Raw genomic sequence first — 43,369 nt, 5'->3', positions numbered from 1 at the left:
GTTGGCTAACAAAAGTTGCTTTCTTCGCTGAAGCGTGGTGTTAGCCACTTTTTTTATTATTACCATTAGAATAATAAAAGAGCTTTTAAACATAATAAAGATAGGAAAGATAAAAGATTGTGGAGGAGCAATATGAAGAAGTTAATAATAGTTTTTATAAGTATGTTTTTAATTCTTTCAGGTAATATAGTGGTAAAGGCTGAAGAATTAAATGAAAAAATAATCTTGATAGACCCAGGTCATGGAGGAATTGATGGAGGGGCAATTTCTAAAAATGGTACTGTGGAAAAAGAAATTAATTTATCTATAGCATTAAAGCTTAGAGATAGTTTAGAAGATAGAGGATATAAAGTCTTTATGACTAGAGATAGTGATATTGGTTTATATGAAAATGGAAAAAGTATAAAGGAAAAAAAGAGAGAAGATTTAAAAAAGAGAGTTTCATTAAAAACTGAAACTAATTGCGATATTTTTATTTCTATCCATGAAAATATGTTTCCTCAAGCAAAATGCTTTGGGGCACAAGTATGGTATGCATCTAACTCTGACAGTGAAAGATTAGCAAATGTGGTACAGGATTCTATAAAGGCAACTGTTAATGATGGTAATAAAAGAGTAGCTAAACCAGCAGGGCAAGCTTATTTAATTTTAAGAGATAAATATGAAGGGGCATCTATATTAGTGGAATGTGGTTTCTTATCAAATAGTGATGAAGAAAGTAAATTGAAAACAGATAATCATCAGCAATTATTAGTAGATGGAATTGTTAAAGGAATTGATCAGTACTTTAGTGATGACAGTTCAACAGAAGAAAGTAATGGAGCAACCTAAGGATAGAGACATTTCCAAGGAAATCTTAGATAATGATTAACTTAAATAATGATGAACTTAAATAATGATGAATTATGAATTACGAATGATGAATTGTGGAATAAACTCATAGAGTTTAGAAAATATATTTCTTAGAAACTCTTCGAGTTTCTACCTTAATTCATAACTCATAATTCATCATTCATCATTAAAAAAGTGTAGCTTTTAAACTACACTTTTTTTATTGAATATATGTAAGAAAGTGTATAAAATTTAAATATAAGGGGGGATTTTATGAAAACTATAAATGTAAATGAAATAATAAAGACAGTTAAGGAGTTATCAATAGAAGCAAATTACTATTTGCCTAATGATGTAAAAGAAGCAATAGAAAAGGCAGAAAAAAATGAAAAATGGCCAATAGCAAATAATATTTTAAATAAGATACTAGAAAATAGTCAGATAGCTTCAGCAGAAAAGATGCCAATATGCCAGGATACAGGAATGGCTTGTGTATTTATTGATATTGGACAAGATGTCCATATAACAGGAGGAAGCTTGGAAGAGGCAATTAATGAAGGTGTAAGACAGGGATATGCAGAAGGGTTTTTAAGAAAATCAGTGGTTAAAGATCCATTACATAGAGTAAATACTAATGATAATACTCCAGCATTAATATATTACAATATGGTGCCAGGAGATAAAGTTAAAATAACCGTAGCACCTAAGGGCTTTGGTTCGGAAAATATGAGTAGGATTGCTATGCTGAAACCATCTGATGGATTAGAAGGTGTAAAGAACTTTGTACTTGAAACAGTAAGAATGGCTGGTCCTAATCCATGTCCACCAATAGTAATAGGTATTGGTATAGGTGGAAGCTTTGATAAAGCAGCATATCTTGCTAAAAAAGCATTAATAAGGCCTGTTAATGAAAATAATACTGATGAGTTTTATGGCAATTTAGAAAAAGAGTTGTTAGAAGAGGTAAATAAAATAGGTATTGGGCCTCAAGGATTTGGAGGAAAGACTACAGCATTAGCTTTAAATATAGAAACATATCCTACTCATATTGCAGGACTTCCAGTTGCAGTAAATATAAATTGTCATGCTACTAGACACAAAGAAAGGGTTTTATAGGTGATATTTATGGAAAAGAGAATATATCTTCCTTTAACTGAAGAACAAACTGTAAATTTAAAGGCTGGAGACAATGTCTTATTAAACGGAATAATTTATACGGCAAGGGATGCAGCTCATGGAAGGCTTGTTAAACTTATAGAGGAAAAAGAAAAGCTACCTATTGAGCTTAAGGATGCAGTGATATATTATGTAGGACCTACACCAGCAAAACCAGGGCAAGTAATTGGTTCGGCAGGTCCAACTACAAGTTATAGAATGGATAAATATGCACCAGTGCTTTTAGACTTAGGGTTAAAAGGAATGATTGGTAAGGGAGCAAGAAGTGAGGAAGTAGTTGAAGGAATTAACAGAAATAAAGCCATTTATTTTGGAGCCATAGGAGGTGCAGGAGCACTTATAAGCAAATGTATAATATCTTCAGAAATTGTGGCCTATGAGGACTTAGGAGCAGAAGCAATAAGAAGAATAGAAGTGAAAGACATGCCACTTACAGTTATTATAGATAGTGAAGGAAATAATCTATATGAAATAGGACAAGCTCAATACTTGAAAAGCATTTAGATAATGATGAACTTAGATAATGATGAATGATGAATTACGAATGATGAATTATGGATGAAACTCGAAGAGTTTCTGAAAAATATATATTTTATAAACTCTGTGAGTTTATTCATTAATTCATCATTCATCACTCATAATTCATAATTAGAAAAACACAGCTGTTAAGCTGTGTTTTTGTTATATTGATTGGAATCCGTTACCTTTTACTTCTGAAACATCAACTATGGTAATGAAAGCATTTGGATCTATATTTAAAATTTTTCTTCTTAAACTGACCATTTGAGAAGTGGTTACAGCTACATATAGAAGTTTTCTCTTATGTCCTGTAAATTCACCTTCAGCCATTAAGGAAGTTATTCCTCTATTCATATCTTTTAATACAAAATCAATAATATCTTTTTCGCGATCAGTCAATACCAGGAATAGCTTTTTGCTATTAAATCCATTAATTACTTTATCAATAACAAATCCTTGAATATACATTGATATTAATGTGTAAAGTGCTTGAGGTAATCCAAAGATCAATGCACCAATAGCAACAATTATTAAATTGAAATAGAAATTAACCGTACCTATTTCAAAATTAGGGTGTTTTTTTCGAATTACCATGGTAATAATATCAGTTCCTCCAGTGGAACCATTTCTTGAAAAAACTAGTCCAGCACCAATACCATTTATCACACCACCATAAATGCAATAAAGAAGTAGATCATCTACACGCACTAATGATGATAGTGGCTTAGTTACAATAAGTGCTGTAGAGAATGAAATCATTCCTATAGCAGTATATATTGTAAAGCGTTTGCTTAAAAATTTATAACTTATAAAGAATAATGGAATGTTTATTAAGAATACAATAAGCCCTGAAGGAATGTTCATAGCATATTCAAAAATAAGTGCGATACCTGTTGCACCACCACTAAGAAGTCTAGCATTAGAAATAAATAAGTTTATTCCCAATGAAGAAATAAATGTTCCACAAATTATAAGTATAATATCTAGAATAACTATCTTGTTTTTTAAAAACATCTTCATAAAAGTTCTCCTTATCAATATCTTTAGATTTTCAATTAATATAATAGATTATATAGTAAAGGACAGGCAATAGGAAGTGGAAAAAATTTTACCAACAGATATTAATTATTAATAAATAAAAACTATTGATTAAAAGAGAATAGAAGAGGAAAAAAAGAAAATTTTTAAAAAATTAGAGTAAAACAATAAAAAAACTATTTTTACAAATTAAAAATGTGAGTTTATAATAAGACAATATATTGTGTGGAATAATGAAAATATGTATATAGAATATACTATATGTAGTAGAAGAGAGGAAATGGCTAAATGAATAAAATATGTAAATTTGCTATAGAAGATATAAAGGATAAAGATGGAATATATAATGAAGAAAAATTAATTAAAAGCTGTAGTAATATAATAAGACCAGGAATGACTGAAGAGGAAATATTATTATCTGTTATGCAATGTGCTTTAGAATTAACAACAGAAAGTGAACCAAAGTGGCAGTATGCAGCTTCAAAGATATATATTTATAAGTTATACAAAGAAGTAAGTAATAATAGAGGATTAAAAGAAGAAAAACCATATAGCAATTTTTATAATTTTATTGAAGAAATGACCGCAAAAAATTTATATGGAAAATATATTTTAGAAAATTATTCACAAGAAGAAGTAGCTGAATTAGAAAAATATATAAAGCCAGAAAGAGATTATCTATTTACTTATAGCGGAATTGATTTACTAGCTAAAAGATATTTAATACATGATTATAATAAGAATACATTAGAGTTGCCACAACAGATGTTTATGGGAATAGCTATGCATTTAGCAATTCCAGAAGAAAAATATAAGAGAATAGAATGGGCTAAGAGATTCTACGATGTTTTAAGTTCATTAAAAGCTACAATGGCAACGCCAACTATGTCTAATGCAAGAAAGCCATTTTATCAATTAAGCTCATGCTTCATTGATACAGTTGATGATAGTTTAAATGGAATATATAAATCTCTAGATAACTTTGCCAATGTCTCTAAATTTGGTGGTGGAATGGGAATATACATAGGAAAGGTTAGAGCCTTAGAATCAAGTATAAGAGGTTTTAAAGGAGCTGCTGGAGGGGTTATTCCATGGATTAAATTATTTAATGATACTGCAATAGCAGTAGATCAGCTTGGAGTTAGAAATGGATCTGTAGCAATATGGCTTGATGCATGGCATAAAGATATTCCAGAGTTTCTTCAAATAAGAACTAATAATGGAGATGATAGAAAGAAAGCTCATGATGTTTTTCCAGGATTATGTTATCCAAATTTATTCTGGAGATTGGCAGAGGAAGATATTAATGCAAATTGGTACATGATGTGTCCTCATGAGATTAAAGTTGTTAAAGGATATTCATTAGAAGATTTCTATGGTGAAGAGTGGGAAGAAAAGTATTATGAATGTGTTAATGACGATAGAATTTCTAAGCGTGTCATGAGTGTTAAAGATATTGTAAGATTAATTATAAAAAGTGCAGCAGAAACAGGCACACCATTTGCATTTTACAGAGATACTGTTAATAAGATGAATCCAAATAAGCATAAGGGAATTATTTATTCTTCTAATCTTTGTACGGAAATAATGCAAAACATGAGTGCAATGGAAATACAACAAAAAGAAGTCTTTGATAAAAATGGGGATAAAATAGTAATTGAAAAAACAAAAGCTGGTGATTTCGTTGTATGTAATCTTTCATCAATAGTATTAGGTAATGTTAATGTAAATGATGAAAAGGAAATTGAATATGTTGTAGAAACACAAATAAGAGCCATGGATAATGTAATTGATTTAAATTACTATGCTATTCCATTTGCTGAAATCACTAATAAGAAATATAGAGCAATAGGCCTTGGAACCAGTGGATATCATCATATGCTTGCTAACAACAAAATTCACTGGGGAGAAGAAAAGCACTTAGAGTTTGCTGATAAAGTATATGAAAATATTAATTATTATGCAATAAAAGCAAGTATGAAGATTGCTAAAGAAAAAGGTTCATATGAATGCTTTGCAGGCTCTGATTGGCAAAATGGAGATTACTTTAAATTAAGAGATTATTCTAGTGAAAGATGGAATGAATTAAAGAAGGAAGTAAATGAAAATGGATTAAGAAATGGATACTTAATAGCAGTAGCACCAAACGGTTCAACAGCTACTATAGCAGGTACATCAGAAGGTGTAGATCCAGTTATGGCAAGATTTTGGCTAGAAGAGAAAAAAGGAAGCATAGTACCAAAGACAGCACCTAATTTAAGCTGGGAAAACTTCTGGTTCTATAATTCAGCATATAATGTAGATCAAAACTTTAGTGTTAAAGTTAATGGAATACGTCAAAGACATATAGATCAAGGACAATCTTTTAATTTATACATTACAACAGATTTTACTATGAGACAAATAATGAATTTATATATAAATGCATGTAAATGTGGAGTGAAATCAATATATTATGTAAGATCAAAATCACTAACAGTGGAAGAGTGTGAAAGTTGCTCAGCATAATAAAAATATAAAATATTTGGGAGTAAATAATATGGATGTAAAAAAGAGAGCTTTATTTAATGAAAATGGGGATGTTGAAGTCAGTAAAAAAAGAATGATTAATGGTAATACTACTAACTTAAATGATTTTAATAATATGAAATATGGATGGGTTTCAGAGTGGTATAGACAAGCGATGAATAATTTTTGGATACCTGAAGAAATTAATTTAGCACAAGATTTAAAAGACTATAACAAGTTAGAAGAGGCAGAAAAAACTGCATATGATAAGATACTGTCATTTTTAATATTCTTAGATTCAATACAGACAGCTAATTTAGGAAATATAAATAATTATATTACAGCTAGTGAAATTAATTTATGTCTTACAATACAGGCTTTCCAAGAAGCTGTACACTCTCAAAGCTATAGCTATATGCTGGATACTATATGTTCTCCAGAAAAGAGAAATGAAATACTATATCAATGGAAAGATGATGAAGTATTATTAGAAAGAAATAAATTTATAGGAGCTCAATATAATAGCTTTTTAGAAGAGCCTACTGTAGAAAATCTAGTGAAGGCAGTTATGGCCAATTACATCCTAGAAGGGATATACTTCTATTCTGGCTTTATGTTCTTCTACAATTTAGAGAGAAACGGAAAGATGCCAGGTTCAGCTCAAGAAATAAGATATATTAATAGAGATGAAAATACTCACCTTTGGTTATTTAGAAGCATAATTAGAGAGCTTATGAAAGAAGAACCGGAAGTATTTACAGAAGAATTAAAAGAAGAGTTAAGACAAATGATGAAAATCGGTGTTGAAAATGAAATTAACTGGGGAAAATATGTAATTGGTGATAAAATTCAAGGGATAAATAGTAATTTAATTGAAAGTTATATAAAATACTTAGGAAATAGAAGACTAAAAGAAATTGGATTTGAAGCTATTTTTGAAGGTTATGATGAAAATCCAGCTAAATGGGTAGATATTTTAGCAGATGCAAATTCAGTAAAAACTGACTTTTTTGAAGCAAAATCTACAGCATATGCAAAGGCTAGTGTATTAATAGATGATCTTTAAGAGTAACGTTTACAGTACTATTATGGGAAAAATAACAAAAAAAGTGTTTTAATTATGTTACTTATTCAAAAAAATATAAGGAATTTTGAGAATATATTAAAAATTCAAGAAATTTTGATAATATTCAGAGAATTTATGTTATAATTAAAAGATAATCATAATATTTTAATTAACTATGGAATTACAATGTTAAACAATTACATTGTTATAATGCAGGGAGGAAATCGCAATGAAAAATGGTATTGCTGCTTCAAAAGGATATGCAATAGGTAAAGTATTTATTCAACAACATGAAGAAATAGTTATAACAGATGAGAAGGTAACAGATGTTGCTGCTGCTAAAGAAGAATTAAACAAAGCTTTAGAAGCTTCAAAAGTTCAATTAGAAGCTATCAAAGCTAAGACTTTAGAAGAAATCGGTGAGCACGAAGCTCAAGTTTTCGCAGCACACTTAGAATTATTAGATGACCCAGGATTTGCTGGAGAAATGGAAAACACTATAGAAAATGAAAGCATAAATCCAATGAAAGCTGTTCAAATGGTAACAGATACTTTCGTTATGATATTTGAATCAATGGAAGATGCATATATGAGAGAAAGAGCAGCTGACGTTAAAGACGTTTCTAAGAGAATAATTTCTAACTTAGCAGGAAAAGGTGGAAGTGATTTCGCTATAACTGAAAAGAACACAGTTGTAGTTGCTCACGATTTAACTCCATCAGATACAGCTCAATTAGATAGATCATTAGTTGTTGGTTTCTTAACTAACATTGGAGGAAGAACTTCTCACTCAGCTATCATGGCTAGAACATTAGAAATACCAGCAGTAGTTGGTTTAGGAGATATAACTACTTCAGTTAAAAATGGAGACTTAGTTATAGTTGATGGTATTAAAGGTATAGCTATAATTAACCCTTCAGAAGAAGTAGTAGCAGAATACAGAGCTAAGCAAGAAGCTTTCAAAGCAGAACAAGAAGAATTAAAGAAACTTATCGAAGTTAAAACAGTTACTAAATCAGGTAAAAGAGTAGAAGTTTGTGGAAACATCGGTAAGCCAGAAGATATAGATCAAGTTTTAGCTAACGGTGGAGATGGTGTAGGTTTATTCAGAACTGAATTCTTATACATGGATAGAGATGCAGCTCCAACTGAAGAAGAACAATTTGAAGCATACAAAACTGTATTAGAAAAAGCTAACGGAAAACAAGTTGTTATAAGAACATTAGATATCGGTGGAGATAAGGTATTACCTTACTTACCATTACCAGAAGAAATGAACCCATTCTTAGGATACAGAGCTATAAGATTATGTTTAGATAGAAAAGACATATTCAAAGTTCAAATAAGAGCTTTACTTAGAGCTTCAGTATACGGTAAATTAGCAGTTATGTTCCCGATGATTTCAGGATTAGAAGAATTCCAAGCTGCAAAAGAATTCGTAGAAGAATGTAGAGCAGAATTACATGCTGAAGGAATAGCTACTTCAGATTCAATTCAATGGGGTATCATGGTTGAAATCCCTGCAGCTGCAGTAATGGCTGATGAATTAGCTAAGTATGTTGATTTCTTCTCAATAGGAACAAACGACTTAATCCAATACACATTAGCTGCTGACAGAATGAGCGAAAAAGTTTCATACCTTTACAATCCAATGCACCCAGCTGTATTAAGATTAATAAAGATGACTATAGATGGAGCTCATAAGAATGGTAAATGGGTTGGAATGTGTGGAGAAATGGCAGGAGATGAAGCTGCTATTCCAACACTTGTTGAATACGGACTAGATGAGTTCTCAATGAGTGCTACTTCAATCTTAAATGCTAAGAAAATAATCTTAGAACAAGAATAATATAAAAAATAAGAGGTAAAGTTATTAAATACTTTACCTCTTATTTTTTATGTAAAAGGTTAGATGGTATTAATTTTTTTATTTTTAATGACATTAGTATTTGCTTTACATTATTTAGGTATAATAATCTTGGGTGGTGATTTTATGAAAATTATTTTTGATATTTTTCTATCTATATTTAAGATTGGAGCATTTACTTTTGGTGGTGGATATGCAATGATTCCATTAATTGAACAGGAAGTAGTTAGCAATAAGAAATGGCTTAATAAAGATGAGTTTATGGATGTGTTGGTAGTGGCTCAAAGTCTTCCCGGTGCAATGGCCATTAATACATCCATTTTTTTAGGGTATAGGATAGCTGGAATTTTAGGCGCCATATCAGCCTTAATTGCAGTAATATTACCATCTTTCGTGATAATTATTTTAATAGCTGCCTTTTTCATGCAATTTAGAAATAATTACTATGTTAATGCTGCTTTTATGGGAATAACAGCAGCAGTACCAATGCTTGTATTAGTAGGGGCTATAAGTTTAGGAAAAGGAATACCCAAAAATCTAAGAAGCCTTATAACAATAGTTATTTCACTAATTGCATTAATATTTTTTGATATAAATCCTGTGGTGGTAATAATAGTGTCAGGGCTTTATGGAGCAATATTTTTAAGAGGGAAGGTATAGCTATGAAATTATTAATAAAATTATATTTAGCCTTTTTAAAGATAGGAACTTTTAGTTTTGGCGGCGGATATGCAATGCTTCCTTTTATTCAAAAGGAGATTGTGGAGAAAAATAATTGGATAAGCAGTACCGAATTTACCGATATAATTGGTATTTCACAAATGACGCCAGGGCCAGTGGCAATTAATTCGGCAACTTTTGTTGGATATAAGATTAATGGAGTGATAGGTAGTATAGTTGCTACTTTAGGGGTAATAACTACTTCATTTATTTTAGTGATAATCATAAATAGGGTCTTGGATAAATTTAAGGAATCTAAAATAGTTAAATCAGCACTATTAGGAATGAGGCCAGCACTTATAGCACTGATAATATATGCTTTTTGGGATTTGGCAGTAGATGCTTATAAGGATTGGAAGAGTATTGTTATTACTTTAATAATTGCAGTGGTACTTTGGTCAAAAAAAGTACATCCTATATTGGTGATTGTAATTGCTGCAATACTTGGTTTAGTATTGTATATATAATAACGATAGTATATATAGTAAATTTTAATTAATGGAGACAATGATGGGAAATAGACTTAATAAAATATATGAAAAGGCCATGGATAATTACCATGGAGGCTATATTGAGAAAGCATTGGAACAATGTGAAAAAGGCATATCTTTAAATTTAAAAGATGTGAGATTATTAAATTTAAAGGGAATGCTATTATATATAAAAGGAGATTTAAAGGGAGCAATAGCTGTATGGCAGATAAATAGCCATTATAATAATGATGAAATATCAAAAATTTATCTTAATGATGCAAAAAAAGATGAGGAAAACCTTAAGTTATATTCTTTAGCAGAAAGTGACATTAGAGAATTTAAAATAGATGATGCCTTAGAAAAGTTAGAAAAATGCAGGGTCAGTGACTTTAATAGCATAAATGTTAATAATTCTTTAGCAATATGCTACTTAAGAAAAGGCAACTATTTAAGAGCCATGGAATTCAATGAAAAGGCACTGAATATCAATAAAGAAGGAAAGACAGCTCTTGAAATAAAGAATCAAATCAATGGATATTTACAAGATCCAAGAGATGAATTCAAAAGTTCAATGAAGAAGATGGGTATGATAATCTTACTAATATTAATAAGTGCTACAGCCATATTTAATGTAATAAATATAGGCAATAAAGATAATAAAGATATTTTATCTAATAAAAATGATGGTCTAGTGGTAAATGAAGAAATAATGATAAATGAAGAGGCTAATGATGTCACTATATTAGAAGATGTAGAAAAGGAGCAAATTAATAAGCTTTATTCAGAAGAAGAAATTGAAAAAGCATATGAACAGGCAATTGATTTATTTGATGGAGAAAAATATGATGATGCAATAGAAGTATTAAAAAGTGCTTATAATAGTGATTTAGATACATATTATCATAAGCATATATTATTCTTACTAGCATCATGTTATTACGAAAAGAATCAGTTTAAAGAAGCTATAGGATATTATGAAGAATATATTGCTAAATATGATGAAACATATATTGAGGAAATATATTACAAATTAGCCTTAGCATATGAAGATACAGATTTAAATAAGAGTAAAGAATACGCAGAACATATAAAGAAGGAGTTTAGTAATTCCATATATAATAACAGCAAGATCTCTCAAATAATCTCTAAATAAAGGAGGCGAATAACTATAATTACTATAATTGAGGATATTAAAGTTTATCATCCCAAATATTTAGGTATAAAAACAATAGTTTTAGCAGGAGAGAAAATAGAAGGAATATATGACAAAGTAAAAGTACCAGAAGATTTTCTTACAATTAGAAGGATAAATGGACGTGGAAAGGCATGCCTTCCTGGATTTATAGATTCACATGTTCATATTATTGGTGGAGGTGGCGAAGGTGGATTTGGCACCCGTACTCCAGAGATAAATGTAAAAACTCTCATAGAAAGTGGAATAACTTCAGTGGTAGGATGTTTAGGTACTGACTCTGTATGTAGAAATATGGAAACACTTTTAGCAAAAGCAAATGCATTAGAAGAAGAGGGAATAACAGCATATTGTTATACAGGGTCATATGATATACCTGTAAAGACCTTAACAGGCAGCATAAAGAAAGATGTAATATTGATAGAAAAGATAATAGGAGTAGGAGAAATTGCTTTATCAGATCATAGAAGCACACAGCCTACTTATGATGAATTTATTAGAGCTGTATCAGAAACAAGGGTAGGTGGATTATTATCAGGAAAAGCTGGGATTGTAAATATCCATTTAGGTGATGGCAAGAAAAAATTAGATTATCTTTTTAAAATGATAGAGGAAACAGAAATACCCACAACACAATTATTACCAACCCATCTTAACAGAAGTAAACAGTTATTAAATGAAGGCTTAAGATATGCCAAGAAGAATGGGTATATAGACTTAACCACAAGTTCAGACCCAAAGCATTTAGAGCCTGAAGAAATGAGAGCATCAGAAGCATTGGCATATTTATTAAGTAAAGGAGTTAATATAGAAAATATAACATTTTCTTCTGATGGCAATGGAAGTATGCCTGTTTTTGATAAAGGTAAATTATTAGGATTAGGAATATGCAATGTATCAAGTTTATATGGAGAAGTTAAGGAAGCTGTGAAACAATATAATATTCCAATGGAAACGGCTATTAAAGTAATAACTTCAAATGTGGCAGAGTTATTAAAATTAAGGAGTAAAGGCTTTATTGAAGCAGGCAAAGATGCAGATTTAGTTATTATAGATGATAAAGATTTAAAGATAGATAGTGTAATAGCCAAAGGAAAAATAGTTGTGGAAAATGGTAAGGCTATTACAGATAATATTTTTTATTAATAAAAAATAAGAGGTTATATCTAAGTAAGATATAGCCTCTTATTTCTTAATAAGCCAAAGAGAAAAATAAATGCTGACCTATCAAAGTAGTATCAGATTTTTCTACACTTTTCATCCAGCTGCAGGTTGCGGTTTCAGGGTTATAAAAAAATAACGCATCGCCAGTTGGATCATAGCCTTTGATGGCATCATAAACAGCATCAAAACACTCTGATGATGGCTCAACGGTAATCTTTCCATCCACTACGCAAGAAAAAGCATAGGGTTGGAATATTACTTCCTGAACCGTATCAGGAAATTGTGGACTTAACACACGGTTTAAGATTACAGATGCTACGGCTACCTTTCCTTCAAATGGCTCGCCTTTACTTTCAGCATATACAACTTGAGACATAATATATATGTCATTTTCTGTTAAATAAATTGAACTATTATTATCTGAAAAAACTTCTACATAATCATTATCAGATAAATCTATACAGCTCTCATTAGAGCAATTTAAGCTTTCAACATTTTCATCATACTTTAAATTTTTTAATAAATTAATATTATCTGCTAGTTCATAACCTTTGCAGCTAATATTCGCTGAAAGAGAAAGGGTTAAAATAAAAATAATTAAAAAATTAACCAATTTCATAAAAAACCTCCTTTTGGTTACAACCCAATCAGAATATAGTGTAACCATAAGGAGAAAAATAATACTAAGAATTTTCTAATAAGCTTAAAAATTCATGGATATTGTCTAAAACATTATTATACTTTTCATAAGCAGTATCATAATTTTTATCAATTACGTTTTTATTTTTTTCATATCCAGAAGAAGAGCGTTCATAGATTATTGCAGTACGGATTGAATTTAAATAAGATGAATACAAAGAAAATATATCATTTAAATTATTATAATAATTTAAATAACCTTCCGGAATAGAGAGTGTGCTTAAATCTTTCTTTAAAGAGTTAAAGGAATCTTCTTTATCATTTAAATCATTAAGAATGGAATCAAAGCTTCTATTTTCTTCACGAATACGCTCAACTGCTGGTTTAAGGTCTTCTAAAAGATTGGAAAAGTTATTAGAGATAGTTGAAAGCTTAGTAATAAATTCTGCAACTTGTGCATTTTTAAGTTCACTTTGAATCTTACTTTGATTTAATTTAGAATAATGAGAAACAAATGCGTATAAAAAGTTTTCTAAAGAACTACTATAATTAAGTGAAATGCCTTCATCAGACAGCTTGGAATAAGAAGCAATACAGTTATTTTTTAAGGCATCTAAATTAGCTGTAAGTTCATCTAATGAATAGTCTTCATATGTAGAAATGTAGTTAAGGCAATATGTGTATAAATCATAAGTATTATCCAATGCTTTTAGTAGATTAATAGCTATTTGGCTATTGTTATTAGATGTTAAATTAGCTAAAGATGTTTTGCAATTATCTAGATCAGAAAGGCCATTTTTTAATAAAGATGAAGCTGCATCGATATTTAGTGAAGTATCTGCAATACAATTATTAAGTGAAGAATTAATTGAATTAATATTATTAGCTATAAGAGCATAAGTTGAAAGATTACTAGAGGCAGTGGTGCTTTTTATATTAGAGCTAATATTTAAAAGAATAACACAGGTTGAGGTAATGATAATAGATATTGTAAGACAAATTATGAAGTTAAAATTCTTTTTAAAATACTCTTTATTGATATTCATTAAAAATCACATCCTTGAAAAATTGTCTTTACATAAATTTATTAAGATAAACTTAAAAATATTATAGATATTGTTAAAAAAGATAAGTTATAGTGTATAATTTAAATAGAAAAGTAATGGTGGTGAAGTTATGGAAGAGTTGGTTTCAATGATTGTAAATGCCTTAAGAAATATTTCAATAAGTGCATGTATAGATATAGTAGTTGTGGCTTTTATTTTTTATAAAGGATACTTTTTAATAAAAGAAACAAGAGCAGAACAATTATTAAAAGGAATTGCTTTAATTATAGTATTAATACCAATAAGTTATTTATTTAATTTATCAATGTTATATTACATATTAAATAAGACATTAGCTATAGGTGTCTTATCAGTGGTAATTATCTTTCAGCCTGAGATAAGAAGGGCATTGGAGCACCTTGGAAGAAGCGCTTTTGAAGATAAGCATGGCTTTGAAAATGAAGAACAGAGGAATAAAAATGTAAATGAAATAGTTGAAGCAGTTATTAATCTTGCAGAAACTAAAACAGGAGCATTAATTGCCATTGAACAAGGAACAGGACTTGGAGAGTTAATAGCATCAGGTACAGAGATAGACTCAAAAATATCAGCAAATCTTCTAGAGAATATATTTGTTGTTAATACACCATTACATGATGGTGCAACAATAATAGGAAAAGGAAGAATATTAGCATCAGGATGTGTGTTACCACTTACTAATCAAGATATAAATAAAAAGCTTGGTACAAGACATAGAGCGGCCATAGGATTATCTGAAATATCTGATGCCTTAGTGATAGTGGTTTCAGAGGAAACAGGAATAATTTCATTAGCCATCAACGGAAGGCTTACAAGAAATTATGATAGAGACAGATTGAAGATTATACTATTAAAAATAATGGAAGAAAGAGAAAATAAAAGAGTTAAAACTGCAAGCAAGAAGGTGAAGGGATGGATAGCTGGAAAACTAAGCAAAAAATAATAGTTCAAGTTGTATCGCTTTTTATATCCATTGGGTTATGGCTATATGTAACAAATACTGAAAATCCAATAAGGACTGTAGAAGTAAGCAAGGTTCCGGTACAGCTTTTAAATGCTAATGCTTTATCAGATCAGGGAATAGCATTAGTACCAAATCAAAATATTTATGTAGATTTAAAAGTTGAAGGGTATAGCCAGGATGTATATAAATTAAATAAGGATGATTTTTCAATTCAGATAGATTTAGATGAATATGCATTAAAAGTAGGTGATAATTCAATCCCCATAACCATAGTGGATACCCCATCAAATGTTACTGTGAAGAATACTTCTAATTTAGTTGTGACAGTAAAAATAGAAGAACTTATAGAAAAAGATTTTAAAGTTGAATCCAGAATAGATGTAGCAGCCAAAGTGAATTATTATGCTGCACAGCCTGAAATAGAGCCAGAAACAGTGACAGTATCTGGACCACATTCACTAGTGAGTCAAGTTAAGGAAGTTGTGGTATTAGGTCAAGAAGATAATGTTTCAGAAGATATAGTTAAAAATTATGAAGTTATACCTATAGATGATAGTGGATATACTGTAGAAGGTGTAAAACTTTCAACTGAAAGAGTGCAGGTTATTATAAAAGTAAACTCAGGAAAATCAGTACCTATTAAGGTGGGTACTACAGGTAGTGCCAATGATAATGTTAATATAACATCAATGGAATTATCACAGGATTATGTGGAAATAACAGGTCCTAAAGAGGTTTTAGACAGTATCAATGAAATATACACGGAAAATATTGATTTATCTATAATAACAAAAGACAGTAATAAGGAAGTTGCTTTAATTTTTCCAGATGGAATAGAAAAAGCAAGTATATCATATGTTACAGTAAGTATTGAAGTGGAAGAAACTAAGGAAAATGAAGAAAATGAAGTAACAAGAGTATTTGAAGTAGAGTACACCACAAGCGGTTTAGCAAGTGGTCTTAATATGACAGCTTCATCAAATAAAGTAAAGATTGTACTTAAAGGTAGTAAAAGCAAACTAGATTCTATAAGTATAGAAAATATAGTAGCTAGTATAGATTTATCTTCAATAACTGAAGCAGGGCAATACACAGAAACTCCAGCTGTTAATATTACAGGAGATGTTCAAGGTGTTGAAATAAGCAGTGTTGAAAGCGTAATAATAAATATAACTAAAGAAGAAATCAGCGAGGGTGTTTTTGATGAAACAACCACCGATGAGGAAAGCACTTTAGTGCCATAGTAGTTAATGATGAATTATGAATTATCAATTGATGTTATAAAAAGCCCCAAGGGGCTTTTTATTTTTTAATTAAAAAGTAAATGTTGCTACGCTCATTTACTTAGTTAAGTCGCCATAAATGACCGTAATTCAGTTAACCAGTGCATAACGCTACGCTAATGCACTTAATTAAATAGCCATAAATGGCTAAGTTAAGTCGTAAATATCGCTACGCTTATTTACTAGTTAAACTTTATATACAAGTATATAAAAAATTAAGGAGAGAATTTCTACGAAATTCTTTTAAATATATATTTTTAGAAACTCCCTTAGGAGTTTCATCCTTAATTCATCATTCATAATCCATAATTCATAATTAAAAAAGGAATTCTATAAAGGAATTTCCTTCTGAATTTTTAATTTTTCATTCCTTAACTAGCCGAAGACAACTTAACTAATTAACGTAGTGTTTAATTAATATGTGAGGTATGATAAAATAATCTAACATTAGGAAATAATAATTGAGAAGGTGATTATATGACTATAAGAGTAAATAATATAGTACTTAGCTTAGATGACGATATAAGTATATTAAAAAAGAAAGTTAGCAAAAAGTTAAGAATATCTATTGATGAGATAAAAAACTTTAAGATAATAAAGGAAAGCTTAGATGCTAGAAATAAAGATAATATAAGACTTACATATGCCATAGAATTAGAACATAAAAATGAAGAAAAGCTTGTGGAAAGATTACATGATAAGGATGTAAAAATAGATGCTACCAAATATGAACCAGATGTAGAACCAGGTAGTGAAAAACTTAATAATAGACCTGTAGTGGTGGGATTTGGCCCAGCAGGAATTTTTGCTGCTTTAATGTTAGCTGAAAAAGGTTATAAACCATTGGTGATAGAACGTGGAGAAGATGTGGATAAAAGAACTGAAACTGTGGATAGATTCTGGACAGAAGGAAAGTTAGATTTAGAATCTAATGTACAGTTTGGTGAAGGTGGAGCAGGAGCCTTTTCAGATGGAAAGCTTACTACAAGAATAAAAGATAAAAGATGTGATTATGTTTTAGCAGAGCTTGTTAAAGGTGGAGCTCCAGAAGAAATTACTTACATAGGAAAGCCACATGTTGGTACTGATATCTTAAAAGATGTTGTTAAGAACATAAGAAAGAAGATTATTCAGTTAGGTGGAGAAGTAAGATTTTCTTCTAAGCTTGAATACATAAATAAAGAAAATGGTAAGGTAAAAAGTATAATAGTAAATGGTGAAGAAATTTCTTGTGAAGCTGTCATATTAGCATTAGGACATAGTGCTAGAGATACTTATGAAATGCTTTATGAAGTAGGTCTTGAAATGGCACAAAAGGCTTTTGCCATCGGGGTAAGAATAGAGCATCCACAAGATCTTATCAATAAAAGTCAATATGGTAAGTTCCATAATCATCCTAAGTTGAAGGCAGCAGATTATAAGCTTACTTATCAATGTAAAGAAAGTAGAAGAGGAGTATATTCATTCTGTATGTGTCCAGGTGGAGTAGTAGTAGCGGCAGCATCAGAAGAGGGAAGAGTTGTTACTAATGGAATGAGTTATCATGCTAGAGACTTAGAAAATGCTAATTCAGCATTAGTTGTTCAAGTACATCCAGAAGATTTTGGTAGTGATCATGTTTTAGCAGGTGTAGAATTCCAAAGAAAGTATGAAGAGCTTGCTTATAAAGTAGGTGGGGCTAATTATAATGCACCTGTACAACTTGTAGGAGATTTTATGAAGGATAGAGCTTCTACTAAAATAGGTTCTGTAACACCAGGATATAAACCAGGATATAAACTTGTAGACATGAGAGAATGCCTGCCAGACTTCGTTGTTGAATCAATTAAAGAAGGTATAGTTAACTTTGATAGAAAAATTAAAGGGTATGGCATGGATGATGCAGTTCTTACAGGTGTGGAAACAAGAACGTCAGCACCTATAAGAATGCCAAGAAATGAAGATTTTGAAAGTGTTTCTATTGAAGGTGTTTATCCTTGTGGAGAAGGTGCAGGATTTGCAGGAGGAATTATTTCTGCAGCTGTAGATGGTATAAAGGTTGCCGAAAAAATCATAGGAAAATATGCAAGACTAGATAACTAGGAAAAATGACAATGAATCAATATACTTGATTCATTGTTTTTTTAACGCTTAGGAAAGTATAGAAATTTTAGCATAGGCAATACTAATAAATTAGCCATTTCTTATATACAATGTTACTAATGCGTTAAAAAGAAAATTATAGTGCCCCAAAAGAACCGTAAAAGAAAAATAATTAATTAAATTTTTGTAAGGACTTATTTTTCTTTTAGAACCTTTTGGTTGGCTAACAAAAGTTGCTTTCTTCGCTGAAGCTACGTCAGCCACTTTTGTACTGTTAAAAAATAGATAAAAGTTTTCTGAAAGTTTAGGAATTTATGATAAAGTTTGATAAAATATAAATGTAAAATATTATAAAAATTACCAAAAAATATAATAAAATGGATAAAGTAAAAGTTAAGAGGTGTATTATGAGTAAGAGCTTTGATGATTTATTAACAAAATTAAAAGGGATTCAAAGAAAAAAAGTGGCAGTAGCAGTAGCACAGGATGAACCAGTTTTAGAAGCTGTTAAAGAAGCAAATGATAGAGGAATAGCTGATGCAATATTAGTTGGAAATAAAGAAGAAATAACTTTAATTGCAAAGAACATAGGTATGGATTTAAATAAATTTGAAATAGTAAATATAGAAGATCCTAAGAAAGCAGCATTACATGCAGTTGAATTAGTATCCACAGGGCGAGCAGATATGCTTATGAAGGGATTATTAGATACTGCAACGTTTTTAAGAAGCGTATTAAATAAGGAAGTTGGGCTTAGAACAGGAAAGTTAATGTCTCATGTAGCTGTTTTTGAAATAGAAGGTATTGATAGATTAATTCTTTTAACAGATGCAGCATTTAACACTTATCCTGAATTAAAAGATAAAGCTCAAATAATTAGAAATTCAGTGGTTGTAGCAAAGGCATGTGGAATATCAACACCAAAGGTAGCTCCAATATGTGCAGTGGAAGTTGTAAATGAAAATATGCAAGCAACAGTAGATGCAGCACTATTATCAAAGATGAGCGATAGAGGGCAAATTAAAGGCTGTATAGTTGATGGACCTTTAGCATTAGATAATGCTTTATCAATTGAAGCAGCTGAACATAAGGGAATAAGCGGACCAGTTGCAGGAAATGCAGATATTTTATTATTACCTAATATTGAAACAGCTAATGTTATGTATAAAACATTAACTTATACTGCTAATACTAAAAACGGTGGAATATTGGTAGGTACATCAGCACCAGTAATTTTAACTTCAAGAGCCGATAGTTTTGAAACAAAGGTTAATTCTATAGCATTAGCTGCATTAGTAGCTGAAAACAAATAAGAATTATTGGGAGGTTTAAAAATGGCATTTAGATTATTAATAATAAATCCAGGTTCAACATCAACTAAGATTGGTGTTTATGAAGATGAAAAACAAATTTTTGAAAAGACTTTAAGGCATAGTGCAGAAGAAATAGGGCAATTTGAAACTATTTATTCACAAAAGGATTTTAGGAAAGAAGTAATCCTTAATGTTTTAAGAGAAAATAACTTTAATATAAACACATTAGATGCAGTAGTAGGAAGAGGAGGACTTTTAAAACCAATTCCAAGCGGTACTTATGAAGTAAACAAGGCTTTACTTGAAGATTTAAAGATAGGAGTTCAAGGACCTCATGCTTCAAATTTAGGTGGAATATTAGCACAAGAAATTGCAGAGCAAGCAGATGTAAGAGCTTTTATAGTTGATCCAGTGGTAGTTGATGAACTAAGCGATGTAGCAAGATTATCTGGAGTACCAGAATTAAGAAGAATAAGTATATTCCATGCATTAAATCAAAAAGCAGTTGCAAAAAGACTTGCAAAGGAAAGTGGCAAAAAATATGAAGACCTTAAGCTTGTAGTTACTCATATGGGTGGTGGTGTTTCTGTAGGTGCTCATAAATATGGAAAAGTCATCGATGTAAATAATACTTTAGATGGAGATGGTCCATTCTCACCAGAAAGAGCTGGAGGAGTACCTGCTGGAGAACTTATTAAAATGTGCTTCAGTGGAAAGTATAGTAAGGATGAAGTATATAAGAAAATAGTAGGAAAAGGTGGAGTAGTTGCTTATTTAGGAACCAATGATTTAAAATCTGTTATCGATAAGAAAAATGATGGAGATGAAAAATGTAAATTAGTTTATGATGCATTTATTTATCAAGTAGCTAAAGAAATAGGAGCCATGTCAACTGTATTAAAAGGTCAAGTTGATGCAATAATTTTAACTGGAGGAATAGCATATTCACCATTTGTAGTAGATGATTTGAAAAAAGCCATAGGTTGGATTGCACCAGTAAAAGTATATCCAGGAGAAGATGAGCTTTTAGCATTAGCACAAGGTGGAATTAGAGTATTAAGTGGGGAAGAAGAAGCAAAAGAATACAAATAAATTATTAACTTAGTTAATAATTAACTAAGTCAATGATGAATTATGAATGATGAGTGATGAATTAAGGATGAAACTCGAAGAGTTTCTAAAAATATATACCTTCTAAACTCTGTGAGTTTATTCCACAATTCATCATTCGTAATTCATCATTCATAATTAATTCAGGGTGCTTGAAAATTAGATTTTCAAGCTCTTTTTCTTTGAGGAAAGATTAAAATGAGGAAATGTGTCTATACTTAAGGAAGGGGTGGTTATATGAAGACAACTATTACTTCTAAAAGCAAGGCAGAAGTTATTTTTCAAAGTGTAGGAGATTCATTATTCCAAGTTTTACAATATAATAATATAGCTGGATATACAAGTTATAAAAGGTTTAAGCAAATAAAGGATATATATGCTAATAATGATTCGTTGAGGCAAATTAAAGTTATCTTAAAGAATAGTACTATAAAGATACAAAGTGAAATATTAAGCTATATGAAAGGTGATATTGAAATAAAGGATAAGAAGATTAAGTCCTCAAGCATCACCAGACGACTATTGGGCGTTGGAGAAAAGAGTGGAAAGATATCATTAAGCGGCACAGGAGAAGTGTATTTCAAGCCATCCTTTAAGTATTTTTCTTTAATTGAATTAGATGATGAAGAAATAGTAATTGATGAGGATATTTTTTATATATGTGAAGATTCTATTAAAATTAATATTGAAGATGGGGAAAATTTATTAGATAAAGATAAATTACAAATAAAGCTTAGAGGAAGTGGAATTGTTATTTTGCTTATGCAAGTTCCTGAAGATGAGATAATAAGATGTAAATTATTTAATGATAAGCTTATAGTAGATGGAGAGTTTGCTGTGTTAAGGAGTGGCTCTATCGATGTATCTATTGAATCAATTAATAATAATTTTAACCATTCAGATATAAGTGAAAAAGAATATCTACATGTTTATGAAGGTATTGGAGAAGTATGGATATTGCCAACTTTAAGCTGTTATGAGGACTTTTCAGAAGATATTAATGAAAAGCAAGAGCAATAAAATTCTATTACTTCACTTTATCGAGCTAAAGTGATAAAATTGTATTGAAAAAAGCTTATTTAGGAGTGAAAGTAATGAGTCTTAAAAATACAGATTTTAAAAAAGAATTAGATATATTATTTAAAGCTATCTTAAAGCTAGAAAATGAAGATGAATGTTATAGATTTTTTGAAGATATAGCAACAATTAATGAATTAAAATCATTAGCACAAAGAATGCAGGTTGCAAAGATGTTAAAGGAAAAGAAAGTATATACTGAAATAGCAGAAGCTACTGGTGCTAGTACAGCAACTATAAGCAGGGTTAATAAGTGTTTAAATTATGGTGAGGAAGGTTATAATCTAGTACTAAATAGACTTTACCCAGAAAGCAAGTAGTTAGATTCTTGTAAAAAAATTGCAAAGGATATATACTATAATAGTTACAATAATGTTTGTAGTAGAAATTGCTATTTACTAGTGTAGTATATTAATAGATAAAAGAAATAGAGGTATTTGTATGAGTAGAATATTTGGTACAGATGGTGTTAGAGGTATAGCTAATACTGAATTAACATCTGAATTAGCATATAATTTAGGTAGAGCAGGGGCTTTTGTATTAACAGAAGGAACTCATAAACCAAAAATATTAGTAGCAAAAGATACAAGAATATCAGGAGATATGTTAGAAGCGGCACTAGTAGCCGGAATTCTTTCAGTTGGAGCTGAAGCTGTAATGATAGGTGTAGTTCCAACACCAGCAGTTGCATATTTAACTAGAGAGTATAATGCAGATGCAGGAGTAATGATTTCAGCTTCTCATAATCCTGTAGAATATAATGGTATAAAGTTCTTTGATAATAGAGGGTATAAGTTATCAGATGAATTAGAAGATAAGATACAAAAAACAATAGAAGATGGATTTGTAGGGGTACCTAGTCCAATAGGAAAAGATTTAGGAAAATGTCACTTTGAAGCAGATGGCATAAATAAATATATGGAGCATGCTAAATCAACTATAGCAACTGAACTTACAGGATTAAAAGTTGCTTTAGATTGTGCTAATGGAGCAGCTTATGAAGTTGCAGTAAACGCTTTTAAAAGCTTAGGTGCAGAAGTTCATGTGATTAATAATACTCCAGATGGAACAAATATTAATGAAAATTGTGGATCTACCCATCCAGAAGCTTTAATGGAATATGTAGTTAGAGAAAAATGTGACGTAGGATTTGCTTTTGATGGAGATGCAGATAGATGCTTAGCAGTAGATGAAAAAGGAAATCTTATTAATGGAGATTTCATTTTAACTATTTGTGCAAAGGCATTAAAAGAAAAGGGGCAATTAAAGGATGATACTTTAGTTGTTACAGTAATGAGTAATTTAGGTTTAGATATTGCTTGTAAGGCAGAAGAAATAAGAACATTCAAAACTAAGGTTGGAGATAGATATGTTCTTGAAGAAATGTTAAAGGACGGATATGTTCTTGGAGGAGAGCAATCTGGACATATCATATTCTTAAATCATAATACTACTGGTGATGGACTAGTTACAGCATTAAAAGTTGCAGAAGTTATTAAAGAAAAAAATAAGACTTTAAGTGAACTTGCTAGTATAATGAAGGAACTTCCACAAGTATTAGTAAATGCAAAAGTACCTAATCATAAGAAAAATATATACTTAGAAGATGAAGAGGTAGTAGAAGCAATAAAAGCAGTTGAAGATAAACTAAATGGAGTAGGAAGAGTGCTTATAAGACCTTCTGGAACAGAACCACTAGTTAGAGTTATGCTTGAAGGTGAAAATCAAGAAGAAATTAATGAAATGGCTCATAGCATAGTTAATTTAATATTAAGTAAAATATAAAAAAATTAAAAAAGTGAAAGTAGAATTTTCTACTTTCACTTTTTTTCTACATATAAATAGAATTAGTACTATTTTTAATAATAAATATCAAAAATAGTAGAAAGATGTATTTATAAAATAATAATAAAATGTGAAAATGATTATTAATAAAATAAAATCTGATATATTGAGGTAATAAAATACTAAAATATATATGACATTTTTAATGAATTATTAATGTTATTAAAAGCTTTTTGTTAGATATTAATAAAATGAAAAAAAAATCTATTATTATTGACTTTCATATATAAAAAAGAGTAAAATCTTTACAATGCAGTAAAAACAATACAAAAACTTGCGATGGTGTAAGTTATAAATTTAGTATAATAATTCACCATTATAATTCTGTTATAATGGTGTTTTTTTATGGTATTAGCTATGATTTGGGGGTGTATCATGGAGAAACATATACTTTCAGTACTAGTTAGGAATTCTTCAGGTGTATTGACTAGAGTTTCAGGACTTTTTTCAAGAAGAGGTTTTAATATTGATAGCCTTACTGTAGGGCGGACTGAAGAAGAAGATATATCAAGAATGACTATAGTAATAGCAGGTGATATGGAAGTAGTAGAACAGGTTATAAAACAGTTAAACAAATTAGAAGATATTATAAATATTCAAGAGCTTATATCAGATAATTCAGTTTATAGAGAGTTGGTATTAATCAAGGTAAAGGCTGATGCTGAAAAGAGAGCTGAAATAAATGAAGTTGTAAAAATATTTAGAAGTAAAATAGTAGATGTTTCACAAAGTACATTAACCGTTGAACTTACTGGTGATGAAAGCAAAATTAATGCTTTAATAAGACTTTTAAATGAATATGGCATAAAAGAAGTGGTGCGAACAGGAATATGTGGTTTAGAAAGAGGAGAAAAATCTATTAAAGAAAAAGATAGATTATTTTCTTAAGAAATAAAGAAGGGGGCAATAATATGGCAATGACCATGACACAAAAAATTTTAGCTAAGCATGCAGGGCTAGAAAGTGTTAGAAGTGGACAACTTATTGAAGCTGAATTAGATATGATTTTAGGCAATGATATAACTTCACCTGTAGCTATTAATGAGTTTAAAAAGTTAGGCATAGATAAGGTTTTTAATAGAGATAAAATTTCCATTGTGCCAGATCATTTTACACCAAATAAGGATATTAAGGCAGCAGAGCAATGCAAAGTGGTTAGAGAATTTGTAAAGAGTAAAAAGATTAGTAATTATTTTGAAGTTGGACAGATGGGCATAGAACATTGTTTATTGCCGGAGAAAGGTCTTGTGGTTGCAGGGGATGTAGTTATAGGGGCTGATTCACATACTTGCACATATGGGGCATTAGGTGCTTTTTCAACGGGAATAGGTTCAACAGATATGGCAGCGGGAATGGCCACAGGAAAATGTTGGTTTAAGGTTCCATCAGCTATTAAGTTTATACTTAATGGCAAGCCAAGAAAATGGGTAAGTGGAAAAGATATCATACTTCATATAATTGGGGAAATAGGAGTAGATGGAGCATTATATAAATCTATGGAATTTGTAGGCGAGGGAATTAGATACCTATCAATGGATGATAGATTTACTATATGTAATATGGCTATAGAAGCTGGAGGGAAAAATGGAATATTTCCAGTAGATGAAAAGACCATAGAATATATGAAAGAACACTCTAAAAAAGAGTGGACAGAGTTTAATGCAGATGAAGATGCTGAATATGAAGCAGTTTATCAAATTGATTTATCAAAGATAAGGCCAACAGTAGCATTTCCACATTTACCAGATAACACAAGGACTATTGATGAAATTGGGGAAGTAAAAATAGACCAAGTTGTTATTGGTTCATGTACTAATGGAAGACTTTCAGATTTAAGGATAGCAGCAGAGATATTAAGGGGCAAAAAGGTTCATGAGGATATAAGATGCATTATTATTCCAGGAACACAGAAAATATATCTAGAAGCTATGAATGAAGGTCTTATAAAAGATTTTATAGAAGCAGGTGCTGTAGTTTCTACGCCAACTTGTGGCCCATGTCTAGGGGGACATATGGGAATATTGGCAAAGGGAGAAAGGGCAGTATCAACAACTAATAGAAATTTCGTCGGAAGAATGGGGCATGTGGAATCTGAGGTATACTTAGCAAGTCCAGCGGTTGCAGCAGCTTCAGCAATAAGTGGTAAGATAGCAAATCCAGAATTGTTATAAAAATGGGGGTTATTAAATGAAAGCAAGAGGCAGAGTTTTTAAATATGGGGACAATGTAGATACAGATGTAATAATACCAGCAAGGTATTTAAATACAGCGGATCCTAAAGAGTTGGCAATCCACTGTATGGAAGATATAGATAAAAATTTTGCAAAGAAAGTTAATAATGGGGATATAATCGTTGCAAAAAAGAATTTTGGTTGTGGTTCATCAAGAGAACATGCACCGCTAGCTATAAAGTCAAGTGGAATAAGCTGTGTAATAGCATCTACCTTTGCTAGGATATTTTTTAGAAATTCAATAAATATAGGATTACCTATTATTGAGTGTGATGAAGCGGCAAAAGCTATAGAAGACGGGGATGAATTAGAAATAGATTTTAACAGTGGAATCATAAAAAATATCACTAAAAATGAAAATTACAAAGGAGAACCTTTCCCAGAATTTATGCAAAATATTATCAATAGCAATGGACTTATTAATTACATCAAGAATTAATAATTATGAACTATTATGAATGATGAATGATGAATTATGAATTTTGGAATAAACTCACAGAGTTTAAAAAAATATTTCTTCAGAAACTCTTCGAGTTTCATCATTAATTCATCATTCATCACTTATCATTCATCATTAACAAAGGGGGCGCTTTTATGAATTATACAATAGCAGCAATACCAGGAGATGGTATAGGACCAGAAGTTGTTAGGGAGGCTGCACTTATATTACAGAAAATTGGAGAAGAATTTAATCATAAATTTCAAATAAAATATGCTTTAGCAGGAGGCTGTGCAATTGATGAAGTAGGAGTTCCTTTGCCAGATGAAACTTTAAAGCTTTGTGAAAGTAGTGATGCAGTGTTACTTGGTGCTGTAGGAGGATATAAATGGGATAATACTACTGCTAAAGTAAGACCAGAACAAGCTTTACTTGGTTTAAGGGAAGGATTGAACCTTTACTGCAATTTAAGACCTGCTCTTCTTTATAAGCCATTAAGAGATGCATCTCCACTTAAAGAAGAAGTGATTAAGGATGGAATAGATATAGCTGTAGTAAGAGAGCTTACTGGAGGAATTTATTTTGGTAGACGAGGAAGAATGGTTGAAGATGGTGTAGAAGCTGCTTTCGATACAGAAAAGTATAATAAAGAAGAAGTAAGAAGAATTGCTAAAATTGCTTTTGAAACTGCTATGAAGAGAAATAAGAAGGTAACTAGTGTAGATAAGGCAAATGTTTTAGAAAGTTCAAGGCTATGGAGGGAAACAGTAATTGAAGTTTCTAAAGAATATGAGGAAGTAAAACTAAATCATATGTATATAGATAATGCATCAATGCAACTTGTGAGAAATCCAGCACAATTTGATGTGATAGTTACTTCAAATATGTTTGGTGATATCTTATCAGATGAAGCTTCCATGATAACAGGGTCTATAGGAATGTTGCCATCAGCATCTTTAGGAGAGGGCAAGTTAGGAATGTATGAACCTATTCATGGTTCAGCACCAGATATTGCAGGAATGGATATAGCTAATCCTTTAGCAACAATATTATCAGTAGCTATGATGCTTAGATATAGTTTCAATTTAGAAGAAGAAGCTAAGGCAATTGAAAATGCTGTAGTTAAAGTACTAGAAGATGGTTATAGTACTAAAGATATTTATAGTGAAGGTACAACTCTTGTTGGTACAAGAAAAATGGGACAACTAGTTATTGAAAGATTAAGCAAGGTATAGAGGTGAATGTAAATGAGAAGCGATATGGTTAAAAAGGGTATAGGAAGAGCACCACATAGAGCTCTTTTTAAAGCAATAGGGTTAAGTGACGAAGAGTTAGAAAGACCCCTTATAGGAATAGTAACATCACAAAATGATATAATACCTGGACATATTAATTTAGACAAGATTGTTGAAGCAACTAAAAAGGGTGTACTTATCAGTGGAGGAACTCCATTAGTATTTCCAACCATAGGAGTATGTGATGGAATAGCTATGGGTCACGAAGGTATGAAGTATTCATTAGCTACAAGAGAATTAATAGCAGATAGTGTTGAATGTATGGTGAAAGCTCATGGTTTTGATGCTTTAGTATTTATTCCTAATTGCGATAAGATTGTACCAGGAATGATAATGGCTGCATTAAGGCTTAATATACCTTCAGTATTTGTTAGTGGAGGACCAATGTTAGCAGGTAAATATAACGGCGAGGCAGTATCATTATCAACACTATTTGAAGCAGTAGGTTCTGTGGAAAGTGGGAAAATGACTAAAGAAGAGTTAAAAGAGTTGGAATGTAAGTCATGTCCAACATGTGGTTCATGTTCAGGAATGTTTACAGCTAATTCAATGAATTGCCTTACAGAAGTTCTAGGATTAGGGCTTCCAGGCAATGGAACTATTCCAGCAGTTTATTCAGAAAGGATAATACTTGCTAAACATGCTGGAATGGCAGTTATGAATTTATTAAAAAATGATATAAAACCAAGAGATATAGTAAATGAAAAGTCTATTAGAAATGCACTTACTGTAGATATGGCTTTAGGATGTTCAACAAATAGCGTATTACATTTAACAGCTATAGCAAATGAAGCAAAACTAGAAATGAATTTAGATATTATAAATGAAATGTCATCAAAGGTGCCAAATCTTTGTAAGTTAGCACCAGCATCAAATATTCATATTCAAGATTTATATGAAGCAGGTGGAATATCTGCAGTTATTAATGAATTAAGTAAAAAAGATTTAATAGATTTAGAGTGCATTACAGCTACAGGTAATACCATAGGCGAAAATATTAAAGATAAAAAAGTATTAAATTATGATGTTATAAAGCATGTGGAAAAGCCATATAGCAAAACAGGTGGTATAGCTGTACTAAGAGGAAATTTAGCAGTAGATGGAGCTGTAGTAAAGAGATCAGCAGTACTTCCTGAAATGTTAGTTCATGAAGGACCAGCTAAAGTATTTAATTCAGAAGAGGAAGCTGTAGAAGCTATATTTAATAATAAGATAGTGGCAGGAGATGTTATTGTAATAAGATATGAAGGTCCAAAAGGTGGTCCTGGTATGAGAGAAATGCTTTCACCAACATCTGCTATATCAGGAATGGGGCTTGATAAATCAGTTGCACTTATTACAGATGGAAGGTTTAGTGGAGCCACAAGGGGAGCATCAATAGGACATGTATCTCCAGAAGCAGCAGAAGGTGGAGTAATTGCTTTAGTAGAAGATGGCGACATAATTTCCATAGATATAAATAATGGTAAGCTAGAATTATTAGTTGATAAAGAGGTATTAGAAGAAAGAAAGAAGAATCTTGTAAAAGTTGAACCTAAAATTAAGGAAGGATATCTTGCAAGATATGCTAAGCTAATAAGTTCAGCCAGCACAGGAGCAGTTTATAAATAATGATGAATGACAAGTGATGAATGATGAATTGAGGAATAAACTCCTTTAAAGGAGTTTAGAAATATATTTTCAGAAACTCTTCGAGTTTCATCATTAATTCATAATTCGTAATTCATCATTCATCATTAACTAAAGGGGGGGCGATTTATGTGTTATTGACTGGTGCTGAAATTTTGGTGAATTCGCTGATAGATAATGGCGTTGATACTGTATTCGGTTATCCAGGTGGGGCAGTTTTAAATATATATGACGCATTATTTAAGAAAAGCGATAAAATAAGGCATATTTTAACTTGTCATGAACAAGGTGCAGCTCATGCAGCTGATGGATATGCCAGGTCAACAGGTAAAGTTGGTGTATGTATAGCAACCTCAGGGCCAGGAGCAACAAATTTGGTTACAGGAATTGCTACAGCTTATATGGATTCAACGCCTATGGTTGCAATTACAGGTAATGTTACAAGGCCTTTACTTGGAAAAGATAGTTTTCAAGAAGTAGATATCACAGGCATTACAATGCCTATAACTAAGCATAATTATATAGTTAAAGATATAAAGGAACTACAAAAAATAGTTAATGAAGCTTTTTATATTGCTTCATCAGGACGTCCAGGTCCAGTACTTATTGATATTCCTAAGGATATAACAGCAGAAAAGTATAATTATACAAAGATGGAGCCTAAGAAAAGAGAAAAAAGCTTACAAACCATAAATATAAGTTCTCTAGAAGACTTTGTAGAATTTATCAATGAAAGTGAAAATCCTTTTATTTATGCAGGTGGAGGTATATTAAGTTCCAATGCAGAAAAGGAAGTTTTAGCTTTGGCAGAAAAAATAAATGCACCAGTGGCAACTAGTCTTATGGGTATAGGATCTATTCCTAATGATCATAGATTATATACAGGAATGATTGGAATGCATGGTACTAAAGCTTCAAATCTCTTGGCTACCAGTTGTGATTTGATTATTGCTTTAGGAGCAAGATTTAGTGATAGAGTAATAAGTCATAAAAATCATGTAAAGAATGCTAGAGTAATTCAAATAGATATAGATCCTGCAGAGATAAATAAAAACGTTAAAGTAGATTCCTATATCATAGGTGATATAAAGGAAGTTCTAAATAAATTAATTCCAATGATAAATGAAAAAGAAAATATAGCATGGATAAATAAAATGAATGAGCTTAAAGCATTAAATAATAAGGAAGTAGTTAAAGAAGGAATCCTTACACCAGAATATTTATTTACTTTATTAAATAAAATGGATAAGGGTAATTTTATTATCACCACAGAAGTTGGACAACATCAGATGTGGACAGCTCAAAATTATAAATTCTATAAGCCAAGGACATTTATAAGTTCAGGCGGCCTTGGAACTATGGGATTTGGAATGGGTGCATCCATTGGTGCACAAGTGGCAAATCCTAAGGCTGTAGTATTTAATATTGCTGGAGATGGTAGCTTTGGCATGGATTGTAATGAATTTGCCACAGCAGTTAATTTTAAGATTCCTGTAAAAGTAATAGTGATGAATAATAATGCTTTAGGAATGGTTAGACAATGGCAAAGCTTATTTTATGAATGTAGATATGCTGAAACAACATTAAATAGAGCAACTGATTTTGTGAAATTGGCAGAAGCTTTTGGCGGAACTGGTTTTAGGGTAGAAAAGCCAGAAGAGTTACAGGAGGTACTAGAAAAGGCATTAGCCACTGATGGGCCTGTAATTATAGATTACAAAATTGATAGTGATGATATGGTGTTCCCGATGGTTGCACCGGGGGCGCCAATAAATAAAATTATCAGTAAAGAAGATATTAAATTATAAATTGGAGGGTATAAAAATGGCAAAGATGTTTTATGAGAAGGATACTAATTTAGGATTATTACAAGGAAAGAAGGTAGCAGTAATTGGTTTTGGTAGCCAAGGACATGCCCATGCATTAAACTTACATGAAAGTGGAGTAGATGTAGTTGTAGGATTATATGAAGGAAGTAAATCATGGGATAAGGTAAAAGAAGCAGGGTTAGAAGTTGCTACAACTGCAGAAGCAGCTAAAAAAGCTGATATTATAATGATATTAGTACCAGATGAAAAGCAAGCAAAATTATATAGAGAAGAAATTGCACCATACTTAGAAGAGGGAAATGCTTTAGTATTTGCTCATGGATTTAATATTCACTTTAAGCAAATAGTACCTCCTTCAAATGTTGATGTATTTATGATAGCTCCAAAGGGACCAGGACATATGGTAAGAAGAACTTATACTGAAGGTTCAGGAGTTCCTTGTTTGATAGCTGTAGAACAAGATTATTCAGGAAAGGCTAAGGATTTAGCATTAGCTTATGCAAATGGTATAGGTGGAGCAAGAGCCGGTGTTCTTGAAACTACATTTAAAGATGAAACAGAAACAGATTTATTTGGCGAACAAGCAGTTCTTTGTGGAGGAGTTACAGCTTTAATTAAGGCTGGTTTTGAAACTTTAGTTGAAGCAGGATATGCACCAGAAAATGCTTATTTTGAATGTATGCATGAAATGAAGCTTATTGTAGATTTAATGTATCAAGGTGGTATGGCTGCCATGAGATATTCAATTTCTGATACAGCTGAATATGGTGATTATGTAACTGGTAGCAGAATAATTACTGATGAAACTAAGAAGGAAATGAAACAAGTTTTAACTGAAATTCAAGATGGAACATTTGCTAAGAAGTGGCTTCTTGAAAATCAAGTTGGAAGACCTACATTTAATGCTATGAGAAGAATGGAAGCAGAGCATCCAATAGAAAAAGTAGGTAAAGAACTTAGGGAAATGATGTCTTGGATAGACACAAAGAAACTAGATTAAGAATTAAAAATTAAGAATTAAGAATGAAAAATGACGGTAAAAAAACTCCTCAAAGTTGAGGAGTTTTTCTTTTTCCTCATATATTTGAAAGTTTAATCTAAGTAATAATTGTCTATAATATAAAATACATAATAATTGACAAAAAATGGATGGATATATAGTATAATATTAAACAAAAAATGGAAAAGATTATTGACAATCTTTTTAATATAGTATATTATCATATTAAAGGTTAATAAATAACTCTTAAAGAGATTAAGAGAACGGTATGGAGAGGGGTAATAATTATGATAATATTAACAATAGAAAATGTTCCAGGAAAAGAAATTAAAGAAGTTAAAGGCTTAGTAAAAGGTAGTACTGTAAGATGTAAAAATATTGGACGTGATATAACTGCTTCTTTTAAAAACCTTGTAGGTGGAGAAATGTCAGGATATAATGATATGCTTACAGAAGCAAGACAAATAGCTATTGGAAGAATGGTTGATGAGGCAGAAGCTATGGGAGCCAATGCAATTATAGGAATGAAGTTAATGTCTTCTGCTGTAGCAGCAGGAGCAGCAGAAATGGTGGCTTATGGTACAGCAGTAGTAGTGGAATAAAAAGGAGTAATGTATTTTGAATGAAACATGGATTATTATATTATACATTGGCTTTTGGATACTTACAGCTATAGGATCAATAGCAATGATAATATGGGCTATAGCAAGTAGGATTAAAGAAAAAAAGATAGAAAAAGAAAAACATAAGAAGTATAAAGAATATTAATTATAATAAATAATATAAAAAATTATCATGTAAAAAGGCATTAGAAGTTAAAAAGTATTTAACATCTAATGCCTTTTTCATATAAAGGAATAAAAGTATAAAATTATGGGTAGACAAGCTATAAAAAATATATTATCATATGTTTTATAGTAAAATACAATCGAATGTTCGTATAATACCGGAAATATGGTCCGGAAGTTTCTACCAAATCACCATAAATGATTTGACTACGATATGGATTTAATATTTATACATAAATACATACAGTATAAATTCTATTAATATAATACATATCTTTTTCCTCATATCATGCGATATTCGGTTGTAAAGTAAAATGCATGGAGGAACAAATTATGGAATTCTTATCAAATTATTTCAAATTTAAAGAAAAAGAAACAAATCTTAAAAGTGAAACCATAGGTGGTATAACTACATTTTTAACAATGGCCTATGCGTTATTCTTAATTCCTAGTGTACTTGCAGAAGCTGGTATGCCACAAGGTAGTGTATTTGTAGCTACAGGACTTGCAGCAGCTTTAGGAACACTTATAATGGGTATCTTTGCAAACTTCCCAATGGGATTAGCACCAGGTGTTGGTTTAAATGCATTCTTTGCATATAGCGTATGTTTAGGAATGGGTATTAAGTGGGAAGTAGCATTATCAGGTGTGTTAGCTTCAGGAATTATATTCTTAATAATATCAGCAACTGGTTTAAGAGAAATGATTATTAAAGCTATACCAACTAATTTAAAGTTTGCAGTAAGTGCAGGAATAGGATTATTCATTGCTTTTATAGGATTAAAAAATGCAGGAATAGTAGTAGCTAATTCAGCAACTTTTGTAGGTCTTGGTGATTTAACAGATCCTACAGTCTTACTTTCTATATTTGGTGTTATAGCAATTTCAATATTTATGGTTAGAGGTTCTAAAATAGCAATCTTCTTAGGTATGACTTTAACAGCAATTGTGGGTATGATAACAGGACTTATTGATATGCCAACATCAGTAGTATCAATGCCACCATCAATGGCACCTACTTTTGGAGCTGCTATTAAGAATATAGGGAATATATTTAATCCAGAAATGATTCTTGTAATATTTACTTTCTTATTTATGGATTTCTTTGATACAGCAGGAACATTAGTGGCTGTTGGTTCAAAGGTTGGACTTCTTAAAAAAGATGGTTCTATAGAAAATGGTTCAAAGGCATTGTTGGCTGATTCAGTGGCTACATGTATAGGGTCAATATTTGGTACAACTAATACAACATCATATGTTGAATCATTATCAGGGGCTTCTGTTGGAGCAAAAACAGGATTTTCAAGTGTGGTAGTTGGAGGATTATTCTTAGTTTCATTATTCTTCTCACCATTACTTACAGTAATAACATCAGCAGTTACAGCACCAGCACTTATTATAGTTGGATCATTAATGTGTTCTTCACTTAAGGAAATAGAATGGGAAAGAGCAGAAATAGCTATTCCATCATTCTTAACTATTTTATTAATGCCATTAACATATAGCATTGGTGAAGGAATTGCTTGCGGATTTTTAACATATGTTATTTTAATGATATTTAAAGGAAAAGCTAAAAAGGTTCATCCAGTAATGTATGTATTATCATTATTATTTATAGTATATTTTGCTATAAGATAGAGTTTTGTTTATAAAAATTGAGCTTAAATTATCTATAACAGAGATAATTTAAGCTCAATTTATTTTTTATTATTAAAATATATATTTAGTGTATAATGTTATAACAGTTATACATAAGAGAAATACTTTACAATAATAATTTGAATCTGTATAATTAATCTGTAATTTGCAAAAAATGATAATAGTAATTGCGTTGAAGAGGAGCAGTAAATAGAAGTTTAATTTAAAGCGATTTAGGGAGAGTGTGAGCCTAAAATTTAAAACTATTGAAGGAAACCTTGGAGCAATAAAATTAAATAAGTATTTGAGTGGGTTAATTCTTATTAACCAATTTAGGTGGTAACGCGGAAGTACGTCTTTCGTCCTATATTTTCATGGGATGAAAGACTTTTTATATTTTAATAAAAAAGAGAGAGAAGGAGACTAACATTATGGCATTTGAAAAATTAGCTGAAATAATATTTCCTAATGTTGAACATGATAGAGAATATTATATAGCAAAATACCCAAAGAGAAATTTAAAAGAAGGTGCTAGAGTAACTAGATATGCACCATCACCAACAGGGTTCCAACATATAGGAGGAGTTTTTGCTGCGTTAATCAATGAGAGATTAGCAAGTCAAAGTGAAGGTGTTTTCTATTTAAGAATTGAAGATACAGATCAAAAAAGAGAAGTTCAAGGAGCTATAGAAGATACAATTTCAACTATGCACAACTTTGGAATGGACTTCAGCGAAGGAATGACTGGTCAAGAAACTTCAAAAGGTGAATATGGTCCATATAGACAAAGTCAAAGATCAGATATATATAATGCCTTTGCAAAAGATTTATTATTAAAAGGATTAGCATATCCAGATTTCTGCACTCCAGAAGAATTAAATGCTTTAAGAGAAGAGCAGATAGCTAATAAAATAACTCCAGGATACTATGGAGAATATGCTAAATACAGGAATATAACTGAAGAAGAAGCTATAGAAAGAATAAATAATGGTGAAAGCTATATATTAAGATTAAAATCACCAGGAAATCCTGAAAATAGAGTAGAATTCCATGATTTAATTAAAGGTGATATATCATTCCCTGAAAACAATCAAGATGTTGTTCTTATAAAAGGTGATGGACTTCCAACATATCACTTTGCACATGCTATAGACGATTATTTAATGAGAACTACAGATGTTATTAGAGGAGAAGAATGGCTTTCTTCATTACCAATACACGTTCAATTATTTGATGTATTAGGATTTGAAAGACCAAACTATGCACATATACCAACAATAATGAAACAAGAAGGTGGATCAAAGAGAAAGCTTTCTAAGAGAAAAGATGCAGAAGCAGCTGTTTCTTACTACAATGAAGTTGGATATCCAGTAGTATGTGTTATAGAATACTTATTAAATATTGTTAATTCAAGCTATGAAGAATGGAGAACTGAAAATCCATCTGCTGATTACCATGAATTTGTTGTTCATTTAGATAAGATGAGTAAGAGTGGAGCATTATTTGACCTAGTTAAGTTAAATGACGTTTCAAAAGATGTTATAGCAAGAATGCCAGCTTCTGAAGTGTATGAAAAATACACTGAATGGGCTAAAGAATATGATAAAGAAATGTATGAATTAGTTACTTCTAATGAAGCTATGGCTAGAGAAATATTCAACATAGATAAAGAAGGTCCAAAGCCAAGAAAAGACTTTGCAAAATGGGATGAAGTTAAAGATAAGATATTCTACTTCTTTGATGAATTATTCTACAATGAAACTGCAGAACAAGTTGAATTACCAAAGACTTTATCATTAGAAAATGCTAAGGCTGTAATTGAAGAATATGCTAAAAAATTTACATTTAATGTTGGAAGCCAAGAAGAATGGTTTGAAGAATTAAAAGTAATTGGAGCAGAACTTGGATACTGTGCTAATAGAAAAGAATACAAAGCTAATCCAGAAAACTATAAAGGAATGATTTCTGATGTTGCTGGTGCTGTAAGAAGCGCTTTATCACACAGAACAAATACTCCTGATCTTTACACTATAATGCAAATTATGGGTGAAGAAAAAGTTAGAGAAAGATTCAATAAATTTTTAGCTTTATAATTCATAAAGGTTTGTTCCATAATTAATCTTTAATCACTCATAATACATAAGTGCCTAACTAATTACTATTCTTCATAATTAATTCAGGTATATAGTTTGTATAAAAAGCACACAATAGTAATGACTTAAGGATAGGATGTTGCTTTAGTTGATAGTCCTAAGAGTCTTTACAACTAAATAGAAAGTTAATGAGCAATACTATGGCTAGAACTATAGGACTGGCTGTAGTATTGCAAAAATGAAAGATAGTTATAGGAGGTCAAGATTATGAGTAAATCTAAAAGATGTCACTGTAATCATGAACTGTCATCAGCATCAGTGGAGGGCTGTGGCTGCAGCAATAGCCAAGAAGCAAAAAAAAGTGCGACAAATAATCAATGGACAACTGCCAGCAGAGGAAGTTGTGCATGTGCATGCGATGAAGGGCATAAATAATTAAAAATAGACTTGGGTAGGAAAAAACCATTTTATTAAGTGAGTTATATGAAGTTTTAAGCTTATACACCATGAGTGGCAAGACAAGCTTCATGTAGCTCACTTTTTAATGAATAAAAATAATAGAAAAACTTAAACTATATATAACTAAAAACTAGAAAGGAGAAGAATGTGAGATATGGCTATCCAAAAGAAAGGTATTAAGAAAAATGTATTGATGAAATTTAATAATATACAAGCAAATAATTGGGATATAGATTGTGATGTTAATAGTCTAAATGACTATAGTGATGATTATGGGTTTTATGAAGATAGAGTAGATATAGAAAATAAGTGGAGATAATTCTCCACTTATTTATTTTTATTTATTAAGTTTGAATGAGGATTTTAAAGATACAATTCTGTTGAAAACAAGTTTTTCTGGTGTAGTATATTTAGGATCTACATTAAAGAATCCGTTTCTAACCATTTGGAATTTATCTTGAGGCTTAGCATCCTTGATAGCTGTTGGCTCGATGAATCCTTGTAATACTTCTATTGAATGAGGATTTATTTGTTCTAAGAAGTGCTTTCCTTCATTTCCTTCAGCATCATCTAAGATTAATGGTTCATATAATCTAAATTCAGCAGGAACAGCATTTTTAGCATCTACCCAGTGGATAGTACCTTTAACTTTTCTTCCTGTAAATCCTGAACCACTCTTAGTTTCTGGATCGTAAGTACAATGAACTTCAATTACATTACCATTTTCATCTTTAATTACATCAGTACATTTAACAAAATATGCACCCATTAATCTAACTTCATTTCCAGGGAATAATCTGAAGTATTTTTTAACTGGAACTTCCATGAAATCTTCTTGTTCAATATATAATTCTCTTGAGAAAGGAACTAATCTTTTACCAAAAGATTCATCTTTTGCATTATTGCTTACTTCTAGCATTTCAGTTTGTCCTTCAGGATAATTAGTGATAACTAATTTTAAAGGATTAAGTATAGCCATAGCATTTGGTGCTTTCATTTGTAAATCTTCTCTTACAAAGTAATCAAGCATTTGAGAGTCAACTGTTGAGTTTGCTTTAGCAACACCTATAGCTGCACAGAAGTTTCTTAAAGCTTCAGGAGTACATCCTCTTCTTCTAAGACCAGATATAGTAGGCATTCTTGGATCATCCCATCCATCGACAACACCTTCATCTACTAATTGCTTAAGTTTTCTTTTACTCATAACTGTGTTTGTCATGTTTAATCTAGCAAATTCAATTTGTCTAGGTACACATTCCATTTCACATTCTCTTACAACCCAGTCATAAAGAGGTCTATGATCTTCAAATTCTAATGTACAGATAGAGTGAGTAATTCCTTCTATAGCATCTTCTAATGGATGAGCAAAGTCATACATTGGGTAGATACACCATTTGTCTCCTGTATTATGGTGAGTTGCATGAGCAATTCTATAGATTATTGGATCTCTCATATTAAGGTTTGGAGAAGTCATATCTATTTTAGCTCTAAGAACTTTTTCTCCATCTTTGAATTCACCATTTTTCATTCTTTCAAATAAATCTAAGTTTTCTTCAACAGATCTATTTCTATAAGGACTTTCTTTTCCAGGTTCAGTTAATGATCCTCTATATGCTTTTGCTTCTTCAGGAGTAAGATCACATACATAAGCTAATCCTTTCTTAATTAAAAGAACAGCTTTTTCATACATAGTATCAAAGTAGTTAGATGCAAAGAATAAAGCATCCCAATTTCCGCCTAACCATTTAACATCTTCTTTAATTGATTCAACATATTCTGTATCTTCCTTTACAGGGTTAGTATCATCAAATCTTAAATGTGTTTTACCGTGGAATTCTTCAGCTAAACCAAAGTTTAATAATATAGATTTTGCATGACCTATATGTAAATAACCATTTGGCTCTGGTGGGAAACGAGTGATTATCTCATTATGTTTTCCACTCTCTAAGTCATTAATGATTATATTTCTTATAAAATTAGAAGAATTAATTTCATTTGACATTGTTTTACCTCGCTCAAAGTTTATTTATTAATTAAGTAAATATATATAAAAATTTACCTTATTAACATAGTTTACTATTAATAATAATTTTAATCTAATATAAAGAAAAAATAAAGAAAAACATTAAAAGACGGATTTATGTATAAATAAAGAAAGAAATTGTAAAAATAACTAGGTGGAATTTAGCAATAGATAGGAGTGATTTTATGCCAAATTTAATGTGTAATGTTACTACTTGTGGTCATAATAAGCATAATCTTTGTTGTAAAGATGGCATACAAGTAGGTGGAAGTGAAGCTTTTGTAAGTGAAACTACATGTTGTGAAAGCTTTATTGAAAAAACAAAGGAATTTTTAAATAGTACAGAAGAACCAAAGGCTGCTATGCCAGTTAATTGTGAAGCTGTAAATTGTGTATACAATGAATTAGGAATGTGTGGAGCAGATTCAATAAGTATAGCAGGAGGCCCAGTTTCATCTGTTTCCAAGACAGAATGCAACACCTTTGTTCCAAAGTTCTAAAGAACTTAATCCAATTATGAATTATGAATTAAGAATAATGAATTAATGTGGAAACTCCAAGAGTTTCTAAAATTATATTTTTCTAAACTCTTGGAGTTTATTCCTTAATTTATAATTCAGCATTCATAATTCATAATTAGCTAAGTTTATTATTAATTTTTAATTATATATAATTAAATTATATATAAAACTTGGAGGTATTGAGTATGGATATTGGGTTAATTGGTTTTGGAGGAGTAGGACAAGCACTAGCTGGTTTACTTATAGAAAAAAAGAAATATTTAAGAGAAAAATATAATTTAGAAATTAATTTAAAATATATTATTAATAGTTCAGGTGGAATATATAATCCAGAGAAAATAGATTTAATACATTTAATAAATCATATTCAAAAGGGAAAGCAAATAAGTGAATATAAAGATTGGGGCAATTATAACATAGATAGTATTATTGCAAATGGAGATGTAGATACAATTGTTGAGCTTACCCATACTAATATATCAAGTGGACAGCCAGCATTAATGCATATGGAAAAGGCATTAAAAAATAAAATAAATGTGGTTACAGGAAATAAGGGACCTATATTTTTAAAATATAAATATCTTAATGAATTAGCTGGTGAAAATGGTGTTAAATTAATGGTAGGATGCACTACCGGTGGAGCTTTGCCATCTATAAATGGTGGGTTAATTGAAGTAGCTGGTTCAGAGATAACTTCTATGGAAGGAATATTAAATGGCACCACTAATTATATCTTATCAGAAATGATGAAAAATCATATTTCATATGATGAAGCACTTAAACAAGCACAAAAAGAAGGAATTGCAGAAAAGAATCCAACATTAGATATAGAAGGATATGATACTGCAGTAAAGATAATAATATTATCAAATGTAATTTTAAATACTGATTTATCATTAAATGATATAAAGGTTGAAGGAATTAGTCATATAAAGAAAGAAGAACTTATAGTGTTAAAAGAGCAAGAAAAAAAGTTAAAGCTGATGGGTAAAGTAGCCATGAAAAATGGAAAAGCAACAGCAGAAGTTAAGCTTTGTGAAATAGATAAAAGTCATCCCTTGTATTTAGTGGATGGTAAAAATAAAGGAATAACTTATAAGACAGATTCTTTAGGTGAAATAAGTATAATTGGAGGAGCATCAGGCAGAATAAATGCAGCTGCTGCTATTTTAAGAGATTTAATAAATTTAAAATAAAGAGGTAAATATGGATAAAAAGATAGTAAGAAAAGAAGTATTACACACAAGAAATAATATGTCTAATGAATTAAGAAAATTAAAAGACAAGCTTATATATGATCTTTTTATAAATAGTGATTTATACAAAAAAGCTAAAGATATATTTATATACGTGAGTTTTGGATCAGAAGTAAGTACTCATGAAATAATAAATAAAGCAATTAGTGATAAGAAAAATATATATGTACCAAAAACAGATATTAATAAAAAAGAAATGATAGCTGTAAAAATTCACAGTTTTACTGAGTTAAATGTGGACAACTATGGTATATTAGAGCCTATAAGTGTGGATAAAGAAAAAATAGCCAGTGATTTTGACACAATTGTAATGCCAGGAGTGGCATTTGATAAGGAAGGAAATAGAATAGGCTATGGTGGTGGATATTATGACAAGTACCTAGAAAAAAACATCTTCAAAGCAAAAAAAATAGCTTTAGCTTATGAAGAGCAGATTTTAGAAAAAATAGAAACTGATTATCATGATATAAAAGTTGATTTTATAATAAATACGGAAAAAATTATAAAAACTTATTGAAAATAAATTCCATATATGTATAATTAAAGATAACAACAAAATACTTCTTATTAAGAATGGTGGAGGGACTGGCCCTGTGAAACCTAGCAACCTAGTTTTTCAATTAAGAATTATGAATTAAGAATTATGAATTGATTAAAAACTCTTGGAGTTTTATCCTTAATTCATCATTCATCACTCATAATTCATCATTAAGAACTGTGGTGCTAAATCCTGCAAGGCTTTGCCTTGAGAAATGAGATATTATATGAATGAATAGTTATTATGATTTATTAACTACTTCTCATTATCTATAGGATAATAATGAGAAGTAGTTTTTTTAGTAATTATAATTTTAAGGGGGCTTTTTAATATGACTAATAACTGGAGAAAGGGCACTAATTGTATTCAAGGAGGGTATACGCCAAATAGTGGAGAACCAAGAGTATTACCAATATATCAAAGTGCAACTTATAAATATGATGATCCTGACAAACTTGAAGCATTATTTAATTTAGAGGCAGATGGACATTTATATACTAGGATTTCTAATCCTACACTATCAGCATTAGAAGAGAAATTTAGTAAGCTTGAAGGTGGCGTTGGGGCTGTAGCCACTGCATCAGGACAATCTGCAATACTTTTATCAATATTAAATATTTGTAAAGCAGGGGATCATATCATATCTGTATCATCTTTATATGGAGGTACAGTAAATTTATTTAATGTCCATTTAAAAAATTTAGGTATTGAGGTTACTTTTGTAGATCCAGATGCATCTGAAGAAGAGATTTTAAAGGTTGCAAGAGAAAATACAAAAGCTGTTTATGGCGAAACTATTGGTAATCCAGGCTTAAATGTTTTAGATTTTGAGAAATTTGCTAAGGTAGCATCAAAGCTTGAAGTACCATTTATAGTGGATAACACTGTAGGAACTCCTTATTTAATAAATCCATTTAAATTTGGTGCCAATGTGGTAGTACATTCAACAACTAAATATTCAGAAGGTCATGCACAGAGCATAGGTGGAATAATTGTTGATGGAGGTAATTTCAATTGGAGCAATAATAAGTTTCCAGACTTTATAAATCCTGATGAAAGTTATCATGGCTTAAGATATGCTGAGGACATTGGTACATCTGCATATATTTTTAAATTAAGGGTTACACTTTTAAGAGATTTAGGACCATGTATGAGTCCTTTTAATGCTTACTTAACTAATTTAGGATTAGAAACACTTCATTTAAGAATGGAAAGACATTCATCAAATGCTTTACAATTAGCTAAATATTTACAAAATCACCCAAAAGTAAGCTGGGTTAACTATCCTTATTTAGAAGGTAGTAAAGGATATGAAAATGCTAAGAAGTATTTAAAAGCAGGCAGTGGACTTCTTACCTTTGGTATAAAAGGTGGTATAGAGGAGAGCAAAAAATTCTGTAAGGCACTAAACTTAGTTGCTTTAGCTGTTACTCTTGGTGATTCAAGAAGCTGTATTCTTCATCCAGCAACTACAACTCATAGTCAGTTAAATGATGAGGATTTAGCGGCAAGTGGTGTAACAAAGGATATGCTGAGAGTTTCTGTAGGAATTGAAGATATACAAGATATAATAGATGATTTTAAACAAGCATTAGATACAATATAAATTAATTATTAAAAAGCTAGAGTTTTCTCTAGCTTTTTTTTAAAGTACAGGAAAGTATAAAATTTTCGATGG

The 43,369-nt window shown here is 30.6% G+C and carries 39 protein-coding genes, 2 riboswitches and 1 other annotated feature; of the genes, 35 read left to right on the top strand and 4 right to left on the bottom strand.

Annotated elements, in window-relative coordinates; translation table 11 throughout:
• Positions 1 to 132: 132 nt before the first annotated feature.
• From cwlD to Q5O44_RS12675, 3 genes are all read left to right on the top strand, one after another.
• Entirely contained in the window at positions 133 to 831 is a 699-nt protein-coding gene (cwlD, locus tag Q5O44_RS12685; RefSeq protein WP_022168810.1) for an N-acetylmuramoyl-L-alanine amidase CwlD, read from the top strand.
• A 273-nt stretch (positions 832 to 1,104) separates the two neighbouring features.
• Positions 1,105 to 1,947 (top strand): fumarate hydratase, encoded by an 843-nt coding sequence (locus Q5O44_RS12680; protein WP_022168809.1) that lies wholly within the window; start codon positions 1,105 to 1,107, stop codon positions 1,945 to 1,947.
• A gap of 9 nt (positions 1,948 to 1,956) precedes the next feature.
• Positions 1,957 to 2,511 carry a Fe-S-containing hydro-lyase gene (locus Q5O44_RS12675; RefSeq protein WP_022168808.1) on the top strand — a complete coding sequence of 185 codons (555 nt, stop codon included), beginning with the start codon at positions 1,957 to 1,959 and terminating at the stop codon, positions 2,509 to 2,511.
• 177 nt (positions 2,512 to 2,688) lie between these two features.
• On the opposite strand, the gene Q5O44_RS12670 is transcribed toward Q5O44_RS12675, so the two are convergent.
• Positions 2,689 to 3,546, bottom strand: coding sequence for a YitT family protein (locus Q5O44_RS12670; protein WP_022168807.1), 858 nt, complete (start codon positions 3,544 to 3,546; stop codon positions 2,689 to 2,691).
• 306 nt (positions 3,547 to 3,852) lie between these two features.
• Here Q5O44_RS12670 and Q5O44_RS12665 point away from each other — a divergent pair, with 306 nt between their 5' ends.
• The 7 genes from Q5O44_RS12665 (at position 3,853) to iadA (ending at position 12,536) form a co-directional block, all read left to right on the top strand.
• On the top strand, positions 3,853 to 6,072 hold the full coding sequence (locus tag Q5O44_RS12665; protein ID WP_022168806.1) for a ribonucleoside-diphosphate reductase subunit alpha: 2,220 nt from the start codon (positions 3,853 to 3,855) through the stop codon (positions 6,070 to 6,072).
• Positions 6,073 to 6,103: 31 nt separating this feature from the next.
• Positions 6,104 to 7,138: a ribonucleotide-diphosphate reductase subunit beta gene (locus Q5O44_RS12660; RefSeq protein WP_022168805.1), complete on the top strand. Its 1,035-nt coding sequence runs from the start codon at positions 6,104 to 6,106 to the stop codon at positions 7,136 to 7,138.
• A gap of 229 nt (positions 7,139 to 7,367) precedes the next feature.
• Positions 7,368 to 8,987, top strand: a complete 1,620-nt coding sequence (gene ptsP / locus Q5O44_RS12655; RefSeq protein ID WP_022168804.1) for a phosphoenolpyruvate--protein phosphotransferase — start codon at positions 7,368 to 7,370, stop codon at positions 8,985 to 8,987.
• A 144-nt stretch (positions 8,988 to 9,131) separates the two neighbouring features.
• Positions 9,132 to 9,665, top strand: a complete 534-nt coding sequence (locus Q5O44_RS12650) for a chromate transporter (RefSeq protein WP_291661702.1) — start codon at positions 9,132 to 9,134, stop codon at positions 9,663 to 9,665.
• 2 nt (positions 9,666 to 9,667) lie between these two features.
• Positions 9,668 to 10,192, top strand: coding sequence for a chromate transporter (locus tag Q5O44_RS12645; RefSeq protein ID WP_022168802.1), 525 nt, complete (start codon positions 9,668 to 9,670; stop codon positions 10,190 to 10,192).
• A gap of 43 nt (positions 10,193 to 10,235) precedes the next feature.
• Positions 10,236 to 11,351, top strand: a complete 1,116-nt coding sequence (locus tag Q5O44_RS12640; protein ID WP_022168801.1) for a tetratricopeptide repeat protein — start codon at positions 10,236 to 10,238, stop codon at positions 11,349 to 11,351.
• A gap of 15 nt (positions 11,352 to 11,366) precedes the next feature.
• A complete protein-coding gene (iadA, locus tag Q5O44_RS12635; protein WP_302638048.1) occupies positions 11,367 to 12,536 on the top strand; it encodes a beta-aspartyl-peptidase in 1,170 nt (389 codons plus the stop codon).
• A 46-nt stretch (positions 12,537 to 12,582) separates the two neighbouring features.
• On the opposite strand, the gene Q5O44_RS12630 is transcribed toward iadA, so the two are convergent.
• Complete coding sequence (locus Q5O44_RS12630) at positions 12,583 to 13,173, bottom strand: cell wall hydrolase (protein WP_022168799.1); 591 nt, start codon at positions 13,171 to 13,173, stop codon at positions 12,583 to 12,585.
• Positions 13,174 to 13,237: 64 nt separating this feature from the next.
• Positions 13,238 to 14,239, bottom strand: coding sequence for a hypothetical protein (locus Q5O44_RS12625; protein WP_022168798.1), 1,002 nt, complete (start codon positions 14,237 to 14,239; stop codon positions 13,238 to 13,240).
• Between the two features lie 130 nt (positions 14,240 to 14,369).
• Here Q5O44_RS12625 and cdaA point away from each other — a divergent pair, with 130 nt between their 5' ends.
• The 21 genes from cdaA (at position 14,370) to Q5O44_RS12520 (ending at position 37,672) form a co-directional block, all read left to right on the top strand.
• A complete protein-coding gene (gene cdaA / locus Q5O44_RS12620; protein ID WP_022168797.1) occupies positions 14,370 to 15,221 on the top strand; it encodes a diadenylate cyclase CdaA in 852 nt (283 codons plus the stop codon).
• Positions 15,191 to 16,486 carry a YbbR-like domain-containing protein gene (locus tag Q5O44_RS12615; protein WP_022168796.1) on the top strand — a complete coding sequence of 432 codons (1,296 nt, stop codon included), beginning with the start codon at positions 15,191 to 15,193 and terminating at the stop codon, positions 16,484 to 16,486. The genes cdaA and Q5O44_RS12615 overlap by 31 nt, the downstream gene beginning before the upstream one ends.
• A gap of 516 nt (positions 16,487 to 17,002) precedes the next feature.
• A complete protein-coding gene (locus Q5O44_RS12610) occupies positions 17,003 to 18,607 on the top strand; it encodes an NAD(P)/FAD-dependent oxidoreductase (protein WP_022168795.1) in 1,605 nt (534 codons plus the stop codon).
• Positions 18,608 to 18,984: 377 nt separating this feature from the next.
• On the top strand, positions 18,985 to 19,920 hold the full coding sequence (gene ptb / locus Q5O44_RS12605) for a phosphate butyryltransferase (protein WP_291661712.1): 936 nt from the start codon (positions 18,985 to 18,987) through the stop codon (positions 19,918 to 19,920).
• A gap of 21 nt (positions 19,921 to 19,941) precedes the next feature.
• Positions 19,942 to 21,012, top strand: coding sequence for a butyrate kinase (buk, locus tag Q5O44_RS12600; protein WP_022168793.1), 1,071 nt, complete (start codon positions 19,942 to 19,944; stop codon positions 21,010 to 21,012).
• Positions 21,013 to 21,267: 255 nt separating this feature from the next.
• Positions 21,268 to 22,050 carry an AIM24 family protein gene (locus tag Q5O44_RS12595; RefSeq protein WP_022168792.1) on the top strand — a complete coding sequence of 261 codons (783 nt, stop codon included), beginning with the start codon at positions 21,268 to 21,270 and terminating at the stop codon, positions 22,048 to 22,050.
• Between the two features lie 74 nt (positions 22,051 to 22,124).
• Positions 22,125 to 22,427, top strand: a complete 303-nt coding sequence (locus tag Q5O44_RS12590) for a YerC/YecD family TrpR-related protein (RefSeq protein ID WP_022168791.1) — start codon at positions 22,125 to 22,127, stop codon at positions 22,425 to 22,427.
• A gap of 121 nt (positions 22,428 to 22,548) precedes the next feature.
• Positions 22,549 to 23,892, top strand: coding sequence for a phosphoglucosamine mutase (gene glmM, locus Q5O44_RS12585; RefSeq protein WP_022168790.1), 1,344 nt, complete (start codon positions 22,549 to 22,551; stop codon positions 23,890 to 23,892).
• Between the two features lie 435 nt (positions 23,893 to 24,327).
• Complete coding sequence (gene ilvN / locus Q5O44_RS12580) at positions 24,328 to 24,840, top strand: acetolactate synthase small subunit (protein ID WP_022168789.1); 513 nt, start codon at positions 24,328 to 24,330, stop codon at positions 24,838 to 24,840.
• 23 nt (positions 24,841 to 24,863) lie between these two features.
• Positions 24,864 to 26,123 carry a 3-isopropylmalate dehydratase large subunit gene (leuC, locus tag Q5O44_RS12575; RefSeq protein ID WP_022168788.1) on the top strand — a complete coding sequence of 420 codons (1,260 nt, stop codon included), beginning with the start codon at positions 24,864 to 24,866 and terminating at the stop codon, positions 26,121 to 26,123.
• Between the two features lie 16 nt (positions 26,124 to 26,139).
• Positions 26,140 to 26,622 carry a 3-isopropylmalate dehydratase small subunit gene (gene leuD, locus Q5O44_RS12570; protein WP_022168787.1) on the top strand — a complete coding sequence of 161 codons (483 nt, stop codon included), beginning with the start codon at positions 26,140 to 26,142 and terminating at the stop codon, positions 26,620 to 26,622.
• A 155-nt stretch (positions 26,623 to 26,777) separates the two neighbouring features.
• Positions 26,778 to 27,857, top strand: a complete 1,080-nt coding sequence (leuB, locus tag Q5O44_RS12565; RefSeq protein WP_022168786.1) for a 3-isopropylmalate dehydrogenase — start codon at positions 26,778 to 26,780, stop codon at positions 27,855 to 27,857.
• Between the two features lie 12 nt (positions 27,858 to 27,869).
• Positions 27,870 to 29,528: a dihydroxy-acid dehydratase gene (ilvD, locus tag Q5O44_RS12560; protein ID WP_022168785.1), complete on the top strand. Its 1,659-nt coding sequence runs from the start codon at positions 27,870 to 27,872 to the stop codon at positions 29,526 to 29,528.
• 149 nt (positions 29,529 to 29,677) lie between these two features.
• Entirely contained in the window at positions 29,678 to 31,354 is a 1,677-nt protein-coding gene (ilvB, locus tag Q5O44_RS12555) for a biosynthetic-type acetolactate synthase large subunit (RefSeq protein WP_022168784.1), read from the top strand.
• A 16-nt stretch (positions 31,355 to 31,370) separates the two neighbouring features.
• Positions 31,371 to 32,375 (top strand): ketol-acid reductoisomerase, encoded by a 1,005-nt coding sequence (gene ilvC, locus Q5O44_RS12550; RefSeq protein ID WP_022168783.1) that lies wholly within the window; start codon positions 31,371 to 31,373, stop codon positions 32,373 to 32,375.
• A 287-nt stretch (positions 32,376 to 32,662) separates the two neighbouring features.
• Positions 32,663 to 32,977 (top strand): heavy metal-binding domain-containing protein, encoded by a 315-nt coding sequence (locus Q5O44_RS12545; RefSeq protein ID WP_022168782.1) that lies wholly within the window; start codon positions 32,663 to 32,665, stop codon positions 32,975 to 32,977.
• Positions 32,978 to 32,993: 16 nt separating this feature from the next.
• Complete coding sequence (locus Q5O44_RS12540) at positions 32,994 to 33,143, top strand: hypothetical protein (RefSeq protein ID WP_022168781.1); 150 nt, start codon at positions 32,994 to 32,996, stop codon at positions 33,141 to 33,143.
• Positions 33,144 to 33,291: 148 nt separating this feature from the next.
• Positions 33,292 to 33,393: riboswitch (purine riboswitch) on the top strand.
• Positions 33,394 to 33,496: 103 nt separating this feature from the next.
• The gene (locus Q5O44_RS12535; protein WP_022168780.1) at positions 33,497 to 34,801 is read left to right on the top strand and encodes an NCS2 family permease; all 1,305 of its coding nucleotides are present in this window, start codon (positions 33,497 to 33,499) and stop codon (positions 34,799 to 34,801) included.
• A gap of 184 nt (positions 34,802 to 34,985) precedes the next feature.
• Positions 34,986 to 35,171 (top strand) — a binding site (T-box leader).
• A gap of 61 nt (positions 35,172 to 35,232) precedes the next feature.
• The gene (gene gltX / locus Q5O44_RS12530; protein WP_022168779.1) at positions 35,233 to 36,894 is read left to right on the top strand and encodes a glutamate--tRNA ligase; all 1,662 of its coding nucleotides are present in this window, start codon (positions 35,233 to 35,235) and stop codon (positions 36,892 to 36,894) included.
• Positions 36,895 to 37,161: 267 nt separating this feature from the next.
• On the top strand, positions 37,162 to 37,329 hold the full coding sequence (locus Q5O44_RS12525; protein WP_022168778.1) for a hypothetical protein: 168 nt from the start codon (positions 37,162 to 37,164) through the stop codon (positions 37,327 to 37,329).
• Positions 37,330 to 37,507: 178 nt separating this feature from the next.
• A complete protein-coding gene (locus Q5O44_RS12520; protein ID WP_022168777.1) occupies positions 37,508 to 37,672 on the top strand; it encodes a hypothetical protein in 165 nt (54 codons plus the stop codon).
• 18 nt (positions 37,673 to 37,690) lie between these two features.
• Here the strand turns inward: Q5O44_RS12520 and Q5O44_RS12515 are convergent, their stop codons facing one another.
• Complete coding sequence (locus Q5O44_RS12515) at positions 37,691 to 39,355, bottom strand: glutamine--tRNA ligase/YqeY domain fusion protein (RefSeq protein ID WP_022168776.1); 1,665 nt, start codon at positions 39,353 to 39,355, stop codon at positions 37,691 to 37,693.
• 206 nt (positions 39,356 to 39,561) lie between these two features.
• Between Q5O44_RS12515 and Q5O44_RS12510 the strand changes: the two genes are divergently transcribed.
• The 4 genes from Q5O44_RS12510 (at position 39,562) to Q5O44_RS12495 (ending at position 43,297) form a co-directional block, all read left to right on the top strand.
• A complete protein-coding gene (locus Q5O44_RS12510) occupies positions 39,562 to 39,876 on the top strand; it encodes a DUF1540 domain-containing protein (protein ID WP_022168775.1) in 315 nt (104 codons plus the stop codon).
• A 206-nt stretch (positions 39,877 to 40,082) separates the two neighbouring features.
• Complete coding sequence (locus Q5O44_RS12505; protein ID WP_022168774.1) at positions 40,083 to 41,093, top strand: homoserine dehydrogenase; 1,011 nt, start codon at positions 40,083 to 40,085, stop codon at positions 41,091 to 41,093.
• A 10-nt stretch (positions 41,094 to 41,103) separates the two neighbouring features.
• On the top strand, positions 41,104 to 41,670 hold the full coding sequence (locus Q5O44_RS12500; protein WP_022168773.1) for a 5-formyltetrahydrofolate cyclo-ligase: 567 nt from the start codon (positions 41,104 to 41,106) through the stop codon (positions 41,668 to 41,670).
• A gap of 44 nt (positions 41,671 to 41,714) precedes the next feature.
• Positions 41,715 to 41,912, top strand: a riboswitch (SAM riboswitch).
• Between the two features lie 110 nt (positions 41,913 to 42,022).
• A complete protein-coding gene (locus Q5O44_RS12495; protein WP_022168772.1) occupies positions 42,023 to 43,297 on the top strand; it encodes an O-acetylhomoserine aminocarboxypropyltransferase/cysteine synthase family protein in 1,275 nt (424 codons plus the stop codon).
• Positions 43,298 to 43,369: the final 72 nt, after the last annotated feature.

Source organism: Clostridium sp. CAG:221, assembly GCA_000435835.1.
Lineage (GTDB): Bacteria > Bacillota > Clostridia > Clostridiales > Clostridiaceae > Clostridium.
Note: the sequence above shows the minus strand (reverse complement) of the source record. Positions and strands in the feature narration are given on the sequence as shown.

Coding starts and splice junctions, on each gene's coding strand:
- cwlD (WP_022168810.1), top strand. CDS start 133: ATGAAGAAGTTAATAATAGTTTTTATAAGTATGTTTTTAATTCTTTCA.
- Q5O44_RS12680 (WP_022168809.1), top strand. CDS start 1,105: ATGAAAACTATAAATGTAAATGAAATAATAAAGACAGTTAAGGAGTTA.
- Q5O44_RS12675 (WP_022168808.1), top strand. CDS start 1,957: ATGGAAAAGAGAATATATCTTCCTTTAACTGAAGAACAAACTGTAAAT.
- Q5O44_RS12670 (WP_022168807.1), bottom strand. CDS start 3,546: ATGAAGATGTTTTTAAAAAACAAGATAGTTATTCTAGATATTATACTT.
- Q5O44_RS12665 (WP_022168806.1), top strand. CDS start 3,853: ATGAATAAAATATGTAAATTTGCTATAGAAGATATAAAGGATAAAGAT.
- Q5O44_RS12660 (WP_022168805.1), top strand. CDS start 6,104: ATGGATGTAAAAAAGAGAGCTTTATTTAATGAAAATGGGGATGTTGAA.
- ptsP (WP_022168804.1), top strand. CDS start 7,368: ATGAAAAATGGTATTGCTGCTTCAAAAGGATATGCAATAGGTAAAGTA.
- Q5O44_RS12650 (WP_291661702.1), top strand. CDS start 9,132: ATGAAAATTATTTTTGATATTTTTCTATCTATATTTAAGATTGGAGCA.
- Q5O44_RS12645 (WP_022168802.1), top strand. CDS start 9,668: ATGAAATTATTAATAAAATTATATTTAGCCTTTTTAAAGATAGGAACT.
- Q5O44_RS12640 (WP_022168801.1), top strand. CDS start 10,236: ATGGGAAATAGACTTAATAAAATATATGAAAAGGCCATGGATAATTAC.
- Q5O44_RS12630 (WP_022168799.1), bottom strand. CDS start 13,173: ATGAAATTGGTTAATTTTTTAATTATTTTTATTTTAACCCTTTCTCTT.
- Q5O44_RS12625 (WP_022168798.1), bottom strand. CDS start 14,239: ATGAATATCAATAAAGAGTATTTTAAAAAGAATTTTAACTTCATAATT.
- cdaA (WP_022168797.1), top strand. CDS start 14,370: ATGGAAGAGTTGGTTTCAATGATTGTAAATGCCTTAAGAAATATTTCA.
- Q5O44_RS12615 (WP_022168796.1), top strand. CDS start 15,191: ATGGATAGCTGGAAAACTAAGCAAAAAATAATAGTTCAAGTTGTATCG.
- Q5O44_RS12610 (WP_022168795.1), top strand. CDS start 17,003: ATGACTATAAGAGTAAATAATATAGTACTTAGCTTAGATGACGATATA.
- ptb (WP_291661712.1), top strand. CDS start 18,985: ATGGATAAAGTAAAAGTTAAGAGGTGTATTATGAGTAAGAGCTTTGAT.
- buk (WP_022168793.1), top strand. CDS start 19,942: ATGGCATTTAGATTATTAATAATAAATCCAGGTTCAACATCAACTAAG.
- Q5O44_RS12595 (WP_022168792.1), top strand. CDS start 21,268: ATGAAGACAACTATTACTTCTAAAAGCAAGGCAGAAGTTATTTTTCAA.
- Q5O44_RS12590 (WP_022168791.1), top strand. CDS start 22,125: ATGAGTCTTAAAAATACAGATTTTAAAAAAGAATTAGATATATTATTT.
- glmM (WP_022168790.1), top strand. CDS start 22,549: ATGAGTAGAATATTTGGTACAGATGGTGTTAGAGGTATAGCTAATACT.
- ilvN (WP_022168789.1), top strand. CDS start 24,328: ATGGAGAAACATATACTTTCAGTACTAGTTAGGAATTCTTCAGGTGTA.
- leuC (WP_022168788.1), top strand. CDS start 24,864: ATGGCAATGACCATGACACAAAAAATTTTAGCTAAGCATGCAGGGCTA.
- leuD (WP_022168787.1), top strand. CDS start 26,140: ATGAAAGCAAGAGGCAGAGTTTTTAAATATGGGGACAATGTAGATACA.
- leuB (WP_022168786.1), top strand. CDS start 26,778: ATGAATTATACAATAGCAGCAATACCAGGAGATGGTATAGGACCAGAA.
- ilvD (WP_022168785.1), top strand. CDS start 27,870: ATGAGAAGCGATATGGTTAAAAAGGGTATAGGAAGAGCACCACATAGA.
- ilvC (WP_022168783.1), top strand. CDS start 31,371: ATGGCAAAGATGTTTTATGAGAAGGATACTAATTTAGGATTATTACAA.
- Q5O44_RS12545 (WP_022168782.1), top strand. CDS start 32,663: ATGATAATATTAACAATAGAAAATGTTCCAGGAAAAGAAATTAAAGAA.
- Q5O44_RS12535 (WP_022168780.1), top strand. CDS start 33,497: ATGGAATTCTTATCAAATTATTTCAAATTTAAAGAAAAAGAAACAAAT.
- gltX (WP_022168779.1), top strand. CDS start 35,233: ATGGCATTTGAAAAATTAGCTGAAATAATATTTCCTAATGTTGAACAT.
- Q5O44_RS12525 (WP_022168778.1), top strand. CDS start 37,162: ATGAGTAAATCTAAAAGATGTCACTGTAATCATGAACTGTCATCAGCA.
- Q5O44_RS12520 (WP_022168777.1), top strand. CDS start 37,508: ATGGCTATCCAAAAGAAAGGTATTAAGAAAAATGTATTGATGAAATTT.
- Q5O44_RS12515 (WP_022168776.1), bottom strand. CDS start 39,355: ATGTCAAATGAAATTAATTCTTCTAATTTTATAAGAAATATAATCATT.
- Q5O44_RS12510 (WP_022168775.1), top strand. CDS start 39,562: ATGCCAAATTTAATGTGTAATGTTACTACTTGTGGTCATAATAAGCAT.
- Q5O44_RS12505 (WP_022168774.1), top strand. CDS start 40,083: ATGGATATTGGGTTAATTGGTTTTGGAGGAGTAGGACAAGCACTAGCT.
- Q5O44_RS12500 (WP_022168773.1), top strand. CDS start 41,104: ATGGATAAAAAGATAGTAAGAAAAGAAGTATTACACACAAGAAATAAT.
- Q5O44_RS12495 (WP_022168772.1), top strand. CDS start 42,023: ATGACTAATAACTGGAGAAAGGGCACTAATTGTATTCAAGGAGGGTAT.